This window comes from Algoriphagus sp., from assembly GCF_030694375.1.
Classification (GTDB): domain Bacteria; phylum Bacteroidota; class Bacteroidia; order Cytophagales; family Cyclobacteriaceae; genus Algoriphagus.
Genome location: NZ_JAUXYL010000020.1, coordinates 230686 through 288356 on the forward strand (window position 1 = coordinate 230686; position 57671 = coordinate 288356).

52 protein-coding genes and 1 other RNA gene (2 of these 53 only partly in view) are annotated in these 57671 nt (G+C 43.4%); 24 read left to right on the plus strand and 29 right to left on the minus strand.

Annotated elements, in window-relative coordinates; all coding sequences use genetic code 11:
* The 10 genes from Q8M62_RS05840 to Q8M62_RS05885 all read right to left on the minus strand — a co-directional run.
* On the minus strand, positions 1-1270 hold the 5' portion of the coding sequence (locus tag Q8M62_RS05840) for an NADP-dependent malic enzyme (protein WP_304902419.1). Its footprint begins 1004 nt before the window's first position; 1270 of the gene's 2274 nt are visible here — the first part of the coding sequence; it begins with the start codon at positions 1268-1270; its stop codon lies beyond the left edge, outside the window.
* Between the two features lie 20 nt (positions 1271-1290).
* Complete coding sequence (locus Q8M62_RS05845) at positions 1291-2385, minus strand: DUF4837 family protein (protein ID WP_304902418.1); 1095 nt, start codon at positions 2383-2385, stop codon at positions 1291-1293.
* A gap of 112 nt (positions 2386-2497) precedes the next feature.
* A complete protein-coding gene (locus tag Q8M62_RS05850) occupies positions 2498-3892 on the minus strand; it encodes a LysM peptidoglycan-binding domain-containing protein (protein ID WP_304902417.1) in 1395 nt (464 codons plus the stop codon).
* A gap of 11 nt (positions 3893-3903) precedes the next feature.
* A complete protein-coding gene (gene gatA, locus Q8M62_RS05855; protein ID WP_304902416.1) occupies positions 3904-5331 on the minus strand; it encodes an Asp-tRNA(Asn)/Glu-tRNA(Gln) amidotransferase subunit GatA in 1428 nt (475 codons plus the stop codon).
* An 18-nt stretch (positions 5332-5349) separates the two neighbouring features.
* Complete coding sequence (tatA, locus tag Q8M62_RS05860; RefSeq protein WP_077353614.1) at positions 5350-5547, minus strand: twin-arginine translocase TatA/TatE family subunit; 198 nt, start codon at positions 5545-5547, stop codon at positions 5350-5352.
* 112 nt (positions 5548-5659) lie between these two features.
* Positions 5660-6895 (minus strand): murein hydrolase activator EnvC, encoded by a 1236-nt coding sequence (locus Q8M62_RS05865; protein ID WP_304902415.1) that lies wholly within the window; start codon positions 6893-6895, stop codon positions 5660-5662.
* Positions 6896-6906: 11 nt separating this feature from the next.
* Positions 6907-7644, minus strand: coding sequence for a DUF4292 domain-containing protein (locus tag Q8M62_RS05870; RefSeq protein WP_304902414.1), 738 nt, complete (start codon positions 7642-7644; stop codon positions 6907-6909).
* Positions 7637-9364 carry a tetratricopeptide repeat protein gene (locus tag Q8M62_RS05875; RefSeq protein ID WP_304902413.1) on the minus strand — a complete coding sequence of 576 codons (1728 nt, stop codon included), beginning with the start codon at positions 9362-9364 and terminating at the stop codon, positions 7637-7639. Before Q8M62_RS05875 ends, Q8M62_RS05870 begins: the two co-directional genes overlap by 8 nt.
* 96 nt (positions 9365-9460) lie before the next feature.
* Entirely contained in the window at positions 9461-10966 is a 1506-nt protein-coding gene (locus Q8M62_RS05880) for a lipopolysaccharide biosynthesis protein (protein WP_304902412.1), read from the minus strand.
* A 15-nt stretch (positions 10967-10981) separates the two neighbouring features.
* Positions 10982-11764, minus strand: a complete 783-nt coding sequence (locus Q8M62_RS05885; protein WP_304902411.1) for an enoyl-CoA hydratase/isomerase family protein — start codon at positions 11762-11764, stop codon at positions 10982-10984.
* 210 nt (positions 11765-11974) lie between these two features.
* Between Q8M62_RS05885 and Q8M62_RS05890 the strand changes: the two genes are divergently transcribed.
* From Q8M62_RS05890 to Q8M62_RS05925, 8 genes are all read left to right on the plus strand, one after another.
* Entirely contained in the window at positions 11975-13429 is a 1455-nt protein-coding gene (locus Q8M62_RS05890) for an NADP-dependent isocitrate dehydrogenase (RefSeq protein ID WP_304902410.1), read from the plus strand.
* Between the two features lie 268 nt (positions 13430-13697).
* The gene (locus tag Q8M62_RS05895) at positions 13698-14987 is read left to right on the plus strand and encodes a glycosyltransferase family 4 protein (RefSeq protein ID WP_304902409.1); all 1290 of its coding nucleotides are present in this window, start codon (positions 13698-13700) and stop codon (positions 14985-14987) included.
* On the plus strand, positions 14968-16056 hold the full coding sequence (locus Q8M62_RS05900; protein WP_304902408.1) for a DegT/DnrJ/EryC1/StrS aminotransferase family protein: 1089 nt from the start codon (positions 14968-14970) through the stop codon (positions 16054-16056). The genes Q8M62_RS05895 and Q8M62_RS05900 overlap by 20 nt, the downstream gene beginning before the upstream one ends.
* A gap of 45 nt (positions 16057-16101) precedes the next feature.
* Positions 16102-17235 (plus strand): DUF819 domain-containing protein, encoded by a 1134-nt coding sequence (locus Q8M62_RS05905; protein ID WP_304902407.1) that lies wholly within the window; start codon positions 16102-16104, stop codon positions 17233-17235.
* A gap of 137 nt (positions 17236-17372) precedes the next feature.
* A complete protein-coding gene (locus Q8M62_RS05910) occupies positions 17373-18230 on the plus strand; it encodes a bile acid:sodium symporter family protein (RefSeq protein WP_304902406.1) in 858 nt (285 codons plus the stop codon).
* Between the two features lie 43 nt (positions 18231-18273).
* Positions 18274-18861, plus strand: coding sequence for a hypothetical protein (locus Q8M62_RS05915; RefSeq protein ID WP_304902405.1), 588 nt, complete (start codon positions 18274-18276; stop codon positions 18859-18861).
* A 1-nt stretch (position 18862) separates the two neighbouring features.
* Positions 18863-19405: a GNAT family N-acetyltransferase gene (locus Q8M62_RS05920; RefSeq protein WP_304902404.1), complete on the plus strand. Its 543-nt coding sequence runs from the start codon at positions 18863-18865 to the stop codon at positions 19403-19405.
* A 53-nt stretch (positions 19406-19458) separates the two neighbouring features.
* A complete protein-coding gene (locus tag Q8M62_RS05925) occupies positions 19459-21840 on the plus strand; it encodes a lipopolysaccharide assembly protein LapB (protein WP_304902403.1) in 2382 nt (793 codons plus the stop codon).
* Between the two features lie 176 nt (positions 21841-22016).
* On the opposite strand, the gene Q8M62_RS05930 is transcribed toward Q8M62_RS05925, so the two are convergent.
* Both Q8M62_RS05930 and Q8M62_RS05935 read right to left on the minus strand, forming a co-directional pair.
* A complete protein-coding gene (locus tag Q8M62_RS05930; protein ID WP_304902402.1) occupies positions 22017-22688 on the minus strand; it encodes an OmpA family protein in 672 nt (223 codons plus the stop codon).
* A 181-nt stretch (positions 22689-22869) separates the two neighbouring features.
* Complete coding sequence (locus Q8M62_RS05935) at positions 22870-23550, minus strand: OmpA family protein (RefSeq protein ID WP_304902401.1); 681 nt, start codon at positions 23548-23550, stop codon at positions 22870-22872.
* Between the two features lie 225 nt (positions 23551-23775).
* On the opposite strand from Q8M62_RS05935, the gene Q8M62_RS05940 reads away from it, so the two are divergent.
* The 6 genes from Q8M62_RS05940 to Q8M62_RS05965 all read left to right on the plus strand — a co-directional run bounded on the left by Q8M62_RS05940 (position 23776) and on the right by Q8M62_RS05965 (position 29604).
* Positions 23776-25017 (plus strand): alkaline phosphatase family protein, encoded by a 1242-nt coding sequence (locus Q8M62_RS05940; protein WP_304902400.1) that lies wholly within the window; start codon positions 23776-23778, stop codon positions 25015-25017.
* A 1-nt stretch (position 25018) separates the two neighbouring features.
* Positions 25019-25414, plus strand: coding sequence for a group III truncated hemoglobin (locus Q8M62_RS05945; protein ID WP_304902399.1), 396 nt, complete (start codon positions 25019-25021; stop codon positions 25412-25414).
* A 241-nt stretch (positions 25415-25655) separates the two neighbouring features.
* Entirely contained in the window at positions 25656-26588 is a 933-nt protein-coding gene (locus Q8M62_RS05950) for a hypothetical protein (protein ID WP_304902398.1), read from the plus strand.
* A 376-nt stretch (positions 26589-26964) separates the two neighbouring features.
* Positions 26965-27210 (plus strand): hypothetical protein, encoded by a 246-nt coding sequence (locus Q8M62_RS05955; RefSeq protein WP_092728415.1) that lies wholly within the window; start codon positions 26965-26967, stop codon positions 27208-27210.
* 53 nt (positions 27211-27263) lie between these two features.
* Entirely contained in the window at positions 27264-27935 is a 672-nt protein-coding gene (locus tag Q8M62_RS05960; RefSeq protein ID WP_304902397.1) for a DUF1080 domain-containing protein, read from the plus strand.
* 229 nt (positions 27936-28164) lie between these two features.
* Positions 28165-29604 (plus strand): membrane dipeptidase, encoded by a 1440-nt coding sequence (locus Q8M62_RS05965; protein WP_304902396.1) that lies wholly within the window; start codon positions 28165-28167, stop codon positions 29602-29604.
* A 2-nt stretch (positions 29605-29606) separates the two neighbouring features.
* Here Q8M62_RS05965 and Q8M62_RS05970 read toward each other — a convergent pair whose 3' ends face one another.
* From Q8M62_RS05970 to Q8M62_RS05980, 3 genes are all read right to left on the minus strand, one after another.
* On the minus strand, positions 29607-30062 hold the full coding sequence (locus Q8M62_RS05970; RefSeq protein WP_304902395.1) for an RES family NAD+ phosphorylase: 456 nt from the start codon (positions 30060-30062) through the stop codon (positions 29607-29609).
* 5 nt (positions 30063-30067) lie between these two features.
* The gene (locus tag Q8M62_RS05975) at positions 30068-30529 is read right to left on the minus strand and encodes an antitoxin Xre/MbcA/ParS toxin-binding domain-containing protein (protein ID WP_304902394.1); all 462 of its coding nucleotides are present in this window, start codon (positions 30527-30529) and stop codon (positions 30068-30070) included.
* Positions 30530-30736: 207 nt separating this feature from the next.
* Complete coding sequence (locus tag Q8M62_RS05980; RefSeq protein ID WP_304902393.1) at positions 30737-31342, minus strand: Uma2 family endonuclease; 606 nt, start codon at positions 31340-31342, stop codon at positions 30737-30739.
* Positions 31343-31570: 228 nt separating this feature from the next.
* On the opposite strand from Q8M62_RS05980, the gene Q8M62_RS05985 reads away from it, so the two are divergent.
* Together Q8M62_RS05985 and Q8M62_RS05990 are read left to right on the plus strand one after the other, a co-directional pair.
* Positions 31571-31768 (plus strand): hypothetical protein, encoded by a 198-nt coding sequence (locus Q8M62_RS05985; RefSeq protein ID WP_304902392.1) that lies wholly within the window; start codon positions 31571-31573, stop codon positions 31766-31768.
* The gene (locus Q8M62_RS05990; RefSeq protein WP_304902391.1) at positions 31765-32064 is read left to right on the plus strand and encodes a type II toxin-antitoxin system RelE/ParE family toxin; all 300 of its coding nucleotides are present in this window, start codon (positions 31765-31767) and stop codon (positions 32062-32064) included. Before Q8M62_RS05985 ends, Q8M62_RS05990 begins: the two co-directional genes overlap by 4 nt.
* Positions 32065-32141: 77 nt before the next feature.
* Here Q8M62_RS05990 and Q8M62_RS05995 read toward each other — a convergent pair whose 3' ends face one another.
* Positions 32142-35105 (minus strand): DNA polymerase III subunit alpha, encoded by a 2964-nt coding sequence (locus Q8M62_RS05995; RefSeq protein ID WP_304902469.1) that lies wholly within the window; start codon positions 35103-35105, stop codon positions 32142-32144.
* A gap of 501 nt (positions 35106-35606) precedes the next feature.
* On the opposite strand from Q8M62_RS05995, the gene Q8M62_RS06000 reads away from it, so the two are divergent.
* The 4 genes from Q8M62_RS06000 to Q8M62_RS06015 all read left to right on the plus strand — a co-directional run bounded on the left by Q8M62_RS06000 (position 35607) and on the right by Q8M62_RS06015 (position 39927).
* Positions 35607-36101, plus strand: coding sequence for a hypothetical protein (locus tag Q8M62_RS06000; protein ID WP_304902390.1), 495 nt, complete (start codon positions 35607-35609; stop codon positions 36099-36101).
* Positions 36098-37546, plus strand: coding sequence for a CCA tRNA nucleotidyltransferase (locus Q8M62_RS06005; RefSeq protein WP_304902389.1), 1449 nt, complete (start codon positions 36098-36100; stop codon positions 37544-37546). Before Q8M62_RS06000 ends, Q8M62_RS06005 begins: the two co-directional genes overlap by 4 nt.
* A 2-nt stretch (positions 37547-37548) precedes the next feature.
* Positions 37549-38256, plus strand: coding sequence for a lipopolysaccharide assembly protein LapB (locus Q8M62_RS06010; protein WP_304902388.1), 708 nt, complete (start codon positions 37549-37551; stop codon positions 38254-38256).
* Between the two features lie 282 nt (positions 38257-38538).
* Positions 38539-39927, plus strand: a complete 1389-nt coding sequence (locus tag Q8M62_RS06015; RefSeq protein ID WP_304902387.1) for a metallophosphoesterase family protein — start codon at positions 38539-38541, stop codon at positions 39925-39927.
* A gap of 336 nt (positions 39928-40263) precedes the next feature.
* Here Q8M62_RS06015 and Q8M62_RS06020 read toward each other — a convergent pair whose 3' ends face one another.
* The 5 genes from Q8M62_RS06020 to ffs form a co-directional block, all read right to left on the minus strand.
* Complete coding sequence (locus Q8M62_RS06020) at positions 40264-41496, minus strand: S8 family serine peptidase (RefSeq protein ID WP_304902386.1); 1233 nt, start codon at positions 41494-41496, stop codon at positions 40264-40266.
* 152 nt (positions 41497-41648) lie between these two features.
* Entirely contained in the window at positions 41649-42359 is a 711-nt protein-coding gene (locus tag Q8M62_RS06025) for a cell division ATP-binding protein FtsE (protein ID WP_304902385.1), read from the minus strand.
* Between the two features lie 3 nt (positions 42360-42362).
* Positions 42363-42566, minus strand: coding sequence for a fructose-6-phosphate aldolase (locus Q8M62_RS06030; RefSeq protein ID WP_092728403.1), 204 nt, complete (start codon positions 42564-42566; stop codon positions 42363-42365).
* A gap of 54 nt (positions 42567-42620) precedes the next feature.
* Positions 42621-43280, minus strand: a complete 660-nt coding sequence (fsa, locus tag Q8M62_RS06035; protein WP_304902384.1) for a fructose-6-phosphate aldolase — start codon at positions 43278-43280, stop codon at positions 42621-42623.
* A gap of 138 nt (positions 43281-43418) precedes the next feature.
* Positions 43419-43505: signal recognition particle sRNA small type (ffs, locus tag Q8M62_RS06040), an RNA gene on the minus strand.
* A gap of 231 nt (positions 43506-43736) precedes the next feature.
* On the opposite strand from ffs, the gene Q8M62_RS06045 reads away from it, so the two are divergent.
* A complete protein-coding gene (locus Q8M62_RS06045; protein WP_304902383.1) occupies positions 43737-45401 on the plus strand; it encodes a M28 family metallopeptidase in 1665 nt (554 codons plus the stop codon).
* A gap of 245 nt (positions 45402-45646) precedes the next feature.
* Here Q8M62_RS06045 and Q8M62_RS06050 read toward each other — a convergent pair whose 3' ends face one another.
* Together Q8M62_RS06050 and Q8M62_RS06055 are read right to left on the minus strand one after the other, a co-directional pair.
* A complete protein-coding gene (locus Q8M62_RS06050; RefSeq protein WP_304902382.1) occupies positions 45647-46240 on the minus strand; it encodes a DUF2911 domain-containing protein in 594 nt (197 codons plus the stop codon).
* A 116-nt stretch (positions 46241-46356) separates the two neighbouring features.
* Positions 46357-47184, minus strand: a complete 828-nt coding sequence (locus Q8M62_RS06055; RefSeq protein ID WP_304902381.1) for a sugar phosphate isomerase/epimerase — start codon at positions 47182-47184, stop codon at positions 46357-46359.
* Positions 47185-47334: 150 nt separating this feature from the next.
* Here Q8M62_RS06055 and Q8M62_RS06060 point away from each other — a divergent pair, with 150 nt between their 5' ends.
* Together Q8M62_RS06060 and Q8M62_RS06065 are read left to right on the plus strand one after the other, a co-directional pair.
* Positions 47335-48375, plus strand: coding sequence for a 6-bladed beta-propeller (locus Q8M62_RS06060; protein WP_304902380.1), 1041 nt, complete (start codon positions 47335-47337; stop codon positions 48373-48375).
* 182 nt (positions 48376-48557) lie between these two features.
* Complete coding sequence (locus Q8M62_RS06065) at positions 48558-48938, plus strand: VOC family protein (protein ID WP_304902379.1); 381 nt, start codon at positions 48558-48560, stop codon at positions 48936-48938.
* A 2-nt stretch (positions 48939-48940) separates the two neighbouring features.
* On the opposite strand, the gene Q8M62_RS06070 is transcribed toward Q8M62_RS06065, so the two are convergent.
* The 6 genes from Q8M62_RS06070 to Q8M62_RS06095 all read right to left on the minus strand — a co-directional run bounded on the left by Q8M62_RS06070 (position 48941) and on the right by Q8M62_RS06095 (position 56310).
* The gene (locus Q8M62_RS06070; protein WP_304902378.1) at positions 48941-49501 is read right to left on the minus strand and encodes an LUD domain-containing protein; all 561 of its coding nucleotides are present in this window, start codon (positions 49499-49501) and stop codon (positions 48941-48943) included.
* Positions 49498-50856 carry a lactate utilization protein B gene (locus Q8M62_RS06075; RefSeq protein ID WP_304902377.1) on the minus strand — a complete coding sequence of 453 codons (1359 nt, stop codon included), beginning with the start codon at positions 50854-50856 and terminating at the stop codon, positions 49498-49500. Before Q8M62_RS06075 ends, Q8M62_RS06070 begins: the two co-directional genes overlap by 4 nt.
* Positions 50853-51611, minus strand: coding sequence for a (Fe-S)-binding protein (locus Q8M62_RS06080; protein ID WP_304902376.1), 759 nt, complete (start codon positions 51609-51611; stop codon positions 50853-50855). The genes Q8M62_RS06075 and Q8M62_RS06080 overlap by 4 nt, the downstream gene beginning before the upstream one ends.
* A gap of 16 nt (positions 51612-51627) precedes the next feature.
* Positions 51628-52956 carry an FGGY-family carbohydrate kinase gene (locus tag Q8M62_RS06085; RefSeq protein WP_304902375.1) on the minus strand — a complete coding sequence of 443 codons (1329 nt, stop codon included), beginning with the start codon at positions 52954-52956 and terminating at the stop codon, positions 51628-51630.
* A gap of 144 nt (positions 52957-53100) precedes the next feature.
* The gene (locus tag Q8M62_RS06090) at positions 53101-54138 is read right to left on the minus strand and encodes a GntR family transcriptional regulator (RefSeq protein WP_304902374.1); all 1038 of its coding nucleotides are present in this window, start codon (positions 54136-54138) and stop codon (positions 53101-53103) included.
* Between the two features lie 51 nt (positions 54139-54189).
* The gene (locus Q8M62_RS06095) at positions 54190-56310 is read right to left on the minus strand and encodes a bifunctional aldolase/short-chain dehydrogenase (protein ID WP_304902373.1); all 2121 of its coding nucleotides are present in this window, start codon (positions 56308-56310) and stop codon (positions 54190-54192) included.
* Between the two features lie 264 nt (positions 56311-56574).
* Here Q8M62_RS06095 and Q8M62_RS06100 point away from each other — a divergent pair, with 264 nt between their 5' ends.
* Positions 56575-57671: the 5' portion of a cytosine permease gene (locus Q8M62_RS06100; protein WP_305351414.1), read on the plus strand. It continues 304 nt past the right edge of the window; the window shows 1097 of its 1401 coding nt (coding positions 1-1097); the start codon lies at positions 56575-56577; the stop codon falls past the right edge of the window.

Here is a 57671-nt window from a genome sequence, read left to right on the forward strand (position 1 = left end):
CGATTCGCTTTTGGAGCTCCAATTCGTAAGCTTCCCAGTCGTGTATCATCTTTTTGGCAACTCCTGATTCGATAGCAGCTTTGGCTACGGCAGGGGCTATAGTCGTTATCAGTCTTGGATCTACAGGTTTTGGAATTAAATAAAGTCGTCCAAAGGCCATATTGAGATCTCCATAGGCCTTATTTACGATTTCAGGAACTGGTTCTTTGGCCAGTTTGGCGATGGCCATTGCCGCAGCGAGCTTCATTTCCTCATTGATAACTGTAGCTCTTACATCCAAGGCACCACGGAAAATGTATGGGAATCCCAACACGTTGTTCACCTGGTTAGGATGATCAGAACGGCCTGTAGCCATAATCACATCCTCCCGAGCTGCTATTGCCAGATCGTAGGTGATCTCCGGATCCGGATTTGCAAGTGCAAAAACTATCGGATTGGGAGCCATAGACTTAATCATCTCCTGTGAGATGATGTTACCTGCAGAAAGGCCTAAAAATACGTCTGCTCCAGGCAAAGCCTCACGGATATGATGAATATTTTTATCTGTTGCAAAATCTCTGTGGATGTCTGTCAAATCCTGTCGATCCAATCTGATGACCCCATCCTTATCACAGACAATGATGTTTTCTTTTTTGACACCCAAGCTGACATAAAATCGTACGCAGGAAATGGCAGCAGCACCTGCACCACTTACTACGAGTTTTATATCACCGATTTTTTTGTTGACAATTTCAAGTCCGTTCATTAGTGCGGCACCTGAGATGATGGCTGTCCCATGCTGATCATCGTGCATTACGGGAATTTTCATCTGCTGTCGGAGTGTTTGCTCAATCTCAAAGCACTCGGGCGCTTTAATGTCCTCCAGATTTATTCCTCCAAAAGTCGGTTCTAGGGATTTGATGATCTGGATAAGTTTTTTAGGATCTTTCTCATCGATTTCCAGATCGAACACGTCAATGCCTGCAAATTTTTTAAAAAGTACTGCTTTCCCCTCCATCACAGGTTTGGAAGCTTCGGGGCCGATATCACCTAGACCTAAAACGGCCGTTCCGTTTGTAATGACGGCTACAAGATTTCCCTTTGCAGTGTATTTGTAGACATTTTCCTTGTCCGCTTCGATTTCCTTGCATGGCTCAGCCACACCGGGTGAATAGGCAAGCGCAAGGTCAATCTGACTTGATACAGGCTTAGTTGGGATGACTTCAATTTTTCCCGGGGAACCTTGGCTATGGTAATTTAACGCGTCTTGTTTTCTAATTTTGATGGTCATAGATGGTGGTTTGACAAAAGTCAGGCACCCTGGTCCTCTTTCCAGCTAATGTCAGTATTGAGCAAAATGGTTTGGATCTCGCGAAGTGCATCCCGGTGTATTTCATTGGGGAAATAGATAAAACCCTCCATGTAATACAGTTTGCCTTTGGCTTCATCCACCATTAAGTATCCGAGGTAAGTTCCTCCCATACTGAGATTGTTGGTCTTCCAGGTTCCCCTGATTTCCACGGTAAAATTATCATTTATCACCATGTTTCTGAAAGCAGGTGGAATTTGTTTTTCACTTACCACAAAAGAGCTGGGGTCATCAGGATCGCCAAAAATGTGTTTCTTGGTGATGGAATCTCTGAGGGTCAGTATGTTTGCTGGAAAGGTTTGCTCCTCAGAAGTATAATCTGTTTCGTAAAAAAAGATGCTGATATCCGGCCTTCGTTCTGTGGGTGTAGGGGATCTCATCCATAGAAAGTCTTCGGTTGTTTTTGCAATTTGGTAGGAAGCTGGGGCACTTATTTTAATTCCTAGTTTGGTTCTTGCCTCATACTCTGCCGTTGAATTTTTTCTTGAAAAAAGTGGCTTTTCCAATCTTCCACGCTCTCTTACCTCAAATAGGTTTTGAAGTCGATCTTTGTTTTTTCTTAAGTTGGCGATCAGTTCCTCCTCGGTATTTCCAAATAGATAAAGGACTTCCTGACCTATGGCATATTCATCTTCCATTCTAAGGGAATAGAGATTTGGATCAGCTTGGGCCTTTTCTTTTGATTCTTTGGAAAACTGCGCATTGATGATTTGGCTGCCTCCTCTTTTATCGTCGAAAGTAGTTACATAGATTAGATTAGTGTACATCTTGAGCATTCTGTTCATTGCCCTCGGATCAACTCGGTGAACTTTAAACATGCTTTCTGATCTCAGCATTCCAGGCAAATCTGCCTCGAAAATATCCCGCAACTCTTCCCCGACTGGTCCTGCCCATTTGGTGGAGTCGATCGCTAGCATAATTTCCCCAATAGAGCCTCTGGCCTTAGGTTTGGTGCTATCAGATGCATTACCATTCTCTCCACATGAAAAAAGGGCGATGGAAACAAGGAATAGAAGGATATGAGCGAGTGATTTCATGATTTTTCTTGTTAGGGGCATTAGTGACAATATAATTACTAAAAGTCAGTCAAGCTTGTTTTAGCAATTAGATTGTGAGTTAAATAACTTTAAAAAAATAAACTTCCGTGAATTAGCCAATTATAAGCTTTTGACCTGGCTTAATATTATTGGAATTCAAATTATTGAGTCGTTTGATCTGATCTATGGAGAGCGCGTGTTTTTGGGATATAATCCAAAGGGAATCTCCTGGACGCACAGTATAGGTTCTCTGCTCAGTAGATTTGGAATTGTCAGCCAGTGTTGGAGCGGTACTTGTCTTCCCTGAATGGATGTAGAGCGTCTGTCCAACTTTAATGAGGTTTGAGCTCAGGTTATTCCATTCCTTAACCTGGGTCACACTTACACCATGTTTCGAGGCTATAGATCCAAGGACATCCCCTGATTTGACTTGGTAAGCGATCCTCCCTGAGTTGGAATTGGCAACTGCTTTTTCAACAGGAATTATCGCAGGAGGGGTGTTGGAAGTAAGAAGAAAAGTGGGCTGATTTCCAAGCGAATCGCTGATCCAGGCCAAATTCTCTTTGATGAAAATTGCGCTGGATTTTGGGATTTTCACCTCCATACTTCTATTAGAAAGAGGAATAGATCCATTTTTCACAGAGGGATTTAATTCCTTCAACTCTTTGAGACAGATGTCGGTCAAGGCTGCAAGCTTTTCTAAGTTAAGCGCTCGGTCAAATCTGATTTTATCATACTCAATTGGGTAAGTTGGCTCTTCGAGGTTAAAGTTGTGTTCTTCGAGGTGATTGAGTACATATAAAAAAGCCTGTACCTGGGGAACATAGCTTCGGGTTTCTTTTGGAAGGTGGTCATAGATTCCCCAGAAAGTAGTCTTACCGCCAGATTTTCGAATAGCCTTGCGTACATTCCCCGGTCCACAGTTGTATGCTGCCATAGCCACTTCCCAATCCCCAAACATGCGATAAAGTGACTTGAGGTATTTGGCAGCAGCGTCAGTGGATAATTCCGGGTCCATTCGATCATCTACGTCCGAATTTACATTCATGCCATACATCTTTCCCGTGGCAGGCATAAACTGCCATAGTCCCATGGCACCGACTCGGCTTTTGATCTGAGGATCCAATCCTGATTCTACAATCGAAAGGAATTCGATCTCGGAGGGCATTTCATGTTTTTTGAGCGTTTCTTCGAAAAGTGGGAAAAACTTGTCTTTTCTTGCTAAAACCATTTTCGTGTAATCCCGATTTCTTACCGTGAAGTATTGGATAAAGGAAAATATCCGATCATTCAATGCAAAAGGCATCTCAGTATCCATTGCCTTAATTCGCCGATTTACTTCTTCATAAGTAAAATCGGGGATGTATTCGTAATGATAGTTGGGTTGGATATTTTCGGAAACCGAAACGGCAGATTCTTGGGGTGACTCTTGGGAAAAGGCTTCGGAAAACGATATCATGCAGGTAATGATTACTGGAATGATTGTTTTGTATAGAGGCTTTTCCATCATTGTAAGAGTTAAGAGGTCAATTCTGTCAGGTAATTACTAAACGCATATAGCTCCGCTTCTTTGAAGGAGTTGGAGATTACCTGAAGCCCAATAGGCATGCCAGATTTATCCTTTCCGTTTGGAATCGAAATCGCCGGAACTCCTGATACTGAAGCTTGTACTGTAAAGAGATCTTCCAAATACATCGCCACTGGATCACCACTATGCTCACCAAACTTAAACGCTGTAGATGGCGTAGTCGGCATGATAATGTAGTCAAATTCGTTCAAAAGATTTTCTGTAAAGTCTTTTATTAGTCTTCTTACCTGTTGAGCCTTTGTGAAATAAGCATCATAATAGCTTGCAGAAAGCACAAAAGTACCCAGCATAATTCTCCTTTTGACCTCTTCACCAAACCCCTCACTTCGGGTAAGCTTGTACATGCTCTCCAAATTATGTGCATTCGGAGAGCGATAGCCGTATTTTACACCATCAAAACGGGAAAGATTGGAGCTGGCTTCTGCAGTGGTGAGAATGTAATATGTGGGTAATAGGTATTTTAATAGTGGAAACTGAACCTCTGTTACTTCGTGTCCTTCGGATTGAAGTTTTTCTAACACGGCTAGTGTATTTTCTTTAATCTCTTGTTGTAAGGCAGGCGATTCTAGAGTCTCTTTAAGATAAGCTACCTTGGCTTTTTTTTCAAAATGCAAAAGCTCGCTATAATGCAGCACCGGCTTACGGGAAGAAGTGCTGTCAAACTCATCATGACCAGCCATTATTTCCATGACCAAAGCATTGTCTCTGACGGTCTTTGAAAAAATCCCGATGGTATCAAAAGTGGATGCGTAAGCGATCAAACCCCATCGCGATACCCTCGAATAGGTTGGCTTCATCCCAATGACTCCAGTGAATGCGGCAGGTTGGCGAACCGAACCACCGGTATCCGTTCCCAGAGAAACGGTACATAGATTTGCCTGTACAGCAACTGCTGAACCTCCGGAGGATCCACCAGGTACCCGTGTTTCGTCCATCGCATTGAGCACTTTGCCGTGGGCAGAATTCTCATTTGAGCTTCCCATTCCAAACTCATCACAATTCAGCCTACCGATGATGATGGCATCTTCGTCAATTAGTCGTTGAACTGCAGTAGTGGTAAATTGGGATTGGAACCCTTTAAGTATGTTGGAGGAAGCGTTGGCCTCATGACCTGCATAGCACAGGACGTCTTTGATTCCGATGACCATTCCGGCAAGTTTGCCGGCTTTACCCTTGGTGATTTTTTCGTCGACCAAGTCAGCTTGCTCCAGAGCAGATTGCTTATAAACTTCAACGAAGGCGTTTAAATGCGCCTTCGTCGTGATGTTTTCTAAGTAATGGGTGACGATTGCACGGCAATCAGCCTCTCTGTTTTCGAGCGATTTCTTGATTTCGTCGAATGAACTAAATTTTTCCAATGGTATTGGATTAAGGGATTACTTCTTTTTGTCTTTCAGCCCATCTTCAAGATCGTTCTGAATTTCTTTAGTGGCGTCTTTGAATTCTCTGATGCCACGGCCCAATCCGCGGGCCAATTCAGGGATCCTTTTAGCACCAAATAGCAAGAGGATAACGACGATGATCAAGACGATCGAGCCTCCGCCCATGTTTTGAATAAAACCTAATGTAGTCATGATGGTGTATGTTTAAGGATATACAGTGTTACAAAGATACAATTGTCACGCGCTTAGGCAAAGTTCCATTGCAAGACAATTGCTCTTTTTTATGAACATACGATATTAAATTCTATTTGGACGTAATCCATGTTGCAGGGTCCATGATCTGAAGTCCCTTCCAAGTTTGGAAGTGAACTTCTGACTCACCGTTTGGATTTACTGCCACTTTTCCGATCGTTTCTTTGGCTTTGACTGTTTGCCCCACTTTGACACTAATGTCTTTTAGACGGCTATACATGGTGAAGTATTCGCCGTGCTTGATGATTACGGTCAAGCCATATCCAGGGATGGTGGATATTTTACTTACGGTACCGTCAAAGACCGTCCTGACATTTGCATTGGGCTGTGTACGGATCTCCAGTCCATCGCTATCCTGAACGATTCCTTTCAAAGTGGGGTGCGGGTAAGTTCCATAGCCCTGCGAAACAAACCCCGTCTCCACAGGCCAAGGTAATTTCCCTCTGTTTCCCGCAAAGGAACTGGAAAGTGCTGCTGCCTCAGGTGTCATAGGCATACTGGTACCAGCTTTTTTGGTTGTAGTGGAATTTGCTCTTTGAGATTCAGCCTCGGCACGACGGATTTCATCTTCGATCACCTGCTTGATCATCCGGTTGAGCTGCTCTTGTTGTTTTTTAGTTGCGGTAATCTGACGCTGAATATCCTTTTCTTTTTTTGTAAGGGTATTGACCACACCTTGCTGGCTTTTTCGTAGCCGTTCCAATTCTCCTTTTTCTTTTTGCTCCTCGGAGAGGACGGTCACCTTATCTATCTTTTTTTGGTCTAATAGCGCCCGTTGACTAACCAATTCATTTGAAAGTTTTTCGATTTGCTCGGCTTGTTGTTTCCTGCTGTCACTGTATTGCTTCAGGTATTTCAACCGCATGTATAGCTGATTAAAATTACCAGAACTAAAAACAAATGCTACAATGGAAAGCCCTCGGTTGAGCTTGGATGAATTGTATATCATCCGGGAGTACTCCGACTTTAGGTCTTGTAGCTGCACTTCCAGCCCCTTGATTTTTTTTTCGGTTTCGCTGATTTCCTGATTGATCAGGCGTACTTCCCTGTCGAGCGTATTGACAAGACGTGTTTGGGACTGAAACTGGCTGGTGATTGCATTTAATTCGCCAAGCGAAGTTTGTTTGGTTGCCGTAGTTTGTTTGAGAATAATATCAAATTCTCTTAAGCGTGCCTGCACTTCAGCTTTCTCTCGCTCAAGTTCTTCTCTTGTTTTTTTTGTTTGCGAAAAAGCTTCAAAACTCCCCAAGAAAAGGAATACTGCTAAAAATGAGATAAGTCTGTACATCCGCATAGCGCTTAGAATCTGAAAGGAAAGCTAAGTGGTTCGGAATTGGGATCGATGGAAGTCCACTCCAGGTGGATAATTGTATTTTGACTTCCTCCAGGAAGTTGGTAGGCGAGCTTGAATAGTACTGCGGCCGGGAATGGCTGAGAAGCGACATCTTGGAATTTGGGAAAACTGGCCAACACGGAACCTCTGTCATCCAGGGAGTTGCTGACGAGTTCGGATACTTTGCCGTGACTGGTCTCCACTTTAGAAAAGTAACGGACATTGTCTCTGACTTGGGTCAACTCAAATTTTCTCCCAACTCTCAAAAGTCTGTCCTGATAGTCAAATTCAAAAGGGACATTTGCCCAAAGGACATTTTGAAATAATTCTAGAGAAAGCTTAATGCCGTAAAACTGTTCAAATTCCGCATAGCTGAGGTTGATATTCTCGCTTCCAACTCTATCCCGAATTTGAATTCTTTCTTTGGTGAAAAATCCCCGGATTGCTTCCATTCCCATACCAGGCGACATGGTAAACCAAAGGACACTGTCTTTTTTAGCACGTAAACTTAAAGTTCCCCGAGTGATCTTTCCCGATTCTTCTTCGATTACGATTTTGGCTTTGGCACTGAGGTAATCATATTCAGCCGCTATTGGCTGAAACTCTTCCATCTGTCTATCGCCTTCATAGATCACAATCTTTTTTGCGCAGCCAGAAAGGCAAATCACAAAAAACGTCAAAAAAACTACAAAAAGCCTATTCATGGTATTTCCCTTCTTTTATTTTTTGTGCCAGTTTGTCAGAAGCTTCCGAACTCCCCTCCGCTTTTTTCCACCAAGTCATCGCCTCAGAGACTTTGCCAAGGTGATATAATATATCTCCGTAATGTTCCAGCATTACTCCGCTTGGTTTCGTTTCATTTGCCAGAGCCTTTTCCATGTATTGAGCTGCTTCTTCGTAGCTTCCCATTTGGAAGAGAACCCAAGCATATGTGTCTAAATAGGTAGCGTTTTTAGGATGTTTTTTTACCACTTTTTCAGACATGACTCTCGCTTTTTCCAAGTCTCTTTTTTCCAACGAAAGAAAATAGGCGTAATTGTTCAGTACCTGCTCATCTCCTGGATTGAGCTTGAGTGCTTTGTCAAAAAAGACAAATGCAGAATCTTTTTCACCAAGATTATAAAGGGAATTTGCTACAGAACCAAAGGCCACTTGATCCAACTGTGGATTTTTCCCGGCATTGAGTGCGATTGCTCGTTGCAGGGAGACGACGGCTACTGAATCTTTTTTGCGAGCAGACTTCACTACTCCATCATAAAACCAAAACTCAGGTGCTGCCGGAAATTCATCGACCCCCATGATGGTGAATGTCTCCACTTCTACAAAATCAGGATTGTCTCCGAATGAATTTAAAATAACCTGCTCCAACAAGGGTGCATTTTTTGGCTGGATCTGGAGTGATTTTTTGTAAAAATCCATGGCAGTGTCCATTTCCCCATTCATTTTTTTTCGTTCGCCAATTACCTCCAAAACCATCGCATCCTTTGAGTTCAGAGCCAACATGAGTTCCTCCATCTGATCCAGAAGGGAGTCTCGGTTGGATGTCTTCATTTCTGAAAGCATGGATTTGTATGTCTTTGCTTTTATTTCACCGTCAAGGTCCGAACTTTTAAAGGCAAGCATCAGAAAATCATTGGCGCGGACAATTTCACTCTTTTCTTTAAGCAGGGTATAGGCTGCCATGTGGAGCTCAGGCTGATTGGGGTATTTTTGGATTTCCTCCAATACCAAGTCCAATGCCTCATCCAAACGGGCATTGTTGTACAGAATTTCAACAAGATTTAATACGAAGTTGGGATTGCCTGGAAAAGATTCAATTAAGACTTCGCCCTCCCTGATTGCACTTCGTAAATCATTCTTTCGAAGATAAATGCGTTGTTTTTGGGTAGTAAAGGGCTCCCGTACTCCAAAATAAGCTTCCGCCCGATCCAGCACGACCAATGCTTTGTCAAATTCTCCGGCGTTCAGGTAAATAGAAGCGAGGTCAAGATTATACTGTTGATTTTCTTCACCATCGGCTGTCAGTCGATCCAAAATCTCTGCAGCTTTGAGCGGTTGTTTGAGATTGGTATAAATCTCCGCCACCATCAGCGCATAGTATTTATTGTTTGGGTCAGTCAAAGCCGCCTTTTCTGCATACGGAAGCCCCTTTTCGGCCTGATTGGACCGCACCAACACTTCGGCTATTTTGTAATTAATGGCTGGTTCCTTTGGGGAAAATTCCAAGGAGCGTTGAAAGTAAAAATAGGCTTTTTCAAGATCCCCGAGTACCAGGGCTTTTTCCCCCTCGATAAAATATCGACTTGTTTTGGTTCTTTTGTCCTGAACTTTAGCCTCTTTTTTTGAGGGAGCCTGCTGGGAAAAACTGGGACTCCAGCCTAAAAACAGAATTGAAAACAGGAAAAAGAAACGGGAAATTCTCACGGGGATTTGGGAATGCAATATCAATTCACAAACATAATGCCTTTTGCTCAAAATGAATGGACTATTTCTTCTAATGCCAGAAAGAGCAAGAGGGAATTAACTTAATTTTTTCCGTCCAAGTAAGGCCGAGAGCTCATCCTTCTCCAAAAATCCAACCAAAATCAAAAACAGGACGACCAAACTGTTTTTGGCCAGAAAACCAAAGAATAAAGAGTCCAAAGTCAGGAAAAATCCGGCGTAACTCAGCCCAAAAGCGAAGAGTAAATAGACTATGCTCCTGCCTGTCTGATAGGGTATTGGGTAATGTTTTTGTCCGTAATAATAACAAAGGGCAGTCATCACCAGGTAGCAGGTCAAGGTGCTCAATGCTCCCCCCAAGTATCCCAACACTGGAACCAAAGTGAAAATGACAATCAGACTCACAAATGCCCCGACCAAGGTGATCCAGAAACTGAATTTGGTTTTATCGGTGACTTTGAACCAAATGGATAGATTGAAGTAGATTCCCAAAAGCAGATAACCCATCAGCAGAATTGGCACAATAAAAAAGGCAGAATCGTATCCTTCCCCTTTGGGAAATAAATAAGCGATCAGGTCGAGATTGACCGAAATGGCGATCATAAGTGCAGAACAAAAAATAATGAATGCATGCATCACTTTTGCATAGAGCTGAGGTGAATTTTTATCCGAAGACTTCCCGAAAAAGAAAGGTTCTGCGGCATATTTGAAGGCTTGAATCACCAAATTCATCAGAATTGCCAGTTTGATACTGGTTCCGAAAATCCCCGCTGCTGCCCTTGCGCTAAGGCCGGGGTAGAAGTTTGCAGGGAGAAGATATTCAAATAATAGTCTGGAAACGAGCTCGTTGGTCACGCCTGCCAAACCCATAAAAAGCAATGGAATCGAATACTTCCACATCGGTCTTATGATTTCCTTGTCCAGTGAAAAACTGAAAATACCTGCTTTCCACCACACATAGGGGATGATCAGGCCATTGGCAAAGAGGTTTGCCAAAAGAATGTATTCAACTCCCCAGTCGAGCTTGTATCCAAGGAAGCCATTTTCCATGAAACCGCCGGAGATTAATAAAGGAAACCAGACGATCAGCAGTAGATTGAAAAAAACATTCAGTAGGACATTGATCATTTTAGCACCTGCAAAAGCAAATGCCCGATTGCTCAGCCTAAGTTTGGCAAACGGAATTGCCAAAATTGCGTCAAAAGACAAAATCAATGCCGTCCACCGGAAGAGATAGGCCTGACCTGGATAGTTCAGCAACTCGGCCAACCAGGGTGCAGCCAGAAATAACCCGCTTCCTAAAATCAGGGTGGACGTAATCAAAAGTGACTGGGTAGTATTGTAGACTTTGTCCGGATCTAAATTTTTGCCGGTGGAAAACCGGAAAAACGAAGTTTCCATTCCGTAGGTGAAAATGATATTCAGAAACCCTATCAGTGCATAAATCCCCGTAAATGAGCCTACGACTTCCTTATTGAGATAGGAGGTGTAAATGAAAATCATCAAAAAATTGATGGATCTGGCCAGAATACTGCTCAGCCCGTAAATGGCAGTCTGTCCGGCTAATTTTTTGAGAGTACTCATTTGAGAGCAAGGAGCTTACTCTCCTTTGAAAATAGGTTTTCTTTTTTCCAAAAATGCGGAGGTTCCTTCTTTGTAATCACCGGATTTGACGCATCTGGCAAAGCTGTTTGCTTCGGTTTGATAGCCATCTTCCGGTAAAAATGCTGCATTGACACAATCTACGATCATCCCAATGGCTAAGGGAGCTTTTCCCATTATTTTGGCAATGATTTCTTCGGCTTTTTCCATTGCCTCTGATTTAGTTGGAAGCACATGATTAACAAGGCCTAAAGCCAAGGCGTCTTCAGCGCCAATCATGTCGCCGGTCATCATGAGTTCGTTGGCCTTTCCTCGGCCAATAAGTTGGGTGAGACGTTGAGTGCCGCCATATCCCGGAATGATTCCCAGGTTCACCTCAGGTTGTCCAAATTTTGCATTGGCAGTAGCGATTCGCATGTGACAAGCCATCGCCAATTCACAGCCTCCACCAAGTGTATAGCCATTGGTTACGGCAACTATTGGCTTGTGACAGTTTTCGATCATGGCAAAAATCTCCTGCCCATTTTCTGCGAATTTCCTTGCGTTTACTTCATTCAATGAAGCGATTTCGCTGATATCTGCTCCAGCAACGAATGCTTTTTCTCCTGAACCAGTCAGGATTACGGCCTTGATGCCGCGGTTGTCTATCACCTCCTCAAAAATACCCTTCAATTCCTCCAAAGTAGCATGATTTAGCGCATTCATTTTGTCCTCCCTGTTGATGTTAAGGTAGAGTACGCCATTTTTTTCTTCGGTCAGGATATTCAGATAATCTGCCATATACGTTTGAATGTGTGGAAACAAATATACGCTTAGGGGATACAAAGCCAAATTTGAGCGCTTAGAAAAATCCAAATGAAGGTTAGGATTTGACTTTACCCAAGAATTTTTAACCGGATTACAGGGGTAAATAATTGCGGATAGCGGTCGGCTTCAGGCATTTTTGATTACTTTTGCAGCATCAAATTTTAAACTAAATCCGCTATTAATATGTCTTCAAAAAGAAAAATCACAGTGGCTTATGGTGACGGAATCGGCCCGGAAATCATGGAAGCGACGATCAATATTTTGGAAGCCGCAGGAGCTCAACTTGAATATGATGTAATCGAAATCGGGGAACAAGTATACCTCAAAGGAATCAGTTCAGGGATGGAGCCAAGTGCTTTTGAGTCACTTCGTGAAACCAAAGTATTTTTGAAGTCACCTATAACTACCCCTCAAGGAGGTGGTTTTAAATCATTGAACGTTACCACAAGGACGTCTTTTGGACTTTTTGCCAATGTCCGCCCATGCAAAGCTTTTTCACCATTTATCCAAACTCATTTCCCCAAGACGGATATGGTCATTATCCGTGAAAATGAAGAAGATCTGTATGCCGGAATTGAGCATCGAGGAACTCAAGAAGTGGTCCAAAGTATCAAATTGATCTCTCAACCCGGATCTGAAAAAATCGTCAGGTATGCTTTCGAATACGCAAAGAAATACGGTCGGAAGAAAGTGACCTGCATGACCAAGGACAATATCATGAAGTTGGCGGATGGATTATTTCACAGAACGTTTGACGAAGTCGCTAAAGAATATCCCGGAATTCAGACTGATCACAAAATCATCGATATCGGGACCGCTTTGATTGCGGACCGTCCCGAGATTTTTGATGTTATCGTGACATTGAATCTCTACGGAGACATCATTTCCGATGTAGCAGCACAAGTGACAGGTTCTGTAGGACTTGGTGGTTCGGCAAATGTGGGTGAGGAAGTCGCTATGTTTGAAGCCATTCACGGTTCTGCGCCGGATATCACTGGCATGGGCATCGCCAATCCATCAGGACTGTTGAATGGGGCCATCATGATGTTGGTACACATTGGTCAGCCGGAAGTGGCGGAGAAGATCTCCAATGCCTGGATGAAAACTTTGGAAGATGGAATCCACACCGGAGATATCTATCAGGAAGGACTTTCTACCAGAAAAGTGGGCACAAAAGAATTTGCTCAGGCGGTAATTGACCGGTTGGGACAATTTCCTGAAACTATGGTGCCTGCTTCGTTTGACAAAGACGATACGACCCCAATGAATACCAAAGTGAAAGGCAAACCTGCTCAGAAAAAGGAATTGATCGGAGTAGATGTGTTCATTGACTGGAATGAGGCTGGGCGTGATCCAAATGTCATCGGTGAAAAACTTCGCCAGGCAAATGCAGGTGGACTTCAGTTGCAATTGATGACCAATCGAGGTGTGAAAGTATTCCCTGCAGGAATGAAGGAGACATTTTGTACCGATCATTGGAGAGCAAGATTCTCCATGGCGGATCAGTCATCCGTAAGCCATGCTCAGATTTTGGAGTTGTTGGGTCAGATCAATTCCCTTGGATTTGATACCATCCAAACAGCAAATCTTTATTCTTTTGATGGAGTGAGAGGTTACTCGCTGGCTCAAGGAGAATAGAATTTGAGATTTGAAGTTTGAAATTTAAGATTGTCTCGGCAGAACAGTTGGTTGGTAGTTCAGATGTGAGTTTGTTTCCTCGTTTCAGCAGAACATCAGGTGCATGATTTGTTGCCATTGGTAGGAAAGTAAAAAGTATGAATTTCGAATGATTAACGCCGAATGTTGAATATCGAATAATGAGGATAAAAGGGGAGAAGGGAAACTTTCTCCTTTTTCTTTCTCCTCACTTGTACTTTGTACTTTGTACATGGTACTTTGTACTCCGATGCAAAAACGTGTTCTCATCATCACCTATTATTGGCCTCCGAGTGGAGGATCTGGGGTACAGCGTTGGTTGAAATTTGCCAAATATCTTCCCGAAGCAGGATGGGAGCCTGTGATTTTTACTCCGGAAAATCCTGATTTTGATCTAAAAGATGAGAGTTTGCTTGGGGAAGTTCCTCAGCATCTTGAGGTGATGAAATTTCCGATTTGGGAACCCTACCAGCTTTTCTCAAGAATAAAAGGCACTTCTAAAACTCATCCCGGAAGGCTTCTGGAGCAGAAGGAAAAGGGGGTTTTGGAAAAAATTGCCATTTGGATGCGAGCCAATCTGATTGTGCCTGACCCTAGGGTTTATTGGGTCAAACCCTCCGTTAAGTTTTTGACTGATTTGGTGAAAAGCGGTCAGTTTCAGGCAGTGATCACGACAGGTCCTCCGCATAGTGTGCACCTGATAGGCCGGGAATTGAAGCGAAAAACAGGCATTTCGTGGGTTGCGGATTTTCGTGATCCCTGGTCGCAATGGGAATTTTTGGATACGCTCCCCATGAGTTCGTTCGTTCGGAGAAAGCACGAGAAACTTGAGCAGAGCGTACTCAAAGAAGCCGATGCAGTGATGACGATTTCTCCGACTTTTCAAAAAGACCTGGAAAAACTAGCTCATCGAAAAATCAAGTTGCTCACCAATGGTTACGACCCTTCGGATATCCCTATGGGTTTTTCTCCAAAGAAAAAAGAGCCGGGGAAGCTCCATTTGGTCTATTCCGGAATCATCGATTCGATCCGAAATCCGATTCCGGTGTTGGTAGCGATGAAAGCTGAATTTTTTGAAAAGGAAGAGTCGGTAGCACTGACCTTTGTAGGGAAAGTCAGTGATGTGGTAATTAATTATGTACAGGAAGATGATTGGCTGAAAAGTCGGATTCATTTTGCAGGATACGTCTCTCATCACGAGGTTTTTGGGTTTTATGCAAAGGCTGATGCTTTGGTTTTAATTCTCACCGACACCAAAAATGCCAAAGGAAATATTCCTGGAAAGCTGTTTGAATACCTTGCTACAGGGATACCGGTGTTGGCCTTAGGAGATCCCAATGGAGATTCTGCTCAGATTTTGACGGGTTCAGGAGCAGGTGAAGTGATTGCACATGTTGATTCAGCCGGAATCCGGAACAAACTTCAATCGCTCATGAATCCGGGATCTTTCGTGGTAAATCCCACAGGTTTGGTGAAGTATTCCAGACGCAGTTTGAGTATTCAACTAGGTGAAATTCTCGATGAAAATACCCTTTCTTGATCTGGGCAGGATGGAGGCAAGCCTCAAACACCGTTTGAAGGAGCGGTTTTCCGATCTATTAGATGCCGGAATTTTTTCAGGAGGAAAGGAAGTGGAGGCATTGGAAAATTCAGTTTGCGACTTTTTAAAATCCAGCTTTTCGATTCCCTGTGCCAATGGAACAGACGCCTTGGAATTGGCACTTCGTGCTTTGGGAATTGGGCCTGGAGATGAAGTGATTGTCCCTGCCATGACGTGGGTTTCGACTGCCGAAGCGGTCGTGATGGTTGGTGCCAAACCTGTTTTCTGGGATACCGATGAAGAAGGTTTGTTGCGAAAAGACTGGGAAAAAGCCGTTGTTTCAAAGTCCAAAGCAGTGATCCCTGTTCACCTTTATGGTAAAATGGTGGAAATGGCTGATTTGACTGTAAAAGCCAAATCACTTGGACTTTTCGTGATTGAAGATGCGGCACAGGCTTATGGATCTTTTCAAAATGGCAGAGCAGCAGGTACTTGGGGCGATGTGGGTTGTTTGAGCTTCTATCCTACCAAAAATCTTGGGGCTTTGGGAGAAGCTGGAATGTGTCTGACTCAGGATGAATTTTTGGCAGAAAAGCTCCGACTTTTACTCAATCACGGTCAACCCTTGCGGGATCAACATGAATTGGTGGGAAGAAACAGTCGAATTGATACAATTCAAGCTGCTTTTTTGAATGTGATGCTGGAAGATTTTGAAGCAAATCAACAAAAACGAAAAACTATTGCAAAGCGATATTTAGACGCTTTTTCCGGGATTGAGGAACTGGGTTTGCCATCTGGAATTTTGGACTCGGATCACAATGCGCATCTTTTTGTCATCCAAACGGAAAAGCGAAATGAATTGAGGGATTTTTTGGTAAAAAAGGGTGTTGGAACGGCGATTCACTATCCTGTGATTTTGCCCGAGATGAAGCCATTTGCAATCGTCGGGGATTTTGAAAATGCCAGAAACCTCGCAAATATCGGATTGTCTTTGCCTTTGAATCCCTACTTAAGAAGTGTGGAGGTTGATGTAATTATTGAGTGCATCTTAGCTTTTTTCAGGAAGTAGTGAATTCATTCTGTTTGATTTACAGACTTTTCCCTATTTTCCCTCATGACTTTCACCCAAGAGCCGATTTTTATAGCGGCAACGCTCTGTATTTCTGTCTTTTTTGCCAATTGGATGACTCGGTTTCCTTGGGGAAAAACGATCGGAACTCCCATTCTGGTCATCTTGCTATGTGCGCTTTTCTCTAATCTCGGAATTATACCCAGTGCGATGGACGGAAGTCCGGTTTATGATGGGGTCTTCCTTTATTTGGCTCCTTTGGGGATTTTTATCGCCTTATTGGAAGTGGATCTGAAAAGCGTGAAAAAAGCAGGCCTGCCTCTTTTATCCATGTTTCTGTTGGGAGGTGTCGGAACTGTTGTGGGTGTATTAGTGGCTTGGTTTGTAGTCAATCCAGCCGTGGAAATTGGGGATTTGGCTCCAGCTGTGGCGGGAATGTTTACAGGAACTTATATCGGAGGGTCGATTAATTTCAATGCAGTTGCGCTTCATTACAAGGTCAACGAAGCCGGAAATCTGTTTGCTGCGACGACTGTCGTAGACAATCTGATCGGAACACCCTGGATAATTGCCACATTGATTTTGCCCAAATATTTGCAGAAATGGTTTCCTCGAAAGAAACTGGCTTCAGCAGCTACGACTGTTAAAAACGACGGAATTGAATCCATTTCGATCAGTTCCTTAGCTTCTATTTTAGCTCTGGGATTGCTGGGAATGACTGTCAGCAAAGTGTTGGTTTCTTACTTTCCGCAGGTTCCGGAGATTATTTTCCTGACGACCTTGGCATTGATTCTTGCGCAGTTTCCGGCAGTTCAGCAATTGTACGGAAAGCATACCCTTGGCTTTTTCTTTATTTTGATCTTTCTGGCAGTGATTGGTACTTTGTGTGATTTCAGAGCTTTATCGGGAGTAGGAAGTTTGGCTGGGACACTGATTCTGTTTGTAGGTTTATTGGTCTTGATTCATGGGTTGGTGATATTCGGGGTTGGGGCACTGTTCAAAATGGACTGGGATGTGATAGCTGTAGCTTCACAGGCGAATGTGGGAGGAAACACGACTGCGATCGCAGCTGCTGAGAGTTTGAATCGTCCTGATTTGTTGATTCCCGGTGTGTTGGTGGGGAGTTTGGGAAATGCGCTTGGGACGTATGTGGGATTTGCGGTAGCGGGAATTTTGTAGAGTAGCAAGTGCTAGATTTTAGTATCAAGAAGTGGAGACAAATGCCAAAAAGCTTCAATGACCAATAATCAAACTCAATTTTCAATTTTTGAAGAACCCAATACCTTAATAATCCAATAACCAATAACCCAAATACCATGGAAGCCAGTATTCTCACCCAACTCTTCTTGCCACTTGCCTTGGCAGTCATCATGTTTGGAATGGGGCTCAGTCTCCGGTTTGATGATTTCAAGCGGATTTTGATCTATCCCAAAGCAGTGGCAATTGGGCTGACCAATCAACTCATTTTGTTGCCTTTGGTGGCTTTTGGCTTGATTAAGGTTTTTGGTTTGCAAACCGAACTCGCGGTCGGATTGATGATTTTGGCGGCTTGTCCCGGAGGAGCAACCTCCAATTTGATCACTCATTTGGCCAAAGGTGATTCCGCACTTTCGATCACCCTGACTGCGTTTTCTTCGCTGATTGCCGTTTTTACTATTCCCTTCATTGTTAATTTTGCCATTTTGTATTTTATCCCAAGTGGAGAGTCCCAGCCACTAAATGTATTCGGGACGGTCATTTCGGTTATATTCATTACCATAATTCCTGTAGCGATCGGTATGATGGTGTTGAAAAAATCTCCTCAGCTGGCGCAAAAGTGGGATGCGCCATTTCGGAAAATCTCTGCAATTTTCTTCGTTATAATTTTGCTTGCCGCGATTCTGAAAGAGCGGGAAAATCTCATTGAATATTTTGCGGAAGCCGGCCCTGTAGCGCTTACCCTGAACCTTGCCACCTTGGCCTTGGGATATTTCAGTGGAAAAACCCTAGGCTTGAGTAAAAAGCAAAGCACTACCATCGCCATCGAGTCTGGGATTCAAAACGGAACGCTGGGCATTACCATTGCGGCTACACTTTTGGTGAACTCCACGATGACGATACCATCTGCGATTTATGGTTTGCTGATGTTTGGGACAGCAGGGATACTTATATTTTTGGGGAATAGAAAGGGTTAAAATAAATCACCGGATCTAAATCACCTGGTTCCAAATGAAAAAAATGTTTTATTCTATTATTCTATTTCTGATTTCATTTCAAGGGATTTCTCAGACTTATTTCAACGAATTCGGTAAGCGGACCACCAAGGAAGACTTTGAGGAAAAGATCTTAAACGGCCCATATTTCGGAGTTCCGGGCGATGAAAAAGGCGTGATGAAATTGGTTCATCGGATGCCTGTTGGCTTGATTGATGCAAAAATCATTTATCAAAAATTGGGTTTGGAGGATGCTTACTCAGCAGGCAGACCGCTGATCGTGCTCTACTATCCCGGTAAGGATGAGTGTAATTCCACAGGACTCGGAAACACGCCAGAAAGTCTCAGGAAAAATGTGAAAGCAGTGGCTCGCTATTCCGAAAAGTATGATGCAGTCGCTCCTTTGTATTTTTACAAAAATCCTCATGGCTTGGAAAAATATCAAGGAATCCAACAATGGACAGCTGATCCGGATGGGCTTTTTGAGAATCAGTTTTTTCCTTTTCATTATCCCTGTGGAAGCTTTGTGGTGATCAGTCCCAAAGGAAAATACCGGGCGATATTGGGGGAGTATCCGATTTCGCAAATCGATGTAGCACTAAAAAAACTTTGAAATGGAAACCAATTATCAAGAGCCTAAAATCAGATTGGCGACAGCAGCGGATTTGGGAGATTTATTGCATTTGGCCCGAACTTCATTTTTACAGGCCTTCACCGCTGGCAACAAACCCGAAAATGTACAAGCCTATCTCAATGAGGCATTTACGCTTGATCAATTCGAAATTGAACTAACCAACTCTGCATCCACATTTTTTGTAGCTGAACATGACGGTGATTTAATTGGATACACCAAGGTCAATCAGGTGCCTGCACAAACGGATGTACATGATCCGGAGAGTCTGGAAATCTCCAGACTTTACGTACTCGAAGATTTTTTGGGACTGGGATTAGGAAAAAGGCTTTTGGAAACAGCAATTGACTTTGCGAAGCAAAATCAAAAAAAATACCTCTGGCTGGGCGTATGGGAAAAGAATGCACGTGCGATCCGATTTTATGAAAAAAATGGCCTCCGAATTTTCGGAAGCCATCCTTTTCCTTTCGGAGATGAAATTCAAACGGATTTTTTGATGCGTGTTGATTTTCAACAGATTGCTTAGCTTTATTTTTTTATTTGGAACATTAACTTTAAATACTTTTAGTCAACACTCAAATGAAAGAAAAGAACTGGATTTGGATAGTATGCATCGCGATTTTTGGATCGGGTCTTTACTTTCAGTCGATAAGCTTTGACTACACCTTAGATGATGGTCTTTTTATTATTTCCAATCGAATAACCACCAAAGGAATGGAAGAGTGGACTGAACTCTTCAAGTACGGTTCCATGAATTTCATAGAGATTAGTCCAGTTAATTCCGGGATATATCGTCCTTTTACTCTGCTAACTTTTGCTTTGGAAAATGAGCTGGTGGGGAAGTTTAATCCAATGGTCAGCCACTCAATTAATTTGATTCTTTATTTTTCCCTTTTGATAATCGTGGGGTGGATTCTGGTTTTTCTCATTCAGAAACGTTCGCTTCCATGGTGGGTAGGTGGCTTGACCCTATTTCTATTTGCAGTGCATCCTGTGCATGTGGAAGTGGTGGCATCTGCAAAAAGCAGAGACACATTACTTTCAGCATTATTTGCGTTTAGTGCCATTTTGATTTGGGCTCAAAATTATAAAAACCTGAAGGCAGGTCACTGGATTGCGCTACTGAGTTTGTATTTTTTCTCCCTGTTATCGAAAGAAGAGAGTATCCCTTTGATAGCCTTAGTCGGGTTAATTGCCTATTTTTTTCTGGGGAAAACGCCTTGGGAAGCAGCGAAATCTACTTTGCCTTTTGCCGCAGTAGCTCTTGTTTACTTGTTAATTCGAGGGTTAATACTTGACAGTGCTTCAACTGCTTATGACTCTTATGTCAACAGTGTGATGTATATGGCCAACGGATCTGAAAGATTGGCTACCAACTTCTACATCTATCTGCAATACTTGAAGTTGTTGATTTTTCCCCATCCTTTATCTTGGGATTATTCCTTTAGTCAGTTAACTGTTCAGAATTTCCAAAGTATGCAAGTTTGGCTCAGTATTTTTATTTTTGGTGCAGTGATTTACTTCGCTGTCAAAGGGTTCAAGGAAAGAAATTTGTTCAGTTTTGGCATTATTTTCTACCTGGCCACTTTTTCGATATTTTCCAATATAGTGCCTGCGTTGATCATAGGTTCGAATCTTGGAGAGCGATTTCTATTCGTCCCGTCTTTGGCCTTTTCTTTTCTGGTAGTTTACCTACTTTTTGTGCTGAGTAAAAGATTACCGGGCAAATGGGCAAACCTTTTTCCGATTTTGCTATTGATTCCTGTTTTGCTTGGATTCTCCTGGAAAACTTTTGACCGGACGAAAGTGTGGAAAAACAACTTCACTATAACTAAAAACGATGTAAGAAGCGCTCCAAAAAGCTGGAGAACGCATGCTTTTTACGCAGATGAGCTGAGAAAATTGGGTTTGGAGATGAAAAAAGATCAACCTGATTCCGCAAGAAACAACTTTTTGGAAGCAAAAAAGGAATATAAAATCATGCTGGGTATCCTAGGTAATGATATGCCGGTCTCTCAATACTTGAGTGCCTATGCAGAGGTATTGATTCTGCTGGGGGATAGCACAAAAGCTATTTCAACTCTGGAAACAGCGATTGAAAAGAACCCCAGATCATTTTATCCCTTATTTCAGTTGGGTAGATTTAATTTTGATAAGGGTAATTATAGTGAGGCTGAAATTTTTTATCTCAAGGCACTTCAGGCGGATAAGGCTAGCCTTGGTCCTCTGTACAGAAATTTAGGTCTCACTTATTCAAGGATGTTTCAAAAAGAAAAAGCCGTAGTTGCTTTAGAGAAGTCGCTCCAATATTCTGAAGATCCGGAAATCAAAAAAGTTTTGGGTTTTTTGTATTCCGAACTTGGTCAAACGGAGAAAGCCTCCCAATATCTTATAAGCGATGAAGTTAGCACTCCTGAAGAAATTCAATTTGTCAGTGCTTTGATTAAGGGGAATTCGGCGTTTGAAAAGAAAGATTACAAGACGGCTTTGGGTGAATACCTTAAAATTGAACCAGTATATGATCAGGTAGACGGTCAGTCTAAGTTTCCTTCTTTTTTCTCAGCCTTCGGAAAAACACTTCTCGAGACTGGGGATACCACTGGTGCCAAAATTAATTTTCTCAAAGCCGTAGAGAAAATGAAAAGTCAAGATCCAGTAGTTTATACCAACTTGGGTACGATAGCTTTTCTAAAAGACAAAAATTTTTCACTAGCGGAGAACTATTATAAAAAAGCCATTGAATATGGTGTTGAAGATAAATTTAGCGGTTATTCCAACATTGGAATGACCCAACTCGCACAAAAGAAAGAGAAAGAGGCTTCTGTAACTTTTGAAAAAGCGTTGGAATTTGGGAGCAGTAGATCTGTTATTGGAAACCTCTATTTGTTGAACAGATCGCTCGGTAATGTGGAGAAAGCCAACTACTACCAAGGCCTTCTTGGTACTCCTAAATCAAACTGACAGATTATCTATAGCCAAATGAAGTAAATTCCTAAACCTGAAAATTTCCCGTTTGATAATTTTAAAGGTGAAGGAAAAATTGGGCTTTTCAAAAATAATGGCCTCCGAATTTTCGGAAGCCATCCTTTTCCTTTCGGAGATGAAATTCAAACGGATTTTTTGATGCGTGTTGATTTTTAACTGCCCAATTCTCCTCTTCTTGCCATTCTTTGCATCTTTTTGTTCGCGAAAATGGCCACCTCAACCCGACGGTTTTGTGCTCTGGCTGCCGCTGAAGTATTGGGCACTGCTGGCATTTCCTCCCCGAATCCCCGACTTCGTAACCGTTTAGTTGCCACGCCGGAATTACTCAGGAATTGTTCCACGTTCAAAGCTCTTCGTTGAGACAAAGTTTGGTTGTATTCGGCTGTCCCGGTGTCGTCGGTGTGCCCTTCAATTACTACTTTGGTGTCAGGATATTTTTTTAAAGTCGTTGCGAGATTTTCCAGATTGTTCCGGGAGTTTGAATTCAGTGTAGCCTGATCCACTGCGAAGAGAATCCCTGAATCGAAGGTGATTTTGATTCCCTCACCTACTCGTTCGACTTTGGCGCCTTTGAGGTCTCTTCTTAATTCTTCGGCTTGTTTGTCCATTTCTCTTCCGATAATGGCTCCGGCAGATCCTCCGATGGCAGCACCTACTATTATTCCTGTCGCCGTATTGTTTTTAGAGATCAGTCCGCCGATGACCCCACCGGCTGTACCTCCGATTGCGCCGCCTTTGACAGCATTGCTGGTTTTGCAACCTATAGAGGCCAAGGAAAGGCTGGCGATAAGAAACAGCAATAAAAATTGATTTTGAGTTTTCATGAGTGTATTGATTTCTGAAATTTTGGTATGTTCTACTGGTATCAAAAGATCAATTCCTATTCCAACCTTTCCACACCAATTCTGTAAGTCCAAATCAAAAAAAAAATGGGGAACCCTGCATCATATTAGACCAGAATTCCCCACTTGAAAATAAAAGCAGTTTTGCTTTTTTGGTTCCAGCTTATGGCTGAATTGATCCGCCTTCAGCTTTCTTTGCCTCTTCCTGCATTTTTTCATTGGCAACAATTCCGATTTCTACTCTACGGTTTTCACTTCTTCCGGCTACAGTAGTATTGTCAGATTTTGGCAAGGCCTCTCCAAATCCATGGGTCGTGATTCTTGTGCCACTTACTCCTTTGTTTTTCAGGTAAGTTTCCACAGAAGTTGCCCGCTCCAAGGAGAGTTTTAGATTGTATTTTTCAGAACCTGTATCATCTGTATGACCATCGATGATGATATTTGTATCCGGATATTTGTTCAGCGTTTTGGCAAGACTGTCAAGATTTGCCCTTGAAGAAGCATTTAGTGATGCTTTATTGATATCAAACAGTAGCCCTGAATCAAAAGTCACTTTAATTCCTTCGCCAACTCGTTCCACTTCTGCTTTCTTCAAATCTCTCTCCAGCTCCTCAGCTTGCTTATCCATCTCACGGCCGATAATGGCACCGGCTGAGCCGCCGATCGCTGCACCTACGATTATACCCGTTGCAGTATTGTTTTTGGAAATTAGTCCGCCTATAACGCCTCCTGCAGCCCCACCGATTGCGCCGCCTTTCAGTGCATTGCTTGTCTTACAACCGATAGAAGCTACCGTCAGAATGGCGATCAGAAATAGACCTAAGATTTTATTGTTCGTTTTCATAGTTTGTGATTTTACCCTTCGCTTTAGGTTTGTGATTTCAGCGACTGAGTACTTTATTCCTGTTCAATTGCTGTACCATCATGAATAGGTTGAATGAGACTCGATTTATCACTTGAAATTGGGGAATAAAGCCCCGATTTCGGGAACATTCCCCAGTTTGAAAGCAATTCCTTGAATGGATTGGTTTGCAAAGGTGATTCGGGTAATTTTGAAGAAAAAAGCATCATGCGCCGATTTCTTCTTTTTGCCGTAGGTTATGCGGGTGTCCTTTTCAATCTTTTTGCTCAACAGAAAGAGCCCATTGTAATTATGATTTCGCTAGATGGATTCCGATACGACTACGTGGAGCGATTTCAGCCGGAAAACCTACTTAAGTTCATTTCTGAGGGAACAGCAGCGGAAGGCTTGATTCCTTCTTTTCCCAGCAAGACTTTCCCCAATCACTACACCATTGCTACGGGAATGCTTCCCGAAAATCACGGTTTAGTAGACAATTCTTTTTATGAGCCTTTCAAAGATCAGGTTTATAACATGGGAAATCGGGACATAGTACAAGATGGGTATTGGTATGGTGGTACGCCGATTTGGGTATTGGCTGAAGAAAACGGCCTCAAAGCAGTCAGTTACTTTTTTGTGGGTTCGGAGGCACCTGTGAAAGGAATCCGACCGAGTGAATACTTTGACTATGACGGGAATGTGCCAAATCTTACCCGGATTTCACAGGTTTTCTCATGGATGCTTTTACCGGATACTGAACGGCCAAGTATGATTACGCTCTATTTTTCAGACATGGATGATGTTGGTCATGCATACGGACCTTCTAATGATGAAAAATTAAAGGAAAGACTTGATAAACTTGATCGGGAATTGGGGGCGCTTTTTGAAGGCCTGAAAAGCTTTGATTTACCGATTACTGTAATATTGGTATCCGATCACGGAATGGCGGATGTGCCTAAAGACAAGCTGATTAATCTGGACCAATTGACCGAAGGGATAAATGCCCGAATAGTGAATAATGGCGCCTTGGCTCATCTGTATTTGGAGGATCCTTCTGAAAAAATAAAAGTGATTGAATTACTCAAGTCCCGTGGTTCAAATTTCAGCATTGATGAGCTGTCCAAAAATGAAAATTACACGGACATTTCCCGTTTTCCTCAGCGGATCGGAGACTTGATGATTATACCGGAGTTTGGCTATTACCTTGCTGACAACAGAGGAATGCTCCGCTATCAAAATCGGTCCGCGATGCTGAAAACAGATGTCTACGGGGAGCATGGCTTTAGTCCCAAAAACCAAGAAATGTGGGGAATTTTTTACGCTATGGGGCCAAGAATTAAAGTTGGACATCAAATTAAGCCTTTTCAGAATATCCATATTTACCCACTACTTTGTCAGCTTTTAGGATTGGAAACTCCGGCTGGAATAGATGGTAAAAAGGAAGTATTAGCTCCAGTATTACGTGATTGAAATGAAAAGATCAGCAATCCAAAGTCGAATGGAGGTTGATTTTCTGGTGCGAAGATTTTATGATCGCGTCAGGCTGCATCCTTCGCTTGGACCAATATTCAATAGCGTAGTCCAGGATTGGGAAATACATTTGGTTCACCTTTCGGATTTTTGGGAAATGATTTTGCTCCAGACCGGACCGGGAGCTGGGAAATTCAATCCCGTCAAAGTTCATCGTGAAGTTGACAAATCTGTAGATCATAGTATAGAACAGGCTCATTTTGGCAATTGGCTGGAACTGTGGTTTTCAACTATTGATGCGTATTTTGAAGGTGAGACGGCAGATTATGCCAAAGAACACGCCCGTCGGATGGCTCATATGCTGTTTATCCGGATTTTGGAAGCGAGATCGAAGTAATTGACAATTCCTAAGGATTTTAAGAGTAGGTTTTTGAACAAAATGATTCGAAATACATTTTTAATCTTTTGAAATGATTTTATGGATTAAAATAAATCGTAATTTAAAAGTGTATTTTCCACACCATACGATGAAAAAATCTCTTTTTATTCTCTTTACTCTCCTTTTTTTAGCAGTCTCAATAAGTTTTGGTTTTCAAACCAGTCCACTGTTTTCAAGCCAAGAACCCCTGCCTATCAAGATGTCATTCTCGATTAAAGAATTGAGGAAAAACACCAATGACTCCACCTACATGGATTCATTTCTTATGCTGGAGTCGAGCCCGGGACAGTGGGACACCATTCCTTTAGAAATGCGAACCCGTGGTAATTTTCGTCTTGCCAATTGCCTTTATCCTCCTATCAGAATCAAATTCAAGAATAAGAAAATCAACGGGACTGTTTTTGAAAATAATAAAAGTTTGAAGTTGGTCCTTCCCTGCCAAAAAGGAAAAGGCGCGGATTCCTATATTGGGAAGGAGTATTTGGCTTATCAGCTTTTGGAAGACATCACCCAGTACTATTTTGATACCCGATTGGTTCAAGTCAATTTCACAAACCTCGATGATAAAAAAGGAGGAGAGACTTCTCTTTTGGGCTTTTTGATTCAGGACGATGATGAGGTAGCTGCCCGATTTGGTGGAAAAATTGTAGAAGGAAGAAAAATTCTCCCTACAGTCATGCAAGATTCTGCAACTGTCAGACAGGACTTTTTTCAATTCATGATTGGCAATACGGATTTTTCAACACTTTTTCTCCACAATCAAAAAGTACTTCAGTTGGATGAAAAAACGATCATTCCTTTAGCTTATGATTTTGACATGTGTGGACTGGTTAGTCCCCCATATGCTCAAGTTAGTCCTCAGTTAAACATTAAGTCAGTGACGGACCGCCTGTACCGGGGATTTTGTAGAGATGAGGCCTTTGTTCAGGCGATCAGACAGGAGTTTTTGGCAAAGGAGTCTCAATTCTGGAGTACTGTCGAACGCCAACAGCCCTATATGACAGATATAGATATGAAGATGACAAAAACCTTTCTAAAGGGGTTTTTTGATGTATTAAAAAACGACAGACTCTTCCGGGATCAAATACTGGCCGCTTGTAGAGGTAGCGACGGTGCAGTTCAAGGTAGATAAGAACTGAATTGTCATTTTTGCAGATTTTACTAATTCTGGAGCCACAGTTAAGTTAGTTTGCACACACTGCAATTCAAGAGTGGATTGCAAGTTACTTTTTTTAAATTTCAATTATATAAAGCAGACAGCTTGTTCGACTTTGGGTGATTTGAAACGGTTTGCACGGTAAATTCCCTAAATCTTTTGAATGGTCAATTCAAAAAATGATAAGGGGATTTTTTATGTGCAACTTAACTTTTGTGACTCAACCGTGTAGAATAGGAGTAGACTCCTGATGATTTCTGATTTTTGAACTTTATTTTTTGATTTTTCCTGTTCGACAATTTTAACTGTAGGTAGCCCAAATAAATTCTGACATCAAACCTTTTTAGTCGTTATGCAAAACCAAATAGAAAAATCCAGAATAATGATTGCAGTTTTCAGGGAGTTTGGCATTCCCATCACCGGATCCAGAAAGCAAATGCGATTTTATTCCGAAATCCCGGTGGACAAGTTTTATGTTGAGGGAATTCTTTTCGAATTGGAATGCAGACTTGGAGTTTTGCTGGACGATGAAGATAATCAGCAGATTGATTCTCCTTTGGATGTGATTCGTTCTTTTAAGGATAAAGACATTGCCTGATTACCATTTGGCATCAAAGAACTTTTGGGTAGATTGTATGGACAAAAAGCCCAATGAAAAATCTACTTTCACTACTCGTTCTGCTGACCTGCCTTCAAGGCGTCTCTTTTTCACAAGTTTCACTTTTTGACGGGAAAAGCCTTTCAGGTTGGTACATGGATGTTCCTGATCTTCAAAAAGACAGCAGCTTAAGGAGACCATTTATTGTGAGGGATGGATTATTGGTCAGCTTGGGGACTCCGGGAGGCCATTTGATTTCGGATAAAAGCTATGAAGACTACATTCTGGAATTTGAATATCGATTTGTTGGAGATCCGGGCAATTGCGGGGTTTTAGTCCATGCCTCCACACCCAGGGCCTTGTACGGGATGTTTCCAAAATCCATAGAGGTGCAAATGATGCACAGCAACGCAGGAGATTTTTGGTGTATTCAAGAAAATATCCAAGTGGAGGATATGGAGGAAAGAAGGGGTCCGAGGGAAAACTGGGGAGTAACAGAAGGCAAGGAGCGGCGGATTATCAATTTGACGGATGGTTCCGAAAAACCACTTGGAGAATGGAATCAGATGAAAATCAAGTGTGAGGGAGACAAAATTACCGTGTGGGTTAACGGAGATCTTGTCAACGACGGATTTGGTGCCACTGCTCAGAAAGGTCAAATTGCACTTCAGGCCGAAGGGGCAGAAGTGGAATTTAAAGGATTGATTTTGACATCCTTGAAATAAAAATAAGATTGATAGCTCATTGGAGTTTATAGTCCTACAATATTTTTTCTTGGAGGCTGTGACTAAAACCCATTTGAGGGTTTAGGTCATTTTTTGGAGATCCTAATCCTGAGGGTTTGAATTGGATTTTTTAGTGATTTGTACTTAAAATCAATTTTTGGTTAGTGTTTTTGATTCAAAAAAAAGCTCCCATTGGAGTTAATTTTAGTCTGTAACGCATTGAATCTCCATGAACTTACCAATTGCAGACTGGCATGTGCATCCAAATCTCAAAACCTACGGCCACAGCTTTGATAGAAGCCTGTCAGACAAATCCAGTCTTTGGAAACACGATTCTCCAGGCTTTCTAAAAAAGCTCCTAAACCGTGTTTTTGGGTTGACCCGGTATTATCAGGCCACGTATGCATCACTCCACAGTGGAGGAGTGAAAATTGCCTTTGTGTCTTTGTATCCTTTTGAAAAAGGGTTTTTCGTAAACGGGATGTTAAACGGGCCTTTGACCGCATTTTTTGCCAATATGGTAACCGGAATTGGTTTTCGGCGCGTCAGACATCTCCAAAAACAGCTGAATTATTTCAATGAACTGGAAGGGGAGATGCGGTTTTTATTGAATGCGGAAAAAAGTTGTCCCCGTGGAAGTGAAATTTTATTATGGGAAATTTCAGATTCATGGAAAGCGGTTTCACAAGAACTCACCAAAGAAAATTCGCTCATAATCATACCCACAATAGAGGGGAGTCATGTTTTCAATTCAGGTCTTGGAGCCTTCGGGAAGGAAACTAGCGAAAAGCAAGTCCTCCGGAATATAGACAGGCTGAAAAATTGGAGGCATTCGCCATTTTTTATCACTTTCGCACACAATTTCAGCAATGACTTTTGCGGGCATGCCCCGAGTTTGGAGAAACTTGGGCCTTTGGTCAATCAAAAACCTCAAATGGGAGTAGGGTTCACGGAGTTGGGATGGACTGTGGTCAAGTCACTTTTGGATGACCGCAATGGCAGACCCATCCTGGTGGACTTGAAGCACATGAGTTTACAGTCCAGAAAGGAGATATATGCCTGGAATGGAAATCGAGTAAAAGGGAAAAGCCCGCTAATTGTAAGTCATGGGGCGGTTACAGGCTGTAGCTGGGAGGAAAAGGGAAGATTTCACCACCCCCTGTTTTGTGAGGCAGAGATCAATTTTTACGATGAAGATATTCTTGAGATTATGAGCTCGGGAGGGTTTTTTGCCCTACAGCTGGATGCCAATCGGCTCGGAAATTCTCGGGCAATCCGAAAACCTGTTTTTGGAGACAGGAAACAGGGGTTTGAGTCCTCCTGTCGTCTGATTTGGGCTCATCTCAGGCATATCGGCGAGCTGCTTGACAGCAGAGGATTGCCAGCCTGGGATCAGGTCGGACTCGGATCGGACTTTGACGGCACGATCAATCCCTTGGAGGGAATCTGGACAGCAGAAGATTTTCCTGCTATGGCACAGGGACTATTGTTGGAAATAGAGCGTTATCTCGATTCAAAGAATTGTCTGAGTGATTTAAACAACAAATACGTCGAACCTGAGGATATCCTCAACAAGTTTCTTTTCGGAAATACGCTGGATTTTTTGAAGACGCACTATAGCCACCCAGCCTTTAACCACGAGCAGAAAATTGGCAAAATGCATCAATAAAATCATCTCAAAATCCTCCTGTCAAGTTCAAGAGGATAGCTTTTAAATTCAAGCGAATTGAAATTGCCGGAAAGTGGGTTGATTACATAATTCAGGGAATTCTGATCCACAACCGAGGGTACAGCAAAGCAAAGAAGGCCTGATTTTAACAAGTCGGTGCCATATTCCATTGATGCTCTGACTGCCGGGATTTGATTCCATCCCAAGGGTAACTCATCTGTTTTGGGCATAAAAATGAGTTGGTCTGGAATGTTGATTTCCATGACAGCATAGCGGATATAGCGATCAGCAGATAGCAGTTCGGGATCAATTGTCAATCGCTCCAGTAAGGAAGCTGAGACACTTGATCCGGCATAGACTGCCGGAGTGCCCGGAAGATTCCACCTGCCTCCGTAGATTTTGGCTCCTTCACCGCTTGCGTCGCAGTATTGGGTTAGCGCCAGTCGGAATACTTTCATTTTTGTCAAATAGTAATCCCGTGCTGTAATCGCATGATCTCTGCCTTGAGTAGGTCAAGCCCCGCAGAGACATCGATCAGATCCAGGGGGATCCGATTGCCGAGTGAAAAAAGCGGACGCTCCATCCATCTGCGAAACCCCTCGCGACCAAAGTAATTAACCCCGATCGCATAAAGCTCGGCCAATTCGTAGAGCTTTTCAGATTGACCGGTATCAAAAACATCTTTGCGCTGCAGAGTCTTGGCAGAGACTCCCAATGCATCAGCAAGTGTATTGTAATCCAAGCCTGAAAGCTCCTTAAAGCTCTCAAATGAGCTTTTGTCAAGGCCATTGCGAAAAGTATCAACCCGATTAAGTGGCTCATCCAGCCAGTCAAAGTCTACTCTAAGAATGTCTTGAGCAGACAAATGTGCTTTTTGATAAACTGCAATTGCAGGCTCGCTGACTTTGAGGATTTTCTTTGCCATGGCTTTTATCGGTAAATTGTCTCCTAAGATAACGTAATTTGTCTGATTTTTGATTTATGTTACCACATTTATTTACTTAACAAGCAATTTTTTTACTACCGTGACTATAGAGAATTTGGTTCTAAGGGGGATAAAAGTGCGAAAGGCAAGTCTTATAATAGCCCCAGGATGCATGCTGGTTAAAAGGAAATGACTTAGTTTTGAGGATCAGATATTTTCAAAGACCTCAGTCAAGTCAAGTTTGAAACTTGAGATCACTTTGGATTCGACGATTTCTCCGATGGTAAAAAGTTTCGAAGGAAGGTATTTTCCCTCAGCCAAAGTATAAATCATCAAGGTACACTCATTGGGATGAATCACCCAATATTCCTGAACGCCGGACTCCTCATACACCTCGTATTTGTTTTGGATTTCTTTTCGGTTGTTTCCTGGAGAAAGGATTTCAATAATCAAATCAGGTGCCCCGATGCATCCGAATTCGTCTATTTTTTCGGGATCACAGATCACGCAGATATCAGGCTGCACTACGGTGTCTATATCCTCGTTTCTTTTGGATTTGACCGGAAGTCTTACTTCAAAAGGTGCTGTAAATACTTCACATTTTTCACCTTTTAAGTAATTATAAAGATGATTTGATACGTTCAGAGAAACTCGCTGATGATTGACTCGAGGTGCAGCGGCTTGCTTGAAGATTTTCCCCTTGATTAATTCCACCATTTCATCCATCTGCCAAGTCAGGTAGTCGGCATAAGTATAGTGCCCATACTCGGAGAGCGGTTCTTCGACTTTGTTGGGTTCTTCTGGCTTTTGCATAAGTTAAAAATATGGAATATTTGCAATGGAGAGAAATTAGCTGAATTAGGTGTTTGGTTTAGAATTTTGATCTTGATCATATTAAACTCCCCGCATTTCAATACGCTATTCGTACATATGAGTTGACTTCGATTGGGTTGAAACCAAATTGTGCAGATATTGGTATCTTTATCCAAAGAATCTTATAAAAAGATGGATGTACAGGCAACAAAACTAGAATTGATAGAGATGCTTCTCAGAACTAAGGAAGAAAGTGTCCTGAAAAAAATCAAGGAATTACTTGAGACTATTTCCTTGAGCGATTCCGAATTGACAGAAGCTGATTATAGAATTTTTGATCAGAGACGGGAAAAGCATCTTTCTGGTCATTCTAGCTCCTTTTCTTGGGAAGAGGTGAAAGAAGAAGCTAGAAAGTCGGTGAAATGAAGCTGGAATTAATTTTAAAAGAGGAAGCTAGACTTGAGATCATTGATGCGTATCAGTACTACGAAAGTGCTAAAGTTGGTCTTGGCGAGATTTTTTTGACTCATTTGGACAAGTGTTTTGATCGTATGCTGGCACAACCTCAACAATTCCCCATGAAAAGGGCTCCATATCGGGAGGCTGCAGTTACCAAGTTTCCTTTTTTAATCATTTTTGAACTGCAGGAGAAAAGCATCATAGTTTATTCAGTATTTAACACTTGGAGAAACCCTGAGAAAAAACCGGGAGAAATTTCCTAAACTTTCAGGCCCTAAAAAGCCACCTCCCCACAGCCTGGCCCTTCGCTAAATAGCTCCAATGGAGCTTTTCTTGATACTCAGTCCTCCCCAGCATTCCAGTACGCCATTCGTTCCAGTAAATTCACTTCGATCGAGTAGAAGCCGAATTCCTCTGTCACTTTTCCCTCAATCCGATAGATTGCCCGGCCTTTGAAGGGGTGTTTTTTGACTATAGGAGGGAAGTGAACCGTGTCGATCCAGTCACCGTCCCGATCCAGAAAAGTCCCGAAGTTCATCACTTCGCCCTTCACTGTCCGAGTGTATTTCACTGTGACCAGATAACCTAGGATCATCACCGTTTTCCCCAGATGACTTTGCAGGTCTTTGGCTTTGATTCCTTGAATACTCTGATCTTTGACCAGGTGAAAAGGGGAGTCCAGTGGAAACTCCAGGATATCGATCTGATCGAGTATTTCCTGTCGGATGTCCACAGCTTCCAAGAGCGGAATTTCGGGTTGACGATTGCCAAAGGATAATCCTCCGGAGCGGAAAAGCTCATTGGTAGCAGGAATGGCTTTCTTCTTGTTCAGAATGAAATGGGCTTCCCAAAGCAGTTCTTGTTTGGTTTTTCCTGTAAATCGAAAGCAAGTGATGCGGATCAGGATCAGCAGCTGCTCCAGACTGACCGCAACCCGCGCCACAAAGTCCGCCAAACCCAGAAAAGCCCCATTTTCACGACGCTCCAGCAGAAGCTTTTCTACCGTCGTTTTTTCCAAAAACTTCATGTGGATCAGGCCCAAGTACACGGTCTTTCCTGTGATGCGAGTCAGGTATTCGCTCTCGTTGATGTGCGGAGCCTGAATGTCCGCTCCGTTCATTCGCAGCTCATGAATGTAGAATTCGGTATGGTAAAATCCTCCGAAGTTATTGACCACGCCCACCATGAATTCCAGTGGGAAATGGGCTTTCAGGTACATACTTTGATAGCTCTCCACCGCAAAAGAAGCCGAGTGGCCTTTGGCAAATGAATATCCTGCAAAGCTTTCGATCTGATACCAGACTTCAGCCGCAACTTTGTCTTCCCGACCCATTTCCTTGCAGTTGCTGAAAAACTTCTCCCTGATCCGCTGAAACTCGTCCTTGGAACGGGATTTTCCACTCATGCCTCTTCGTAGTACATCGGCTTCGCCCAGACTCAGCCCTGCAAAGTAGTGGGCAACTTTGATCACGTCTTCCTGATACACCATGATTCCATAGGTCTCAGGCATGATCTCGGCGAGTACGGGATGAGCCGTTTTTCTTCGCTCTTCATCCACATGACGCAGGATGTACTCCCGCATCATCCCGGAGCGGGCGACTCCGGGTCGGATGATGGAGCTGGCTGCGACGAGTTCCAGGTATTCGTCTGCTTTCATCTTTGCCAGTAGCATTCGCATGGCTGGAGACTCCACGTAGAAGGCACCAATCGTATGACCCGTCCGCAGCATTTCCTTGATTTTCGGGTCTTTTTTGAATTTATCGACTTCGCGGATATCCACTTTTACGCCCTGATTTTGATAGATGGTCTCGATGGCTGACTTGATGTGTCCAAGTCCCCGCTGACTCAGAATGTCAAATTTGTGCAGGCCGATATCCTCAGCGATATGCATATCAATGTGGGCGAGGGGAAAGCCCTTTGGCGGCATATCTGTCGCCGTGTAATAGTGAATGGGTTTGTGCGCAATCAAGATCCCGCAGGCGTGAATCGTCAGATGCGAAGGCATGTCGTGCAGCACCTGACTGTACTTGATGATCAGCTTGCCGAATTGATCAGGTTCGTAGCCTTCCTTGTTAGCAAAATGAATCAGGGACTCGATGTCTGACTTGGGAAGTCCGAAGACTTTTCCCAGCTCGCGAAAGACGGAGTTGTACTGAAACGTACTGTAGGAGCCCAACAGTGCCACATGCTCGACCTTGTCGCGGTTGTATTTCTGAAAAATGTAATCCGTGACCTCATCCCGATCGGTCCAGCTGAAGTCAATGTCAAAGTCAGGGGGATTTTCCCGATACAGATTAATAAACCGCTCGAAATACAAGTCCAGCTCGATCGGATCCACGTCCGTGATCCCGAGACAATAGGCCACGATGCTGTTGGCACCGGAACCCCGACCGACATGGTAGAAGTTGCGCTGCTGCGCAAAAGTGACGATGTCGTAATTGATCAGAAAGTAAGATACGAATCCTTTTTGCTGGATGAGTTCGAGCTCTTTTTCGATGCGTGTACTGACCTCAGGCTGCAGGTTGGGATAGCGTCGCAGTGCGCCTTTGAATGCCTCCTGTCGGAGAAAGTCAAAGTCCTCCCAATCCGAACCCAAGATATCGCGACGGTTTTTGACTGCCTGAAAATAGAATGAGAACTGACATTGCTCGAGTAGCTTTTGGGCGTTGACGAGTAAATAGCTGTGGCTTTCGCAGCGGGAGACCAAGTCAGCATAGCTGTAGAATTGATCGGTGGCATCGCCTTGCGCTTCTTTTGGTAGTTTGCTGAGGAGTGTGTTTAGATCGATGCTTCGCAAAAGGCGATGTGCGCTAAACTGAACTTTGGATGAAAAAGTCGCCGGTTGGAGTAGTACGAGCTTTTCCTTTTTTCGAAACCAGGGAGAGGAAATCAAGCGGTTGAGCTGTCCGGGATGCACGCCGACGAATTCATTTTCCCGCAGGGGAATCAACTTCTCCGGCAAAGGATAGATGACGAAGCTGTTTTCAAATGCAGGGGCTTTAGAGGTGAACTCCTTTTTATGGACAAGGTGATCGGAGAGGTGCCGGTTGAGCTCGTATAATCCTTCCTGATTCCGGGCCAGTCCGATGTATTTTTGTTGCGTGCTGTTGCGGAAGTCGATGCCGATCACGGGATGGATTCCGGATTTTTGCGCAGCACGGATAAAGGGGAAAATCCCTGCCGTGCAGTTGATGTCCGTGAGGGCGAGGGCATCGAGTTTTTTACCTTTCGCCTCAGCGATCAGCGCTTCCACAGACATCGTCCCGTATTTGAAGCTGAAGTGAGAATGGCAGTTGAGAAACATTGGAAGTACGAAATATGAAGTACGAAATACGAAGAGCGGAAATACGCTTCGTGAAATATGCGTTGCGAAATAGGCTTCCTGCGGAAGCGAGATAGTTCCAGCAGTTAATGCTTGAGGGTCGCCCAAGGCAGTGTCTCCACTGCCGCAGTTAATAGTTATTTTGTTTTGTTGTCCTGCTTCTCCCCCGATATATCCATCGGGGCTGGACAAATCGTTTTGGATTGCAAATCCCGTGATCGGACCTCGGGATTACAAATCCCAAGGGCAACAAGCTGAATTCTTTCAAAATGTTAATTATTTTAACATTTATATGTTTATAAATTAGACAAAATGATTGGGATCATGTCAAGGGCTTGATTGATTTTTGGAGGAAAATGTCGGGGAAGGGAGGAGGACGTTTTGATTAACCCATCACACAAAAGCGAAAAAATCCACCAAAAATGCGGTTGATTATCCTGTGTTTTAGATTTTAGCAACTCAGGCCGGATAATCTGATTATTTTTGCATCAAACCACAGAAATATTGGATCAGCAAGCTATAGTCAAAACCTTCCGTGAAAAAGGACAGGTCACTATCCGTGAAGGAAACGGAAAGAATCTCACACTCCTGAAAACGGAGAATTGGAAACCTGAAATGGGCTATGACTGGACGTTTCTCTTGTTTGATACATTTCAGATCCGCACTGTGTGTGAGCCATTTGCAGAGGTTTCCTTGGATATTGTGGATTTTTCCTCTAAGCCCACGATCTACCATAGTCCGGTCAGCCGGGTGATTAGAAGCGCACCTATCCAAGATGGTAACATCCGTTTTTCATTGATCCGGGAGCCTAATTGGAACAAATTGCTTTTTCAGATCTCGCAGCCGGTTTTGGCAAAAATTGATCATGAGAAAAATGAGGCTGATTCGCAAACCGAACTTTATTTCCCGCTTTTGGGTCCAAGTACTAAAGAAATGTTTCTGGGTCCGGAAGGTGATGTAAAAATTATTGTTGGATGAATTTAAAAGCCAAGCTAGACGAGCTCGAAATATTCGGAAAAGTTGCGAAAGCAAGTGCTACGCTAGGTATTAAATCCTACGTCGTCGGCGGCTATGTCCGTGACCTTGTATTAGGCCGTCCAAGCAAGGATATCGATTTTACCTGCGTAGGAAGCGGGATCAAGCTGGCCCAGGAGGTTGCCAAATCATTTGATCAGCATGTCCCGCTTTCGGTTTTCAAAAACTTCGGTACGGCGATGCTCAAACTCGATGACTGGGAGATAGAGTTTGTGGGAGCTAGAAAAGAGTCCTACCGGCTGGAATCCAGAAAGCCAATCGTGGAAGACGGAACTTTGCAGGAGGACTTGGAGCGTAGGGATTTCACGATCAATGCATTGGCGATTTCACTTAATCGGGAAGATTATGGCGATTTGATTGACCCTTTTGACGGGTTGGGTGATATGAAGCGAAAAATCATTAAAACCCCACTTGAGCCGGGAATCACCTTTTCAGATGATCCTTTGCGGATGATGCGTGCAGTGCGATTTGCAGCCCAATTGAACTTCGATATAGATGCGGACACTTTTTTTGCCATTTCCGAAAACGCGGCAAGGCTTCAGATTATTTCCGCAGAGCGAATAATTGATGAATTAAATAAAATCGTTGCTACCCCAAAGCCTTCCTATGGATTTAAGCTTCTGTTTGCCTCGAAGCTTTTGCATGAGTTTTTTCCTGAAATGGTCGAACTGCAGGGAGTGGATTCGGTCGATGACAAGTCGCATAAAGATAATTTCTACCACACGCTCCAAGTATTGGATAATGTATGTCTCATGACCGATAATCTTTGGCTTCGCTGGGCTGCGATTATGCATGACATTGCCAAGCCTGCGACCAAGCGTTTCAATCCCAAAGTGGGCTGGACCTTTCATGGACATGAAGATCGGGGAGCCCGAATGACTCCAAATATCTTTCGCCGTTTGAAACTTCCGATGGATGACCGGATGAAGTATGTGCAAAAACTCGTTCGTCTTCACCTCCGACCCATCGCTTTGGTCAAAGACGAAGTGACTGATTCGGCCATGCGAAGATTGCTTTTTGATGCGGGCGATGATATCGAGGACTTAATGACCCTCTGTCGCGCAGATATCACCTCCAAAAACAACAAAAAAGTCAAGCGCTACCTTGAAAACTTCGACAAGGTGGAGGAAAAAATGAAGGAAGTGGAAGAAAAAGATCAAGTTCGGAATTTTCAGCCTCCGGTCAGCGGTGAAGAAATCATGGAAACTTTTGGGCTTTCACCTTCAAAAATCATCGGTGAAATCAAGGAAGAAATAAAAGAAGCTATATTGGAGGGCAAAATTCAAAACAATCCTGAATCCGCACGAAAACTAATGTTGGACATTGCCCGTAGCAAAGGCATTGCTCCTAAGGATACACATCACATCACCAAAAAAACAACTGATTGACAATGAAGCGCACATTCTTACTGCTGCTCCTGGCCTTTTGTGCCGGAAATCTTGCTGCCCAAACAGCAACTGATTCTATTCCAAAACTGGATCCAAAGATCAAAGCCGCACTTAACGCAGCAGACCAAACGGCCTATCAAGCGGCAATTCGGTATAGTGATCTGGAAATGGCAAAAACCAAATTATACGATCTCATGATCCGTAACCCGGAGAATCCCCGCTACATGGAGGCTTTGGGCAATATTTATTTTGACAACAGTCAATTTGCCTCTGCCGCTCTGGTATCCTTGGATTTGCTGCAAGGCAACAGCAAAAATGTCGGTGCTTTGGAAATTGCCGCCTACTCCTTAGAGCAATTGGGAGCTTTGGACCGTGCCTTGCCACATTTCGAAAGCCTTTATTTGTTGACAGGAGATAATTTCAGCCTTTATAAATCGGCATTCCTCCAATACAATCTTAAGCGATATGAGGAAGCGATGAATTCTGTGAATATGTTGGTAAAAAACTCTAAAGCAGATGAGAAAATCGGATTTCCAAAATCTCAGACCGAAACACAGGAGGTCAGTATGAAAGCTGCTGCGCTCAATTTGAAAGGATTGATTTATTTGGATCAAAATTCAAAAGTTGAAGCTAAAACAGCCTTTAATGAAGCAATCGCACTGGATGCGAATTTCGTTCAGGCTAAAGAGAATCTTAAGAAGACAAATTGATTTCAAATCGTCAACAGACGACGGTCAACTGTCTAAAGAAAGCAAAGATGAGCTTCAAAACAGTTTGTTTGTTGCTGGATAGAAACCGGATACAAAGATTTATTAATCTAATTTGAAATTTAAAAGCCGGCCTAGTGCCGGTTTTTTTTTGAACTTTTTAAAAGTCAATTGCCAGTAATGGAATTGTTATTTTATTTGATTGGGATAGGCAAAAAGTAGAAATTGAATAGATTGGGTTGTTTTTAAATTTTCAAAAAATTTTAACTGATTTCAATAATTTCCATGCAATCACGAACACTAATCTGCCTGTCGCTTTTTCTGATTTCCTCCTTTCAGCTTTTTGCTCAGGAGGCAAGGGTTTACAAAGAACCCAAATTTCATTTTGATTGGTCAAAACCTTCTGAATATCCCGATCGAATCGTTCTGAACTTTGGGCAGAATCCTGCCACTGAGGTCAATGTAACCTGGCGAACAAATACGGAGATTAAAGCAGGTTATGCGGAAATCGCAGTCGCCACTGCCGCTCCGAAGTTTTGGAGAAACGGAAAAACGTTGACCGCCAAAACCGAAGTTTTGGATGCCAGTTCGATCCAAACTGCAGAAGTAATTGCCAATTATCATTCGGTTGAATTCAGGGATTTGTTACCTGATACTACTTATGCTTATCGGGTTGGAGATGGAGAGCGTTGGAGTGAGTGGTTTCAGTTTAAGACGGCTTCTGCTAACCCGGGAGATAAATTTTCTTTTCTATATGTGGGAGATGCGCAGAATTATGTGCTGGAACTTTGGTCTCGCCTGATTCGGGAGGGATTCAGAAAGGCCCCCGATTCGAAATTCATCATTCACGCCGGAGACCTGATCAATACTGCGCATCGCGAGCAAGAATGGCACGAATGGTTTACTGCAGGTGGTTTCATTCATAGTATGGTCCCGTCCATGCCTGTTCCCGGTAATCATGAATACCGTGCAAAAAATCAGGAGGAGATAGATCAAAAAGTGAGAAGCCTTTCGGTTCAATGGAAGCCACAATTTACCTTGCCCCTCAATGGGCCCAAGGGTCTGGAGGAGACCGCTTACTACATGGATTATCAGGATGTCCGATTTATCTTTCTGGACTCCAACCGGGACCATGAGCTTCAGGCTACCTGGCTCGAAGAGATTCTGTCCAAAAACCCAAAAAGCTGGACAATTGTGAGTTATCACCATCCACTTTTTTCAGCCTCCAACGGTAGAGACAATGAGGCATTAAGAAATCTCTGGAAGCCGATATTTGACAAATACAAAGTTGACATTGCGCTGCAGGGCCACGATCACGCTTATGCCCGTGGCAGAGTGGCGCCAGGAGAGAATGTGATGAATGGGTTGAATATGAAAGACATGACAGGAACGGTTTATGTCGTTTCTGTTTCAGGAGGAAAAATGTACGATATCGGAGATGACTGGACCGAAAAGGGAGGTCAGCGTGACCGAACTGCCGAAAATACCCAGCTTTTTCAGGTGATAACGATGGAAGGGAATCGCCTGAAATTTGAATCCTTCACTGCCGTGGGAGAATTGTATGATGCCTTTGAACTGGTAAAAGGGGAGAATGATCTCAATCAATTTATCGAGCTCAGAGTAAATGCAGTTCCTGAAAAGACCCACACGAACACGATTCCCTACAAGGATTGATCAGGGAAAAATCAGGTAGGCAATAGTGGTCGTGATGAGTGAAAGCAAAAAGCTTAAAGCCAAAATTTTCAAGTGATTGGTCTCCCAATGTTTATTGGTTCCATCCCCATTATCAACCATTCGCTTCATCGGCCTAATAGCTAATTGAACTATTGCGAGAATGCCGAGGAAATAGATAATAAGGAGGATTAAAAAAGATGCGATCGCTTCCATCATTCCAAAGTAAGCTTAACATGGAAAAAGAAAAATGATTTTAGACAGGTTTAACATTTTCTTAACCTGAAATAATTAAAGGCGACTGTTAAGGTCGCCTTTAATTATAATGGGATTGCAGTGTTATCGGACCGCGATTGTGTCAGGATTTCCATCAGGATCATTCTTGACAGTTCCACCAGAATTCACTGAGCCGCCAAACAATAATATTCCAGCGACATGGGGTGCAGCCATGGACGTTCCGCTAATGGTATTGTATCCGCCATCTTTCCAAGTGGAATTTATACTAACTCCCGGCGCAACAAAATCAATGGGTGGGTTGCCAAAATTAGAAAATGTGGCAAACACATCAGAACTGTTCATAGCCGAAATGGTGTAAATATTTATCCCATTTACCCGTGCAGGAGAATAATTGGCCGCATTAGCTGAGCTGTTTCCTGCCGCAATTGCAAATTTCACTTTGGAGGAAGCAGCTAAGACCGCATCATCTAATGCTTGGGAAACAGGACCGCCTAAGCTCATATTTGCCACGTCACTTGAATTGCCAACTGCTGCGACATGATTCACGCCGGCTATGACCCCTGAATAAGATCCGGAACCCCTTGAATCAAGAACTTTTACTGGAACTACTGAAGCTCCAGCAGCCACACCTACTACACCTATAGTATTATTGATGGCTGCTACTGTTCCAGCTACGTGGGTTCCATGACCATTGCCATCATCAAGTGAACCCGCATCCCTTCCACTGGTAAAGGCATTGAAGCCAAGAGTTGTGCTGACATTTAAGTCCGGGTGATCCAAATCTATTCCGGTATCCAAGATGAAGGCTTTTCCAGAACCCGAGTAATTCAATGAACCACCTACCCGGGTAATTCCCCAAGGTGTAGTTTGACCTGTGCTTCCTCCGCCCCCGCCGCTACCTGGTCCTTTACCGGGAGGGGGAGCCAAAGCAATAATTCGATCCGGCTCGATGGCTTTGACAGATGGATCCTTTGCCAGCACAGCGTATTGTTCATCCGTTAAGCTTACAGAAAAACCTTCAATTGTACTGCCATAGACATGCTCGATATTGGCATCAGCGATTCTGTACTTAGCCAAGATTGAACTTCCGGTTTTTCGCATAGTTGCCTGCACAGATGCATAGCTCATGTCTTTCCGTAAATTGAGGCCCGTGGGATTAAGCGTTACGATGTATTTTCCCGGAATGATATCACCATTTTGATACTTGATGATTTCCAATTCCTGTGAATCAGGAAGCGATAAATCTTGTTCGGATTGACAAGCTACTAAAGCTACTCCGATGGAAATTGCAAGTGCAATTCCCCGGAAAGTGGTCGAGTAAAACAGCTTTTTCATAGGATAAGATTTTGATAGTGGTTGATATTAAGTCATTTGCATACTTAATATTCCTAAATCACGTCATATATCCTAGAAAAAAATTAAAATATAGTGGTCTACCGCTCTTACCGATAGGTTAGTGTCAATTGTTTTTTTTAGTTTTTAAACTGTCAAAAAGAAGATCCAAAGGATACATCATGCAGCTGACTGTCCAGCAATCTTCCTTTTTCACATTTCAAAACCCGATAAGGAAATTTACGCAGCAACTCATGATTATGTGTTGCCATAAGAATGGCTGTTCCCTTTTTGTTGATGTCCTGAAAAAGTTTAAAAATCCCATCGGCCACGTCAGGGTCAAGATTTCCTGTAGGTTCATCAGCCAATAAAATAGATGGTTCGTTGAGTAGGGCCCTTGCAATCACCACACGCTGCTGCTCCCCGCCTGACAGCTGATGGGGCATTTTTTGCAATGAGTCTGTCAAGCCTACCTGTATCAATACCTCGCTGATTCGTTCTTTGATTTTAACTGGATCAGTCCAGCCTGTGGCTTTTAGAACAAACAATAGATTCTCCCAGACTGTGCGGTCACTGAAAAGCTGAAAGTCCTGAAAAATGATCCCGATTTTGCGGCGGAGAAAAGGGACTTCACTATTTTTAATTTTGGTGAGTGAATATCCTACTATTTCGGCAAGACCAGATTGAAGTTTTAGATCTGCGTAGAGTGTTTTGAGAAGGGAGCTTTTACCACTTCCTGTCCGACCGATAAGGAAGACAAATTCATGCTGTTCGACAGAAAAGTTGACATCGGACAATACAGGCGTCTCTCCTTGGAAAATTGTGGCCTGCATGACCTGAAGCACTGGTTTGGTACTGAAATCCATTATTTAGAGATCTAGTTTTTGAAGTTTTCCGAAGGCTAAATTTTTAATCACTTCTTCCAGTTGTGTTTCTTTTCCTTCCAAACCAAACTTTTCAATGTTTTTAAGCGGTCTGTCTGCTCGGAAATAAGCGACCAAAACAAAGTTTTCGTCTCGGATCTGAATGTAATCCGGAATTTTAGCTTTTCCTTTTACTTTAATGATATACATACGTTGGGATTGAAAAAGAGGCTGTATCCTTGTAGAAACAGCCTCTTTGGTGTTTTATTTTCCGGCCGCTTTAGCATGATCAGCCAGAAACTGTGCCAGACCCGAGTCCGTAAGTGGATGCTTGAGCAATCCGGTGATTACTTTTAGTGGACAGGTCACCACGTCAGCACCAAGTTCGGCGCATTTGATGAGGTGCATGCTGTGACGGACCGATGCAGCAAGAATTTCTGTTTCGAATCCGTAATTCTGGTAGATATGAACGATCTGACCGATCAGTTCCAGGCCGTCATAAGAAATATCGTCCAGTCTTCCGATAAAAGGAGAGAGGTAAGAAGCCCCAGCTTTGGCAGCAAGGATAGCTTGACCTGCGGAAAAAACCAGCGTACAATTGGTGCGGATTCCCTCGCTGTGAAAGTATTTGATCGCTTTGATCCCGTCTTTGATCATCGGGATCTTCACTACGATTTTGTCATCGATTTTCGCCAGTTCTTTTCCCTCGCTGATCATGCCTGCGTAGTCTGTAGCGATTACTTCAGCGGAAACTTTGTCGTCCACTATATCACAAATCGCCTTGTAGTGAGCTCTGACCTTGGCTTCACCGCTGATGCCTTCTTTGGCCATCAGTGAGGGATTGGTAGTCACACCATCCAAAACGCCAAGATCATAGGCTTCGCGGATTTCGTCCAAATTGGCTGTATCAATAAAGAATTTCATAAGAATAGGTTTTTGGTGAATGCTTGAGTAAAATACACAAGCGGAATTTTGATTTACAATAGGCTAACGAACAAAGTTAGGATTTAAATCAGGATAAGGAATTCCTAAAAGTAGCCAATTTGGAAAATTTAAGGCAAAAAAGAAGCGGCATCGCACCGCTACAACTGCTTACCCTTGCTTCCTTCCGGACCTGGGGGATTCAGCAGGAGCTGGTCGTGCCGCTAGGTCACAAAGGTAAGGCAAATTTGACTTGAAGCAACAGGTAGATACCAAATAGATGCTATGCATCAGGGAATCAAGTGGAAAAACTTTTTGACAGGGACTGACCACGTTTTAGTTTCGACGGCACGTTGATACAAACCTCAATCCTTTTTGGTGACATTTTGGAAGGTGGATTTGTAGAATGTTTTAACTTGGTACCTTATCCCCAATTTCCTTAAACAAAATCAAGAATTTATGCAAAAATCGCTTTCCATATTATTCTTGGTGACTGCAGCTCTAGCAAGTTGCCAAGCACCAAAGCAGTCCAACTACCAATTTCAAGTTTCGGACTTAGAACCCAATTTGATTACACTCGCTTCAGATGAATTTCAAGGACGAAGACCCTTCACCGCTGGAGAGGAGATCACGATCAAGTTTTTGGAAGATGAATTCAAAAAGTTGGGTTTGGAGCCTGGAAATGGCGATTCCTACTACCAAGATGTACCGATGGTTTCCATAGTAAGCAAGTCTTCGGAAACCATGGAACTCAAAAATCCAAATTCTTCCGTTTCGCTCACAGGATTTCAAGACTTTGTAATGTGGACGCAAAAGACGGATTCCTTGGTGGAGATCAAAGATGCTGAAGTAGTTTTTGCAGGCTTTGGGATCGTTGCGCCGGAGTATGGTTGGGACGATTATAAAAATATTGACGTCAAAGGAAAAATCGTCGTCGTCCTAGTCAACGATCCAGGCTTCGGGACAGAGGATGTCTCGCTTTTCAAGGGGAACACCATGACCTATTACGGACGCTGGACTTATAAATATGAAGAAGCGGCGAGGCAAGGGGCTTTGGGTTGCCTGATTGTGCACAATACCATACCAGCAGGATATGGATTTAACGTGATTCAGGGAAAGCATCATCAGCCGATTTTGTATTTGGATGATCGTGGAAAGGAAACTAATAAGCTTGGCTTCGAAGGCTGGTTGACTTTGCCTTCAGCTAAAAAACTATTTGAAATGGCTGGAAAAAATGATTCTGAACTCTTATCGGCTGCTCGTAAACCCGATTTTCAAGGCATGCCTTTGGGTGTGAATCTGTCTGCTTCCATCCAAGTCGAGGCTGAGTATAATGTCTCCAAAAATGTAGTGGCCAAACTCACTGGAGAGACAAAACCAGAGGAATACCTCATCTATACCGCCCATTGGGATCACTTTGGGATAGGAAAGCCGGATGAAACCGGAGATAGCATCTACAATGGGGCCTTGGACAATGCCTCAGGAACTGCTGCGCTTTTGGCTTTGGCCAAGGCTTTTGCTACAGACCAAACTCCAGATCGTTCCGTGATTTTCCTTGCGGTGACGGCCGAAGAACAAGGTCTTTGGGGTTCGGCCTACTATGCCGAAAACCCGATTTATCCTAAGCAAAAGACCGTGGCCAATATCAATATGGACGGAATCAATCCTTACGGAAAAATGAAAGATGTCTCGATAATTGGTTCGGGACAGTCAGAAATGGAAGATTTGCTCAATGTGGAACTGGAAAAGCTAGGTCGCTACAGTGCTCCAGAACCCAATCCCGTGGCAGGCTATTACTTCCGTTCCGATCATTTTAACTTTGCTAAAATCGGAATTCCAGCCTTGTATTTCGGGACTGGGATCGATCATGTGGAAAAAGGAAAGGAATACGGAAAACAGCTTCAAGACGAGTATGTGGCCGTTTACTACCACAAGCCATCTGATGAATACCACACCAGCCGCTGGAATCTGGATGGAGCTGTTGATGATGTCCAGATCCTTTACAATGTTGGAAAAAGCCTCGCCAACTCTGACAAATGGCCCAATTGGAAAGCCGGGTCGGAGTTTAAAGCGGTGAGGGATAGTTATATGAAATCGAGCCCAACTCAATCAACAGATAAATGATTATAGGATTAGCTAAAATTTTGCCTGTTGATCAAAAATGAACTTGGATAGTGGCATATAATCGTCGACAGTAGACTGTCCACGATGCAAGGCACGTTTTATCGAACTTCATACCTTATTTTCTTAGACTATTGGAAAAAAAACGGATATACAAAAAAAGTAGTACCAAAAAGCCCATGGAAAACTCCATGGGCTTTGTATTTTATTTGAGCAGTGATACTAGCCTTTAGGCTAATCTTAATTCATTAAAAAGCAGACTTAAAGCCTTCCATTTTCTGATCCACTTGCGTGTCAACCATGAATGAGATCACGACTTTTTCCCATGCCATAGTTACTTTCGCTACTTTGTTGTTTTCGGCAGAGATGTGATACTGTAGTCGCTCGGTATTTCCGGCAGTAGGAGCTACTTTGAAGGATACCGCGTCATCAGCAGCCACAGCTTCCTCGTCGATTGCACCTTCTTTCATGTAGGCAAATACAGAAGCGGCTTTGCTGTTCAAATGTACAGTCCACTCACCCGAAGCCGCTGGCGTCATAAAGATGGAATATTTTCCAGCACGAAGATTTTTGCCACCCACACTTACAGGAGTACTGAATTCAATAATCGTTTGAGCATTTGCTCCTGCTCTCCAAGTCACACCGTATTTCTCGATTTCTCCGAAGATTTTTCTGCCTTTCACGGCTGGAGAGGAGTAGTCAATGCTAATTTTGGTAAAGCCTACTACCTGAGATACTGTCGCCGCCGGACTAGCTGCAGGAGTTTGTAATTGGGCAAATGCTGCAATCGTGGTAGTCATAACCAGCGCGAAAGCAAGGAAAAAGGATTTTGTTAATTTCATTTTGTTTTGATTTTGGATTCAGATCTGAAAGCTAACAAAAAAACAGCAAGGATGTTTACACAAAAAAACCTTCCAATTGCTTTTGCAGGAAGGTTTGATTTAAATGTAGTTCAGATCTATTTTTTCAATTCACTTTTTATAAAAGCAACACTTTGAGGTATCTGAGCAACCGATCTTGAGCTTTCATCCTCTATTACCAGATACTTAGTTCCCTGTTTTTTGGCTTCCTGTATCAAGCCTGCAATATCGATGTCGCCTGTGCCCAAGACAACATTTGCTTCGACGTCTCCTCGTCCGTCAGGCGAACCCGGAGTACCGATCTTTCTGTCTTTGAGATGGAGTTGGGGAAATTTACCCGGATGGGCCTTCATGATAGCCAAGGGATCTCCACCACCCATTTTTACCCAAAAGACATCCATGTTAAATTTAAAGTGATTTGCATTTTTCAGCATATAATCCATTGGAGTTCCACTCCCCGAATTGGAAAACTCGTAGCCATGAGGATGATAAGTCAGCGTAATACCTTCTTTTGCCAGCATTTCTCCAGTCTGATTGAAGAGATCAGTGGCTGCTTTAATCTCCTCCATAGAGATTGGGCCTTCTGCGTGGGGAATCCAATAGCAGGTTGCGTATTTTGCACCGTACTTTTTGGCATCAGCGATGATACCTGCAGGATCGGTTTTTAATCGGTTGTAGTCCGCTCCGACACCGACGATTTTTAACTTATTATCGGCAAGGAGCTTTTGGTATTCTGCATCAGACATCCCGTAGCCGCCTCCGCCTTCGAGCGCAGAAATACCCCATTCGGCGATCATTTGATGGTATTTGACCGGATCGACTTTCATTTCGTTTCTGAGGGAGTAGAGTTGCAGCGCAATTTCCTGAGCGCTTAGGCCCATTGGGCTTATGAGCAAAAGTCCTATCAACAGGTGTTTGATCTTCATAGTAGGTTGATTTTGAGTTGATCCAATTTAGGCATTTCCATATACCAAATGCAAAATTTTTCTAATCAGGGCTACGGCCTTGTTGAATTTATGCGCTTCCAATTTTTCAATCTTTCCAGAAAAGATTACCTTATGCTAATCAATTTGCCCATGAACTCACGAAGAAAATTTATCCAAAATACCTCCTTTTTAGGATTAGCTATGAGCATCAACCCTAATGTTTCACTTTTCGCCGCTCGGGAAACCATTCTCGGACACGGTGATTTCAAATATAAAATTGATCCCACTTGGGGCAATCTCGATCCTGCAAAAGTGCCTGTGGTCAACTGCCACGAAATGGTCATGGACCGAAAAGGCCGAATGATTATGGTGACGGATGAGGTGAAAAACAACATCATCATCTATGATCAATCGGGGAAACTTTTGGCTACTTGGACACTCAACATGGATCGGGCTCACGGGCTTTCTTTGGTGGATGAAGGCGACGCGGAGTATCTCTGGGTAGTGGATAATGGTGGGAAAGTGGTGAAAACTACGCTCGATGGAAAAGTCGTCACTGAAATCCCATCACCCCTGACTTCAGGTATTTATACTGAAAAAATGACTTGGGTTCCAACAGAAACAGCTGTTGGGCCAAATGGAGACCTCTACATCGCGGATGGATATGGTTCTCAGTATTTCCTACAGTACGATAAAAATGGAAATTTCATCCGAAAGTTTGGGGGAAGTGGGAAAGGAGATGCACAGTTTAGCACAGCGCATGGCATAGCAATCGATCAGCGTGGGGGAAAAGCTCCAACTTTGCTCTGCACCTCCCGAGGACACAATTCCTTCAAGCGTTTTACCATGGATGGAGAATATCTAGAGACGATTTTTCTTCCCGGGGCATTCGTTTGCCGTCCGGTGATCCATGGAGAGAATCTCTATGCCGGGGTATGTTGGTCGAGATTGAGATACTTGGAGCAGACGGACAATTCCGGCTTTGTGACGATTTTGGACAAAGACAACAAAGTAGTCTCCAATCCGGGTGGAACAGCCCCTGAATACCGAAATGGGGAACTTCAACTGATGGTGCAAAAAGAGCCGGTGTTCAAGCATTGCCACGATGTGTGTATTGATCAGGATGAAAATATCTACGTCTGTCAGTGGAATGCAGGGAAAACGTATCCGATTAAGCTCACCAGAGTTTAAAAAATGATCAATGGACAATGATCAATGATCAATTTTCAAGTAAGGGAACGATTACATGGTAAGAACCTAGTCTTCATTATTCGACATTCGATGTTTGATGTTCAATATTTCAATAATGAATCTCGAATTTTGAATATCGAACACCGAACTTTAAATAACCCATAACTAATAATCCAGACGCTATGAAATCAGTAACAGTAGGTTGGTTTGAGATCCCGGTAGCGGATATGGACCGGGCAATTGCATTTTATCAAAAAGTTTTTGACTGCATATTGAACAAGCAGGACATGGGCGATTTTCAAATGGCTTGGTTTCCATGGGATGAAAGCAAAGGTGGAGCAGGAGGGAGCTTAGTATTTCACAAAGACTTCTATCATACTTCCAAACTGGCAGGAACGCTGATTTACTTTTCCTCAGAAGACTGCGTGGTGGAACTCAGTCGCGTGAAAGATGCAGGAGGAGAAGTTCAGATTCCTAAGCGGATGATCGCTCCGGACATCGGTTATATGGGAGTTTTTCTGGATTCAGAGGGAAATCGGATAGCAGTTCATTCAATAATCTAATCTCAAACCAAAACCACTCGCAGGCTCTTTGCCCCATGTGCTCCGATGACGAGCGATTGCTCAATGTCAGCTGTTTTGGATGGGCCTGCGATAAAAAGCCCAAAGCCTGAGTGGGCATTTCCGACTAAATCATAGCCCTGATGCATGGTTTCGACCAGCTTAGATCGGTCGAGCACAATCACTAGATGCTCTGTGATAAATGGCAAAGCGCGAAGTCCAAGGTTAGTATCTTCCAGCCAGATGGCCCCGTTTTCCGCTACTCCAAATTGTCCATCCAATATAGCCAATTCTAGATCTTCCAATTCGTGGGGATCTTCCGGCAAAGTTAAATTTCCGGTAGTCCTGAAATGGGCTGAAAGTGAAATGACTTTTTGAAAATTCATGCTTGGAAGCCACTTTTCAAATTCGGCCTTGGAAAGAATCTCGCCTTTATTTCCTAAAATGGATTGGCTAAAAACTTCCTCCAAATCCCCGGAAAGGGGAAAATCAGGAATTTCAGGAAGTGATTTACTTTCCGAAGAAACGCCACGGATGGCGGCCAATATTTTCTCCCGACTGCTCATGGACGGTTCTTTTTATACCATTGCTGAAAAGTTTCCGTGGGAGTTTCCGGCAGGTTTCGGCTTTTTCCCCAGGTATTCAAAGGATGATAGATCATGCTGTCCGGCAAAGCTCTCAATGCTGCACGCATCAGATTTCCGGAGATTTTATAGGCCAGGGGACTTTTGAAAATCCCATTTGCCAACTTCATGGAAAGTCCTTTACCAAATTCCCCATGGGTTTTTGTGATCTCCTGTCGCCATTCGTAGAGTTGCTCATGAATGTTGATTTTCACAGGACACACATCCGAACAGCTGCCGCAAAGCGTGGAGGCGAAAGGCAGCGTGCTGTGTTTTTTCATATCCAGTCCCGGCGAAAGGATCGAGCCTATCGGTCCGGGAACTGTACTGCCATAGCTGAACCCACCGCTTCTTCGATAGATTGGGCAGGTGTTCATGCATGCGCCGCAGCGGATACATTTGAGCGAATTCTTGAATTTTTCCCGTGCCAGTTGAGCAGTTCGGCCGTTGTCAACCAACACGATATGAATTTCTTTACCTGGAGATGGACTTCGGAAGTGGGAATTGTAATTGGTGATGGGTTGTCCGGTGGCAGAGCGGGCGAGTAATCTCAGGAATACACCAAGATCTTTTCTGCGGGGAAGAATCTTTTCGATTCCCATACAGGCAATGTGGACATCAGCCAAATGAACGCCCATATCGGCGTTGCCTTCATTTGTGCAGACGACAAATTCGCCCGTCTCAGCAATTCCGAAATTGACCCCAGTGATCGCAACTTTTGCCCCGAGGAATTTTTCCCTGAGGTGAATTCTGGCGGCCTGAGTCAGGTAATAAGGATCCTCGTTTCCTTTTTCAGTATGGAGTTTTTCATGGAAAAGGTCGGAGATTTCGCCCTTTTTTAAATGAATCGCAGGAAGGACGATGTGACTTGGCGGTTGATTCAAAAATTGAACGATCCGCTCACCCAGGTCAGTGTCCACCACTTCTATTCCTTCTTTTTCCAGATAGGGATTCAGATGGCATTCTTCGGTCAGAATGGATTTGCTCTTGACGATAGCTTTGCAGTTTTTCTCCTGGAGAATCCTTAGAACGTGCTGATTATGCTCTTCAGCATCAGCTGCCCAGTGGATTTTAATCCCGTTTTGAAGTGCATTTCGCTCGAAATCTTCCAGGTAGGAGGCCAAATTCACTAAGACGTTGTCCTTGATCTGGGAGGCCAAATCCCGGAGTTGTTCCCACTCGGGAATGGTTTTACTGATGCGGTCGCGCTTATCCCTGACAAACCACAGCGTTTCGTCATGCCATTTCGCTTTGGCCTGATCTTTCAGAAACTCGGTGGCATTTTCGGGATGACTCATGTGATCGCCTGGTTTAAGATTTCTGCCACGTGCATAAACTTGATTTTTTGTCCTTCTCGTGTGGCAATTCCTTCCAAGTGCATGATGCAGGACATATCTCCTCCTGTGATGATTTCTACCTGATGATGGAGATGATCCTCCAGTCGGTCCTTTCCCATTCGGATCGAAAGAGCTTCCTCCGTGACGGCAAAAGTCCCCCCAAACCCACAGCATTCGTCTGTCCTGTCGAGCTCCACCCAATCCAAACCTTCCAGGTTTCCCAAAAGTTTTCGGGCTTTATTGAATGGTATCTGGTTGAGCTCCGAACTGGAAGCCAGGCGTAAGCCACGCTGCCCATGGCAGGAAGCATGGTAGCCGACCCGATGTTGAAACCTGCCTTCCAGCCGTTCTACTTTCAGGATGTCAGTGATGAATTCAGTCAGTTCGAAAACCTTATGGTGGAGGTCGTTCTGTTCTTGTTCAAGTTCAGGAATTCGGGGAGAATGCTCCTTGACATGCAACACGCAGCTTCCCGAAGGTGCAACTACATAATCAAAGTCTCTGAATAACTCCACAAAATGCCGGGTTGTTCCAATTGTATCTCGCTCATAACCAGCATTTGCCAGCGGCTGACCGCAGCAAGTTTGGCCTGCCGGAAAGCTGACCTTGCATCCTAATTTTTCCAATAACTCCAGGGTGGCGATCCCTACTTTGGGGTAGAATTGATCCACATAGCAAGGGATAAATAAGGCAACGTTCGGCTTGAAGTTTTCCATTTGGGGTAAGTTAAACTTAGGAGTCCAGATTCACCAGCATTGCAGCACCTAATGCCGAACCATTTGGGAAATCACTGGGTATGATCTCCATTTCAGGAAGTTTTTTACGAAGCATTTCCAGAAAAATAACGTTGGCATTGAAGCCTCCATCCACAAATAGCCGATTCACCGGCGCGCCGTCAAGGACAAGTTGGATTGAGGCCACTTGAATGTCGGTAAGCTCATGGAGGAAGGTATAGTAGGCTTCAGTGAATTCTGAAAAACTATTCCAATCGCTGGAATCAACTTTTTCAAGTCCATAGTCAGCAGGTTTCAGGTATTTAAAGCCGATTCGCTTTTTCGGGTTTTTGCTCACTTTTTGATAGAGCGACTCATCGAATTTCAGCTTTTTGTAAGTGCCAAGGGGAAGTGTCCAATGCGCATACATTTCCTCTACCTGGACTTTGTGCTCCTCGCCGATAAATAACCTGGAAATTTTGATGGGTTGTCCTGTGATGCTTAGGAATTGGAGACAATCCTTGTAGAGTTCAGATTCTGTAAGAGAGGTTTTGTTAAATGGGTTGATGGTGATCGCCCAAGTTCCAGTGGAAAGTAGGGCAAAAGGCTCTTTTTCTTGCTTCAGGTAAGGCAAAAGTGCTCCCGAGGAGTCGTGAACACCTATTCCGCAGGGAATTCCTCCAAGTTCAGGTTTTGTTTTAAGCAAAGAATTACCTGGGAGAATCGGGGGCAAAAGCGCTTCGATTCCTTCTCTTTTTAACCAATCATGGTAATCCATTTTCCCGAAATCCCAAAGTCCGGTATGACAGCCTATACTGGTGTAGTCCGAGACCATTTCTCCGGTGAAAATCAAGCTTAAATATTGGGGTAAGTGAAGGCAATGGCGTACTTTTTTGAAATATTCAGGCTTGGCATATTTTAGAAAGTAGAGTTGCAGGCCTGAATTTAGCATGGCTAATGGAGGGGAGGAGGTTTGCTGGCAAAAGGCTGCTTTTCCTCCGTTTTCGGAATAAAAACGATTCAAAAGATCTTCCGGAAAGGGCTTAAGGTAATCGTAAAGTGGTGTGACAGGTTCCCCATTTTCATCTGTTTGGACAAATGAAGCACCGTGACCTGAAAAATTGAGCTTTTTGATTTCGAATTCCTGAGATTTTAATGCTTCGCAAAAGGTGTTCAACATCCATTCCCGAAGGGGGAGAATAGGCTCACTGGGAAAGTCGTCTTCGTCAGGGATTGCTTGAAGCCGCGTGTAGGTACTGTGGACTTCTTTTAGATTTTCATCAAAAAGAAAGAATTTTTTATTCGTTTTTCCGATGTCAAAGACAGCGGTAACCGGGATTTTAGACATTTATTCAAATACGATTTACGAAGTACGAAATACGAGGGCCAAGGCAATGTTTGGGCTTTCGACTTTTGGAAAACTTGGAACCTTACAACCTTGCCACTTTCCAACACTTTCAATCCGCGAAGGCGGACAAGTTCTTCCAATCCCTCACAAAGACTTTCTCAAGGTCATCCGGAATTGATTTTTGATTGGAATTCGGTCCTCAATCCCCAAAATTTGCTCGGCAATGGTTTTGCCCATTTTCTGAAAATCCGTGGAGATGGTAGTTATTCCATCTGCAAGGATTTCTTTAAGGGGGGTGTCGTTGTATGAAATGATCCCGATATCTCTGCCAAGTTTAAACATCTGTTCCCGTGATTTCTTGACAATGTTTACCAGGTCAGTTTCTGCCAAGACGATATGACAATCTCCCATATCCAGCTGCTCGTCGTCATCTACGCCGTCAACAATAAGATTTTTGAAATCATGGAAAAAGCAAAAACGCTTAAATCCATCCATGATTTCTACAGGATACAGGTCGCCTTTGGGGAAAACCAAAATCAGCCTGCTGTATTTTCTCAAATGTGAAATACCGGACTCCAGTACTTCAAAGATGTCTTTTGAAAAGTCCTGGTAGACTCCCGGGAATTCATTTTCGTGGTCTTTTACGGCCCGGTCAATGATCAGAAGTTTATCCTTGGGAATTCTGGTGATGAGGTCATATGCTGTTTCAGGGTGTCCAAGACTGTTAAAGAAATGAGGAGCTAAAACATAATAGTTATAATTCCCGATGTTGGATTCCAACAAATCCTCCAATAAGTTTCGATTGTAGTGATGAATCTGCAGATCCACCGTAGCATCTGCTCCTAGTGTCTCGATAATCGAATAATAGATGATCTTTTTATACGAACTCAGTTTGTTGAAAAGCAACAGTACCTTGACCTTATGTCCCATATGAGTAGACGAAATATAAAAGCCTTTGCCTCTCACCGAAGAAATGATTCCCCTGTCGCGAAGTTCATTGTAGGCTTTTTCCACCGTGTCACGGGAAAGAAGAAAATCAAAACTTGTCTCATTAATAGAGGGAATTCTGTCTCCGATTTTAAGTTTTCCCTTTTCGATGTCCTCCAGGATCAAATTGACCACCTGGAGATATTTCGGTGTGCGAGAATCCACAGCGATTTTTTCGGATTTGTCAAGAAGCATAGGTTACTGGGTCTAATGGGTTGGGTAAGGTAGGGTAATTGTAGTTCGAATCTATCGAGGGAATGCGGCCGCGAGACCACCATCCACGTTGAGCATATTTCCTGTTGTTTTGGTTAAAAGTCCACCTACAAAAGCAAAAGCTGCGTCTGCAATGTCACTCACTTTCACACTTTCTTTTAATAATGTTCTGTTAGCGTAATATTGGGGGAGATCTTTTACATCAATGCCATAAGCCTTGGCGCGATTTTCAGCCCAGCCGCCTTCCCAAATATTGGAATTTTCGATAACTGCATCCGGGTTTACAACATTCACGCGGATTTTATCTTCAGCCAACTCAGCAGCCATCAATCTTGACATATGCAATTGCGCTGCTTTGGCTGTGCCATAAGCCACATTTTTTGGGCCTGCCACCAGTGCGTTTTTGCTTACAATATTGATCACATCCCCTCCGAGGCCCTGCTGCTTCATTAAAGTTACGCCAGCTTTGGAAACCTGATACTGTCCCATGACCAAAATATCGTTCAATCGAGCCCAATCTTGATCTGTGTGATCTTCAAAAGCTTTGGAAATAGAAATCCCGGCATTGTTGACCACGATATCTATACCACCAAATTTCAGGCAAGTTGCCTGGATGGCGTCTGCCAAACTCTCGGAATCAGTTACATCAAGTTTTGCCCCCAAGACCACATCCTTGCCATATTTTTTTTCAAATTCCGCAACGGCAGTGGCTAATCTTTCCGGATCAATATCAGTCAAGACCACGCAGGCGCCTTCCTGAACATATTTTTCAGCGATGCCTTTTCCAATGCCTCCCGCACTTCCTGTGACGAGCGCAATTTTTCGGGAAAGTGGTTTTTCTTTCGGCATTCTCGAAAGTTTTGCTTCTTCTAGCAACCAGTATTCGATATCAAAAGCTTCCTGAAGCGGAAGTGATACATATTCCGAAACCGCCTCAGCACCACGCATGACATTGATGGCATTGATGTAGAATTCACTGGCTACCCGGCTGGTTTGCTTGTCTTTTGCGTAGCTGAAAAGTCCAACGCCCGGCCACAAAATCACAACCGGATTGGGGTCGCGCATTGCCGGACTGTTTGGATGCTTGTGTTTTTGATAGTAGTCAGCATACATTTCACGATATGCCTGAAATGCCACACCTATTTTTTCTTTTAAACCATCCACGTCGCTAAGCACGGCATCCGCGGCTAAATCCAGTACAAGAGGGCTAATCTTGGTTCTTAGGAAGTGATCCGGACAGCTTGTGCCCATTGGGGCTAGCTTGGTCAGGTCATGACTGTTGACGAATTGTAGTACAACTTCTGAATCACTGAAAGTACCTACCATTCGTTTTTCCGAGGATGCAAGTCCACGTAGAATTGGAGCTAGCTTGGCTGCTTGAGATTTTCGCTGATCCGGCGAAAGAGATTTAACTTTTTCCCCTCCAAAAACCGGTCGTTTTTTTCCATAATTTGATTCCAAATAAGCGGATGCCATTTCAATGACTTCAAGGCTGTTGAGATAGCACTCATAGGCCGTGTCTGCCCAAGTGAATAGCCCATGACCTCCAAGCATAATCCCCCGGATTCCCGGATTATTGTCTAAGGCTTCCTTAAGTTGCAAGCCCAGGTCAAAGCCTGGTCGCTGCCAAGGAACCCATGCAATTGCACCTTTCCATAGTTCTTGGGTGATCTTTTCTCCATCCTTCGATGCGGCGATTGCAATAGCGGCATCCGGATGCAGGTGATCAATATGTTTGAATGGTAAGAAACCGTGTAGGGGCGTATCGATCGAGGGAGCTTTTGAGTCCAAATCATAGATGCAATGATTGAATAATCCAACCATCTCATCCTCAAACTCAATTCCGCGATAGATGCCTTTTAGTGATCTGAGTTTGTCAACATACAAACCAGCCAATCCAGAACGGGTCATTGTGCCAATATCGCCTCCCGAACCCTTGATCCACATCACCTCCACCGGCTCCTTGGTCAATGGGTCAAGCTCCATTGTTTTACAAGAAGTATTGCCTCCGCCATAATTGGTAATCCGAAGGTCGGCTCCGAGTATGTTAGAGCGATAAATTAAAAGTTCTACCTCGTTTCCTTCCAGTGACGCGGCTTTTGCCTCGTCCCATAGGTAGCTTACATGCTTGAAACTCATAATAGGTGTATTCATTATAACAGGTCTACTGGTGATAGGATGAATTTCTCAGAAAACGACTCAATAGGTGTCCTGTAGTGTCTTGAGTGAATCGTAGTTTTGAATTTTTTTTTATGAATTTGAAAGAGTCTTCAAATTATCCGAGAACATGATTTTAAAATTTACCTTTTAATTAACTTTTTGCAAACTAAACCTTAGACAAAGGGTAGAAAAAGTTTTAGACAGGGCAGGACAGGTTGGGACAGACATTATGTTTTATTGAAGTCAAAATAATTTTCAATGAGCAACAGATTCTTTAAAAAAATAGTTGGTGAAACCAATGAATATGAACGGACCCCTATTCCCGGGGCTAGCCTAAAAGGAGGCAAAAGCTTTCTGGGCATGTATGCAGGAGAGCATACTGCCGGGACAGAGTTTGTCATTGGGCCACTATTTGTTGCACATGGAGTGGCCGCGGGGGACTTGGTACTGGGGCTGTTGATAGGGAATTTACTGGCCGTATTGAGTTGGGGGCTGATCACCGGGCCGATCGCAGCATCCAAGCGTATGACCTTGTATTATCAGTTGGAGCGCATTGCTGGGAAAAATCTGGTGCGTTGGTACAATCTGGTTAATGCTCTCATGTTCTGTTTTTTGGCGGGATCGATGATTGCCGTTTCAGCCACAGCTGTGGGGATTCCTTTTGATCTGGAAATGCCCACTTTGACTGATTGGCTTCCGCGGACACCGGGTTGGATTGTCACAGTATTGGTGATGGGGGCGGTGATCACTTTAGTGGCTATCCAAGGTTATAATCAAGTTTCTAAGTTTGCAAATATCATGTCTCCCTGGATGATTTTGATTTTCATAGCCGCGGCAATTGTGGGATTAGCCCAACTTGGAGTTGGTTCTTTCGAAAGCTTGATCACCATTGCTCAGGAAGTGATTTGGAATGGAGTACCACTCGCCGGTATGTCCAAATTTACGATTTGGCACATCATCTTTTTCGCCTGGTTTTGCAATATGGCCATGCATATAGGGATGTCAGATTTGACGATTCTCCGCTACGCAAAGTCCTGGACCTATGGATTCTATTCTTTTGCGGGAGTTTTTTTGGGACATTTTGTGGCCTGGATAGCCTCAGGAATTCTTTATTCGGTATTTCTTCAGGCCAATACAGCCTCACAGGAATTTGCCCCCGGAGCGATTGCTTACCAGACCTTGGGCATTGCCGGAGCTATCTGCGTGGTGATCGCTGGCTGGACTACGGCGAATCCCACGATTTATCGGGCCGGGCTTGCACTGCAGGGGATTTTCCCTAAAGTACCAACTTGGAAAATCACAGCCATTGTGGGTGGAATTACCAGTTTGGCTGCTTGTTTTCCTGCTTTGGTAAT

Coding starts and splice junctions, on each gene's coding strand:
- Q8M62_RS05845 (WP_304902418.1), bottom strand. CDS start 2,385: ATGAAATCACTCGCTCATATCCTTCTATTCCTTGTTTCCATCGCCCTT.
- Q8M62_RS05850 (WP_304902417.1), bottom strand. CDS start 3,892: ATGGAAAAGCCTCTATACAAAACAATCATTCCAGTAATCATTACCTGC.
- tatA (WP_077353614.1), bottom strand. CDS start 5,547: ATGACTACATTAGGTTTTATTCAAAACATGGGCGGAGGCTCGATCGTC.
- Q8M62_RS05865 (WP_304902415.1), bottom strand. CDS start 6,895: ATGTACAGACTTATCTCATTTTTAGCAGTATTCCTTTTCTTGGGGAGT.
- Q8M62_RS05870 (WP_304902414.1), bottom strand. CDS start 7,644: ATGAATAGGCTTTTTGTAGTTTTTTTGACGTTTTTTGTGATTTGCCTT.
- Q8M62_RS05880 (WP_304902412.1), bottom strand. CDS start 10,966: ATGAGTACTCTCAAAAAATTAGCCGGACAGACTGCCATTTACGGGCTG.
- Q8M62_RS05885 (WP_304902411.1), bottom strand. CDS start 11,764: ATGGCAGATTATCTGAATATCCTGACCGAAGAAAAAAATGGCGTACTC.
- Q8M62_RS05890 (WP_304902410.1), top strand. CDS start 11,975: ATGTCTTCAAAAAGAAAAATCACAGTGGCTTATGGTGACGGAATCGGC.
- Q8M62_RS05895 (WP_304902409.1), top strand. CDS start 13,698: ATGCAAAAACGTGTTCTCATCATCACCTATTATTGGCCTCCGAGTGGA.
- Q8M62_RS05900 (WP_304902408.1), top strand. CDS start 14,968: ATGAAAATACCCTTTCTTGATCTGGGCAGGATGGAGGCAAGCCTCAAA.
- Q8M62_RS05905 (WP_304902407.1), top strand. CDS start 16,102: ATGACTTTCACCCAAGAGCCGATTTTTATAGCGGCAACGCTCTGTATT.
- Q8M62_RS05910 (WP_304902406.1), top strand. CDS start 17,373: ATGGAAGCCAGTATTCTCACCCAACTCTTCTTGCCACTTGCCTTGGCA.
- Q8M62_RS05915 (WP_304902405.1), top strand. CDS start 18,274: ATGTTTTATTCTATTATTCTATTTCTGATTTCATTTCAAGGGATTTCT.
- Q8M62_RS05920 (WP_304902404.1), top strand. CDS start 18,863: ATGGAAACCAATTATCAAGAGCCTAAAATCAGATTGGCGACAGCAGCG.
- Q8M62_RS05925 (WP_304902403.1), top strand. CDS start 19,459: ATGAAAGAAAAGAACTGGATTTGGATAGTATGCATCGCGATTTTTGGA.
- Q8M62_RS05930 (WP_304902402.1), bottom strand. CDS start 22,688: ATGAAAACTCAAAATCAATTTTTATTGCTGTTTCTTATCGCCAGCCTT.
- Q8M62_RS05935 (WP_304902401.1), bottom strand. CDS start 23,550: ATGAAAACGAACAATAAAATCTTAGGTCTATTTCTGATCGCCATTCTG.
- Q8M62_RS05940 (WP_304902400.1), top strand. CDS start 23,776: ATGCGCCGATTTCTTCTTTTTGCCGTAGGTTATGCGGGTGTCCTTTTC.
- Q8M62_RS05945 (WP_304902399.1), top strand. CDS start 25,019: ATGAAAAGATCAGCAATCCAAAGTCGAATGGAGGTTGATTTTCTGGTG.
- Q8M62_RS05950 (WP_304902398.1), top strand. CDS start 25,656: ATGTCATTCTCGATTAAAGAATTGAGGAAAAACACCAATGACTCCACC.
- Q8M62_RS05955 (WP_092728415.1), top strand. CDS start 26,965: ATGCAAAACCAAATAGAAAAATCCAGAATAATGATTGCAGTTTTCAGG.
- Q8M62_RS05960 (WP_304902397.1), top strand. CDS start 27,264: ATGAAAAATCTACTTTCACTACTCGTTCTGCTGACCTGCCTTCAAGGC.
- Q8M62_RS05965 (WP_304902396.1), top strand. CDS start 28,165: ATGAACTTACCAATTGCAGACTGGCATGTGCATCCAAATCTCAAAACC.
- Q8M62_RS05970 (WP_304902395.1), bottom strand. CDS start 30,062: ATGAAAGTATTCCGACTGGCGCTAACCCAATACTGCGACGCAAGCGGT.
- Q8M62_RS05975 (WP_304902394.1), bottom strand. CDS start 30,529: ATGGCAAAGAAAATCCTCAAAGTCAGCGAGCCTGCAATTGCAGTTTAT.
- Q8M62_RS05980 (WP_304902393.1), bottom strand. CDS start 31,342: ATGCAAAAGCCAGAAGAACCCAACAAAGTCGAAGAACCGCTCTCCGAG.
- Q8M62_RS05985 (WP_304902392.1), top strand. CDS start 31,571: ATGCTTCTCAGAACTAAGGAAGAAAGTGTCCTGAAAAAAATCAAGGAA.
- Q8M62_RS05990 (WP_304902391.1), top strand. CDS start 31,765: ATGAAGCTGGAATTAATTTTAAAAGAGGAAGCTAGACTTGAGATCATT.
- Q8M62_RS05995 (WP_304902469.1), bottom strand. CDS start 35,105: ATGTTTCTCAACTGCCATTCTCACTTCAGCTTCAAATACGGGACGATG.
- Q8M62_RS06005 (WP_304902389.1), top strand. CDS start 36,098: ATGAATTTAAAAGCCAAGCTAGACGAGCTCGAAATATTCGGAAAAGTT.
- Q8M62_RS06010 (WP_304902388.1), top strand. CDS start 37,549: ATGAAGCGCACATTCTTACTGCTGCTCCTGGCCTTTTGTGCCGGAAAT.
- Q8M62_RS06015 (WP_304902387.1), top strand. CDS start 38,539: ATGCAATCACGAACACTAATCTGCCTGTCGCTTTTTCTGATTTCCTCC.
- Q8M62_RS06020 (WP_304902386.1), bottom strand. CDS start 41,496: ATGAAAAAGCTGTTTTACTCGACCACTTTCCGGGGAATTGCACTTGCA.
- Q8M62_RS06025 (WP_304902385.1), bottom strand. CDS start 42,359: ATGGATTTCAGTACCAAACCAGTGCTTCAGGTCATGCAGGCCACAATT.
- Q8M62_RS06030 (WP_092728403.1), bottom strand. CDS start 42,566: ATGTATATCATTAAAGTAAAAGGAAAAGCTAAAATTCCGGATTACATT.
- fsa (WP_304902384.1), bottom strand. CDS start 43,280: ATGAAATTCTTTATTGATACAGCCAATTTGGACGAAATCCGCGAAGCC.
- Q8M62_RS06045 (WP_304902383.1), top strand. CDS start 43,737: ATGCAAAAATCGCTTTCCATATTATTCTTGGTGACTGCAGCTCTAGCA.
- Q8M62_RS06050 (WP_304902382.1), bottom strand. CDS start 46,240: ATGAAATTAACAAAATCCTTTTTCCTTGCTTTCGCGCTGGTTATGACT.
- Q8M62_RS06055 (WP_304902381.1), bottom strand. CDS start 47,184: ATGAAGATCAAACACCTGTTGATAGGACTTTTGCTCATAAGCCCAATG.
- Q8M62_RS06060 (WP_304902380.1), top strand. CDS start 47,335: ATGAACTCACGAAGAAAATTTATCCAAAATACCTCCTTTTTAGGATTA.
- Q8M62_RS06065 (WP_304902379.1), top strand. CDS start 48,558: ATGAAATCAGTAACAGTAGGTTGGTTTGAGATCCCGGTAGCGGATATG.
- Q8M62_RS06070 (WP_304902378.1), bottom strand. CDS start 49,501: ATGAGCAGTCGGGAGAAAATATTGGCCGCCATCCGTGGCGTTTCTTCG.
- Q8M62_RS06075 (WP_304902377.1), bottom strand. CDS start 50,856: ATGAGTCATCCCGAAAATGCCACCGAGTTTCTGAAAGATCAGGCCAAA.
- Q8M62_RS06080 (WP_304902376.1), bottom strand. CDS start 51,611: ATGGAAAACTTCAAGCCGAACGTTGCCTTATTTATCCCTTGCTATGTG.
- Q8M62_RS06085 (WP_304902375.1), bottom strand. CDS start 52,956: ATGTCTAAAATCCCGGTTACCGCTGTCTTTGACATCGGAAAAACGAAT.
- Q8M62_RS06090 (WP_304902374.1), bottom strand. CDS start 54,138: ATGCTTCTTGACAAATCCGAAAAAATCGCTGTGGATTCTCGCACACCG.
- Q8M62_RS06095 (WP_304902373.1), bottom strand. CDS start 56,310: ATGAATACACCTATTATGAGTTTCAAGCATGTAAGCTACCTATGGGAC.